Source organism: Polyangium fumosum, assembly GCF_005144585.1.
GTDB classification, from domain to species: domain Bacteria; phylum Myxococcota_A; class Polyangia; order Polyangiales; family Polyangiaceae; genus Polyangium; species Polyangium fumosum.
In genome coordinates this window covers 1-57671 of the sequence record NZ_SSMQ01000032.1, presented here as the reverse complement: position 1 = coordinate 57671, position 57671 = coordinate 1, and the positions used below count along the sequence as shown (strand labels likewise).

The 57671-nt window shown below is 69.7% G+C and carries 38 protein-coding genes and 1 pseudogene (1 of these 39 running past the window's edge); 19 read left to right on the top strand and 20 right to left on the bottom strand.

Annotated elements, in window-relative coordinates:
• The 4 genes from E8A74_RS27525 to E8A74_RS27510 form a co-directional block, all read right to left on the bottom strand.
• On the bottom strand, positions 1-731 hold the 5' portion of the coding sequence (locus E8A74_RS27525; protein ID WP_136932056.1) for a DSD1 family PLP-dependent enzyme. Its footprint begins 367 nt before the window's first position; the window shows 731 of its 1098 coding nt (coding positions 1-731); its start codon is at positions 729-731; its stop codon lies off the left edge, out of view.
• Between the two features lie 28 nt (positions 732-759).
• Positions 760-4593: a serine/threonine-protein kinase gene (locus E8A74_RS27520; protein WP_170229413.1), complete on the bottom strand. Its 3834-nt coding sequence runs from the start codon at positions 4591-4593 to the stop codon at positions 760-762.
• A gap of 159 nt (positions 4594-4752) precedes the next feature.
• Positions 4753-6258, bottom strand: a complete 1506-nt coding sequence (locus tag E8A74_RS27515; RefSeq protein ID WP_136932054.1) for a hypothetical protein — start codon at positions 6256-6258, stop codon at positions 4753-4755.
• Positions 6259-6435: 177 nt separating this feature from the next.
• Entirely contained in the window at positions 6436-7326 is an 891-nt protein-coding gene (locus E8A74_RS27510; RefSeq protein ID WP_136932053.1) for a tRNA1(Val) (adenine(37)-N6)-methyltransferase, read from the bottom strand.
• Positions 7327-7767: 441 nt separating this feature from the next.
• On the opposite strand from E8A74_RS27510, the gene E8A74_RS52755 reads away from it, so the two are divergent.
• From E8A74_RS52755 to E8A74_RS27500, 3 genes are read left to right on the top strand one after another with little or no spacing between them, the layout of a single operon-like run.
• Positions 7768-7941, top strand: coding sequence for a hypothetical protein (locus E8A74_RS52755; RefSeq protein ID WP_170229412.1), 174 nt, complete (start codon positions 7768-7770; stop codon positions 7939-7941).
• Between the two features lie 18 nt (positions 7942-7959).
• Positions 7960-8646: a DUF4336 domain-containing protein gene (locus tag E8A74_RS27505; protein WP_136932052.1), complete on the top strand. Its 687-nt coding sequence runs from the start codon at positions 7960-7962 to the stop codon at positions 8644-8646.
• Positions 8647-8665: 19 nt separating this feature from the next.
• The gene (locus tag E8A74_RS27500) at positions 8666-9352 is read left to right on the top strand and encodes a DUF4336 domain-containing protein (RefSeq protein WP_136932051.1); all 687 of its coding nucleotides are present in this window, start codon (positions 8666-8668) and stop codon (positions 9350-9352) included.
• Between the two features lie 3 nt (positions 9353-9355).
• Here the strand turns inward: E8A74_RS27500 and E8A74_RS54105 are convergent, their stop codons facing one another.
• On the bottom strand, positions 9356-10474 hold the full coding sequence (locus E8A74_RS54105) for a hypothetical protein (RefSeq protein ID WP_211365459.1): 1119 nt from the start codon (positions 10472-10474) through the stop codon (positions 9356-9358).
• A 95-nt stretch (positions 10475-10569) separates the two neighbouring features.
• Here E8A74_RS54105 and E8A74_RS27490 point away from each other — a divergent pair, with 95 nt between their 5' ends.
• Positions 10570-11208, top strand: a complete 639-nt coding sequence (locus E8A74_RS27490) for a hypothetical protein (RefSeq protein ID WP_170229405.1) — start codon at positions 10570-10572, stop codon at positions 11206-11208.
• Positions 11209-11213: 5 nt separating this feature from the next.
• Positions 11214-11351, top strand: a complete 138-nt coding sequence (locus tag E8A74_RS52750) for a hypothetical protein (RefSeq protein WP_170229411.1) — start codon at positions 11214-11216, stop codon at positions 11349-11351.
• Positions 11352-11354: 3 nt separating this feature from the next.
• Here E8A74_RS52750 and E8A74_RS27485 read toward each other — a convergent pair whose 3' ends face one another.
• The 3 genes from E8A74_RS27485 to E8A74_RS27475 all read right to left on the bottom strand — a co-directional run bounded on the left by E8A74_RS27485 (position 11355) and on the right by E8A74_RS27475 (position 15306).
• Positions 11355-11948: a hypothetical protein gene (locus tag E8A74_RS27485; protein ID WP_136932049.1), complete on the bottom strand. Its 594-nt coding sequence runs from the start codon at positions 11946-11948 to the stop codon at positions 11355-11357.
• Positions 11949-12076: 128 nt separating this feature from the next.
• Positions 12077-14494 carry an exo-beta-N-acetylmuramidase NamZ domain-containing protein gene (locus E8A74_RS54990; RefSeq protein WP_136932048.1) on the bottom strand — a complete coding sequence of 806 codons (2418 nt, stop codon included), beginning with the start codon at positions 14492-14494 and terminating at the stop codon, positions 12077-12079.
• Between the two features lie 8 nt (positions 14495-14502).
• Complete coding sequence (locus tag E8A74_RS27475; protein ID WP_136932047.1) at positions 14503-15306, bottom strand: Uma2 family endonuclease; 804 nt, start codon at positions 15304-15306, stop codon at positions 14503-14505.
• Between the two features lie 137 nt (positions 15307-15443).
• Here E8A74_RS27475 and E8A74_RS27470 point away from each other — a divergent pair, with 137 nt between their 5' ends.
• Both E8A74_RS27470 and E8A74_RS27465 read left to right on the top strand, forming a co-directional pair.
• Complete coding sequence (locus E8A74_RS27470) at positions 15444-16991, top strand: alkaline phosphatase D family protein (RefSeq protein ID WP_136932046.1); 1548 nt, start codon at positions 15444-15446, stop codon at positions 16989-16991.
• Positions 16992-17078: 87 nt separating this feature from the next.
• Positions 17079-17504, top strand: a complete 426-nt coding sequence (locus tag E8A74_RS27465) for a hypothetical protein (protein ID WP_136932045.1) — start codon at positions 17079-17081, stop codon at positions 17502-17504.
• A 1-nt stretch (position 17505) separates the two neighbouring features.
• Here E8A74_RS27465 and E8A74_RS27460 read toward each other — a convergent pair whose 3' ends face one another.
• Together E8A74_RS27460 and E8A74_RS27455 are read right to left on the bottom strand one after the other, a co-directional pair.
• Entirely contained in the window at positions 17506-18492 is a 987-nt protein-coding gene (locus E8A74_RS27460; RefSeq protein ID WP_232379766.1) for an OmpA family protein, read from the bottom strand.
• Positions 18493-18557: 65 nt separating this feature from the next.
• Positions 18558-19412: a hypothetical protein gene (locus E8A74_RS27455; RefSeq protein ID WP_136932044.1), complete on the bottom strand. Its 855-nt coding sequence runs from the start codon at positions 19410-19412 to the stop codon at positions 18558-18560.
• A 226-nt stretch (positions 19413-19638) separates the two neighbouring features.
• Here E8A74_RS27455 and E8A74_RS27450 point away from each other — a divergent pair, with 226 nt between their 5' ends.
• From E8A74_RS27450 to E8A74_RS27440, 3 genes are all read left to right on the top strand, one after another.
• Complete coding sequence (locus E8A74_RS27450; RefSeq protein ID WP_136932043.1) at positions 19639-20061, top strand: hypothetical protein; 423 nt, start codon at positions 19639-19641, stop codon at positions 20059-20061.
• Between the two features lie 26 nt (positions 20062-20087).
• The gene (locus tag E8A74_RS27445) at positions 20088-20933 is read left to right on the top strand and encodes a DnaJ C-terminal domain-containing protein (RefSeq protein ID WP_136932042.1); all 846 of its coding nucleotides are present in this window, start codon (positions 20088-20090) and stop codon (positions 20931-20933) included.
• A gap of 328 nt (positions 20934-21261) precedes the next feature.
• Entirely contained in the window at positions 21262-25737 is a 4476-nt protein-coding gene (locus tag E8A74_RS27440; RefSeq protein ID WP_136932041.1) for a M36 family metallopeptidase, read from the top strand.
• A 113-nt stretch (positions 25738-25850) separates the two neighbouring features.
• On the opposite strand, the gene E8A74_RS27435 is transcribed toward E8A74_RS27440, so the two are convergent.
• Positions 25851-27500 (bottom strand): hypothetical protein, encoded by a 1650-nt coding sequence (locus tag E8A74_RS27435; RefSeq protein ID WP_136932040.1) that lies wholly within the window; start codon positions 27498-27500, stop codon positions 25851-25853.
• A 166-nt stretch (positions 27501-27666) separates the two neighbouring features.
• On the opposite strand from E8A74_RS27435, the gene E8A74_RS27425 reads away from it, so the two are divergent.
• The gene (locus E8A74_RS27425; protein ID WP_211365458.1) at positions 27667-29112 is read left to right on the top strand and encodes a haloacid dehalogenase-like hydrolase; all 1446 of its coding nucleotides are present in this window, start codon (positions 27667-27669) and stop codon (positions 29110-29112) included.
• Between the two features lie 48 nt (positions 29113-29160).
• Here E8A74_RS27425 and E8A74_RS27420 read toward each other — a convergent pair whose 3' ends face one another.
• The 5 genes from E8A74_RS27420 to E8A74_RS55625 form a co-directional block, all read right to left on the bottom strand.
• Positions 29161-30159 carry a formylglycine-generating enzyme family protein gene (locus E8A74_RS27420; protein WP_136932038.1) on the bottom strand — a complete coding sequence of 333 codons (999 nt, stop codon included), beginning with the start codon at positions 30157-30159 and terminating at the stop codon, positions 29161-29163.
• Between the two features lie 16 nt (positions 30160-30175).
• A complete protein-coding gene (locus E8A74_RS27415) occupies positions 30176-35182 on the bottom strand; it encodes a tetratricopeptide repeat protein (RefSeq protein ID WP_136932037.1) in 5007 nt (1668 codons plus the stop codon).
• Positions 35183-35214: 32 nt separating this feature from the next.
• Positions 35215-39957 (bottom strand): tetratricopeptide repeat protein, encoded by a 4743-nt coding sequence (locus E8A74_RS52745; protein WP_170229410.1) that lies wholly within the window; start codon positions 39955-39957, stop codon positions 35215-35217.
• Between the two features lie 207 nt (positions 39958-40164).
• A complete protein-coding gene (locus E8A74_RS27405) occupies positions 40165-40461 on the bottom strand; it encodes a polyhydroxyalkanoic acid system family protein (protein ID WP_136932036.1) in 297 nt (98 codons plus the stop codon).
• A gap of 27 nt (positions 40462-40488) precedes the next feature.
• Positions 40489-41067 carry a peptidylprolyl isomerase gene (locus E8A74_RS55625; protein WP_136932035.1) on the bottom strand — a complete coding sequence of 193 codons (579 nt, stop codon included), beginning with the start codon at positions 41065-41067 and terminating at the stop codon, positions 40489-40491.
• A gap of 182 nt (positions 41068-41249) precedes the next feature.
• Between E8A74_RS55625 and E8A74_RS27395 the strand changes: the two genes are divergently transcribed.
• The 5 genes from E8A74_RS27395 (at position 41250) to E8A74_RS27375 (ending at position 48739) form a co-directional block, all read left to right on the top strand.
• Entirely contained in the window at positions 41250-45629 is a 4380-nt protein-coding gene (locus E8A74_RS27395) for a tetratricopeptide repeat protein (protein ID WP_136932034.1), read from the top strand.
• 293 nt (positions 45630-45922) lie between these two features.
• The gene (locus E8A74_RS27390; protein WP_136932033.1) at positions 45923-46279 is read left to right on the top strand and encodes a hypothetical protein; all 357 of its coding nucleotides are present in this window, start codon (positions 45923-45925) and stop codon (positions 46277-46279) included.
• The gene (locus E8A74_RS27385; RefSeq protein WP_136932032.1) at positions 46276-46533 is read left to right on the top strand and encodes a hypothetical protein; all 258 of its coding nucleotides are present in this window, start codon (positions 46276-46278) and stop codon (positions 46531-46533) included. Before E8A74_RS27390 ends, E8A74_RS27385 begins: the two co-directional genes overlap by 4 nt.
• A 229-nt stretch (positions 46534-46762) precedes the next feature.
• Positions 46763-47224, top strand: coding sequence for a hypothetical protein (locus tag E8A74_RS27380; protein WP_136932031.1), 462 nt, complete (start codon positions 46763-46765; stop codon positions 47222-47224).
• 384 nt (positions 47225-47608) lie between these two features.
• A complete protein-coding gene (locus tag E8A74_RS27375) occupies positions 47609-48739 on the top strand; it encodes an IS1 family transposase (RefSeq protein ID WP_136932030.1) in 1131 nt (376 codons plus the stop codon).
• Positions 48740-49024: 285 nt separating this feature from the next.
• Here the strand turns inward: E8A74_RS27375 and E8A74_RS52740 are convergent, their stop codons facing one another.
• Both E8A74_RS52740 and E8A74_RS56085 read right to left on the bottom strand, forming a co-directional pair.
• Complete coding sequence (locus tag E8A74_RS52740; RefSeq protein ID WP_232379764.1) at positions 49025-51109, bottom strand: hypothetical protein; 2085 nt, start codon at positions 51107-51109, stop codon at positions 49025-49027.
• A 244-nt stretch (positions 51110-51353) separates the two neighbouring features.
• A pseudogene (locus E8A74_RS56085) lies at positions 51354-52061 on the bottom strand (family 16 glycosylhydrolase); the annotation flags it as partial.
• Positions 52062-52626: 565 nt separating this feature from the next.
• Here E8A74_RS56085 and E8A74_RS27365 point away from each other — a divergent pair.
• Entirely contained in the window at positions 52627-52917 is a 291-nt protein-coding gene (locus E8A74_RS27365; protein WP_136932029.1) for a hypothetical protein, read from the top strand.
• 217 nt (positions 52918-53134) lie between these two features.
• Here E8A74_RS27365 and E8A74_RS27360 read toward each other — a convergent pair whose 3' ends face one another.
• Together E8A74_RS27360 and E8A74_RS56080 are read right to left on the bottom strand one after the other, a co-directional pair.
• Entirely contained in the window at positions 53135-53527 is a 393-nt protein-coding gene (locus tag E8A74_RS27360) for a hypothetical protein (RefSeq protein ID WP_136932028.1), read from the bottom strand.
• A gap of 11 nt (positions 53528-53538) precedes the next feature.
• Positions 53539-53868 carry a DUF7677 family protein gene (locus E8A74_RS56080; RefSeq protein ID WP_136932027.1) on the bottom strand — a complete coding sequence of 110 codons (330 nt, stop codon included), beginning with the start codon at positions 53866-53868 and terminating at the stop codon, positions 53539-53541.
• Positions 53869-53985: 117 nt separating this feature from the next.
• Here E8A74_RS56080 and E8A74_RS27350 point away from each other — a divergent pair, with 117 nt between their 5' ends.
• Both E8A74_RS27350 and E8A74_RS27345 read left to right on the top strand, forming a co-directional pair.
• Entirely contained in the window at positions 53986-55563 is a 1578-nt protein-coding gene (locus tag E8A74_RS27350) for an FG-GAP repeat protein (protein WP_170229407.1), read from the top strand.
• A gap of 287 nt (positions 55564-55850) precedes the next feature.
• Positions 55851-57434 (top strand): RICIN domain-containing protein, encoded by a 1584-nt coding sequence (locus E8A74_RS27345; protein ID WP_136932025.1) that lies wholly within the window; start codon positions 55851-55853, stop codon positions 57432-57434.
• Positions 57435-57671: the final 237 nt, after the last annotated feature.

Genomic DNA, 57671 nt, shown 5'->3' with positions numbered 1-57671 from the left:
ACCACGTACGAACCCGGCTGGATCTCCGTGATGCCCGTGGCTTCGACGGCAAACGTCGAGGTGCCCGTGCCGCCGGTGGAGACGATGTCGAGGGGCAAACCCGCGCCGCGGACGAGGTCCGCCGTGTCCGTGAGCTTCTTCATCGAGGCGCGCCAATGCAACTCGCGCTCGTCGCGGACCTGCACGTGCTGCAAATGCCCCTCGTACCCTTGGAGCCCGACGAGCACGAGGCCCGGCATCGTCGCCACCTGCTGCGCCAGCGCGAGCGCCGGTTCGCCCGGCAAAACCCCCGTGCGCCGCTGCCCCACGTCCAGGTCGACGAGTGCCGGGATCTTCAGCCCGACCCGCGCCGCCGCGTCCGAGATCGCCCGCGCCGCGCCCGCGTCGTCCACGACCGTGAGGACGATGCCGTGCCGCGAGAGCGCGAGCAGACGATCGATCTTCGTGCGCCCGACGATCGGCGTCGACACGAGCACCTCGGGGATCCCCGCGTGGATCATCACCTCGGCCTCGCCGAGCTTCGCCGCCGTCATGCCGATCGCGCCCGCCGCCATCTGCTTGTGCGCGAGCAGGGGGCACTTGTGCGTCTTCACGTGGGGCCGCAGGCGCACCGCGCCGTGGATGAGCCGATCGGCCATCGCGCGGATGTTCCGCTCGGCTGCCGCGATGTCCAGGATGAGCGCGGGCGTGTCGATTTCGCCGAGCGCTTGGCCCCTCGTCCCTTCGAGCATGGCTGGTTCGTCCTCCCTCCCTGCCGCGTTACGCCCCCATGTGCGCCGCGAGATCGAGGGTCCGTCGATGCTCGGGGACGAGCTCGACGAAGCTCCGCCGATGCGCAGGCCGCGTGAGCGAAGTCGCGCGCTCCTCGATGCGCCGCTTCGCGATGGAGAGCGCGCGCCGCGCGCCCTCGGTGTCCCCCGTCGCAGCGAGCGCCTCGGCAAACGCGAGCCGCACGATCCCTTCGCCCTCTTCGGCCGCGCCGCCGCGCGCCGCGAGCGCGCTGATCCCCTTCTCCGCCATGTGCAGGGCCTCGCGCGTGCGCCCGCGCATGAGCTCGACCATCGCGAGCACGCCCTGCGCGTATGCGTGGAGGGGCATGCCCGCGAGCGCGTCCACGGCCGCGCTCGCCTCGGCGTCCGCGATGTCGAGCTTGCGGGCGTAGAGCGCCGCGATCGCGAGGTAGATCCGCGCGCCGGCTTCGAGCCTGCGGTTGCGCTGGAGGAGGGCCTCGCGGATGCTGCGGGAGAGGAGCGTCTGGGCCTCGTCGAGCCGGCCCGTGTGCGCCAGGGAGAACCCGAGGTTTTGCTGGGCCGCGCCCACGATCTGCGAGAGCCCTTGGGCCTCGCTCGTCTCGAGCGCGGCGCGCGCAGCGAACTCGGCTTCGACGTAGGCGCCGATCGCGTTCAGCAGCGCGGCCTGGTTGCTCCGGTGGAGCGCGACGCTGCGCACGTCGCCGATCTCCGTGAAGGCCTGGATGACCTGCTCCACCGCGCCGACCGCGCCCGCCGCGTCCCCCATCGTGTGCGCCCGCAGCGTGTCGGCCTCGTGCAGGCGCGCGCGCGACGAGGGCTCCCGGCGCGCCTCCTCGTGCCCTGCGGCGAGCTCGTGCAAGGACTCGGCGAGCTCGTGCCGCCCGAGCACGTAAAACGCCGCGGCGACGCGCGCGCACGCGGCGATCTGCGTCGGCCGCGGCGAGGGCTGCGGCGCGGAGACGACCTCGGCGAGCGCTGCCGCCACGGGATCGAGCGTGCCCGGATCGCCGAGCTTGGTCGCGCACGTGGTGACCTCGCTCGCGGCCGCGCACCAGGCGTCGGTGCCGCGCGGCAGGACGGTGAGCGCATGCTCGGCTTTGCGCATGGCCTCGACGTTCTCGCCGCGCCACCGGTGCGCCTCGGCCTGGATCACGAGCAGGCGGCCGAGATCCTCGCCGAGCGCGCCGCACTGGATGCCACGCTCGGCGCACGAGAGGGCCTTGCCGAGATCGCCGCCGAGGAGCGCTTGCTCGGCTGCGCGGGAGAAATGCGTGATCGCCGTGTCGAGCTGGCCCGCGCGGAAGAGGTGCTCGGCGAGGCGCATCGGATCGGGCTCTCCGGCCGCTATGAGGCGGCGCGCCGCGAGCTTGTGCCCGAGCACGCGGTCCTCGTCGGTGAGCATCGCGTAGGCTGCCTCGCGCACGTAGGCGTGCCGGAACGAGTACATCTCCACGATGTTCTCGTGCCGCGTCAGGCTCACCTCGCGTAGCTCCAAGAGCTCGCGCGCGCAGAGCTCGCCGAGCAGCGTTGCGGCGTCGCGCGTCTCCTCGCCGAGCAGCGCCGCCACGTCGCCTTCGGTGAACACGTCGCCGTAGACGCTCGCCGCGCGGAGCGCCCGCCGCGCGCGGGGATCGAGCTCTTCGAGCGTGCCTTGCACCATCGCGATCACGCTCTCCGGCAGCGCTCGGTCGCGGCCGCGCGCGGCCGCGCGCACGAGCTCTTCCAGGAAAAACGCGTTCCCGCCCGCGCGCTCCACGACCTGCGTGATCACCGTGCTCTTCGCCCGCGGCCCGAGCACCGCGCGCACGAGCCTCTGGCTGTCGCCATCCGCGAGCGGCGCGAGCGAGATCGTGAGCGGCGCGCGCGCGGCCCAGAGATCCGGGAACGTCCGCGCGAGCTCCGGTCGACCGAGCGCGAGCACCACGAGCGGCAAGCGCTGCGCGAGCGCCGCGTCGACGAGGTTCAAGCTCGGAAGATCCCCGAAATGCAGGTCTTCGAGCACGAGCAGGAGCGTGCCGGCGCGGCCCTCGGCGACGACGAGCTCCTCGAACGATCGGCGGATCCGGTCGCCCATCAACGTCGTGTTGCTCCGGGCGGCGACGAGCCCCGGGCGGCCCTCGCCCTCGAAGGGCAAACCCGAGGCTTCCCCGAGAAACTCCGCCACGGACGCGGCGCGGATCGGATCGAGGTGCCGGCCCACGCGCGCCCGCAGCTTGCGCCGCGCGACCTCCAGCGGCTCGCCCGCCATCACGTTCGCCGCCCGCCGGAGCGCCCGCGCGAGCAGGCCAAACGACGAACCCGCCGCCATCGGATCGCCCTGGCCGATCCAGATCTCCACCGGCCGGCCTCGCTCGCCGAGCCAGCGCAGAAGCTCGTGCCGCAGACGGGATTTGCCGATCCCCGCCTCGCCCGTGACGATCACCACGCGTGGCGCACGCTCGCGCTCGGCCTCCTCGAAGATGCGCTGGATCGCGCCGAGCTCGACGTCTCGACCGACACACGGCGTGGGCCGGCCGAGCAGCGTCCGCGCGGGCTCGCCGACGTCACGCTCGCCGAGCAGGAAGAGACCTTGCTCGTCGCCGCTCACGTCGAAGCGCGCGCCGAGCAGGCCCGCGGTCACGTCGTCGACCGCGATCGCGTCGCGCGGCGCGCGCGAGAGCATGGGCAGGAAGGGCTCGATCGTCGCCGAAGCCGGCGCCTCGCCCGCGCTCTCGGCCGCGACGATCGCCGCGCGCTCGCCGTCGACATGATCCCCGAACGCGAGCGCGCATTTCGCGGCCCGCGACGCCTCGTCCGTCGCCGCCCCCGAGCCGCGGAACGTCACGAGCAGGTGCCCGTCGAGCAGCTCGTCGACCGTACCGCCGAACCCCGCGGCGACGCGTTCGAGCGCGGTTTTTCCTTCGGAACCCGCGTCCGGCCCTTCCGGCAGCCGCACGATGAGCACGCAGCGGACGCGCCGCTCGTGCGCCCCGAGCGCGTCGCCAGGCAGCGAGACGGCCTCGACCGTGGTCTCGTCGAGGTCCGCTTCGAGCGCCCGCTCGATCTCCAGCGCGAGCGCGCCTGCGTTCGCCGGTCGCTCGTCCACCGCGCGCGCGAGCATCCGCGCGAGGAGCGCTTCGAGCCAGGGCGGCGCGTCGGGCCGGAGCGTGCGCAGCCGTGGCGCGTCCTCGACGACCACGCGCACGAGGTACGAGAGCGCGTCTCCGCCCTCGAAGAGCCGTTTGCCCGTGAGCGCGTGCAGCATCAGGCAGCCGAGGGCGAACACGTCCGCGCGCGCGTCGAGGTTCTGCGCGCCGCGCGCCTGCTCCGGCGCCATGTACCCCATCGACCCGAGCAAGACGCCCTTCTGCGTGAGCTCCTTCGTGGCGCCGCCGAGGCGCGCGATCCCGAAATCGATGATCTTCGGCCGCTCCAGATCGCCGTCGAGCAGGATCACGTTCCCGGGCTTCAGGTCCCGGTGCACGATCCCTTGCGTGTGCGCGACCGCGAGCGCCTCCGCGAGGTGACGGAGCAGCCGCACGGCGCCGTCGATCGGCAAGGTTTGTCGCTGGATCCGCCGGTCGAGGCTCTGGCCCGAGGCCCACTCCATCGCGATATAGGGGAAGCTCCCGTCGCGGCCGTGCGCGACGTACTGCACGATGCCCGGATGCACGAGCGCGGCCATGATCTCCGCCTCGCGTTCGAAGCGCTCGATGTTCGCCGCTTCCTCTTCGAGGAGGACCTTGATCGCGACGACCTCGCCCGTCGTGTGGTCCGTCGCGCGAAACACGCGGGCCATGCCGCCTTGGCCGACGACCCCTTCGACGACGAACCGTCCGTCGACCACCTGGCCCGGAAGCATGGGGCGCCAAGTATCCGCGCAAAGTTCGGCGCGGTCCATCCCCACGAAAGGGCGGCTCCTCGCGAAGCGTCGAATTTTTGCTGGGTTCGCGGCAGACGGCCCCCCGGCGCGCGCATCACGCGGGCCGGGGGGCGGGGAGGGGAGGTGCGTCCTGTAAAACTACGGCGCGGCCGGCGGCGCGACGTGGACGCCGCAACGGTAGAACGTGCTCGAGACCTCGGCGTCTTGCGAGGCCGCCTCGATCTTGAGTTTCAGGCTGGTGACGCCGCTCGGCACGGCCACGTCCTGGAGGAAGAGGTCCTTCGCCTCGGTCTCCGTGGCGACGCCGCCGGCGATCGCCATGTTGTTCGCGCCGAGCACCGAGACCTTGAGGCCACGCAGGCCCGAGCCCGAGCGCTGGCCGCCGCAGGCGACGCTGATCGTGGCGGAGCCGGCGGGCACGTCGACCGAGTAGTAATCGATGTCCATCGGGGCCGTGTCGATGTCGCCGTCGACGAAGTAGCTCGTCGTCGTGCCGTTCGGCGTGGCCTTCAGGGCCTCGGGCGCGTCGACGGAGTCGTTCGTCGCCGCCTCGATCGGGTTCGAGCCCGAGCCGCCGTGGTTCACGAAGTAGAAATCGTTCTCCCCGGCCGTCGAGCCAGCCTTGCGCGTCATGAAGAACAGGTAATCGGTCCCGAGCTCGCAAGGCACGGCGATCTGCGCGGGCGTCTGGCCCGTCGTCACGTCGACCTGCGCGATCTTCTTCGTCGGATCCGCGGCCGTCGTCACGTACGCAATCACGCCCGACGTGGCCGTCGAACCGCTGCCCACGTCGCCGCCCGGATAGAAGTCGAAGTTGCAGACGGCGCGATCGCCCATCACCGTCACGGCGTCTGCCGGGACGTTGAAACTCCAGACGTCGACGTCCGTCGCGCTCGTGTAGCCGCCCCACTGGAGCGAGAGGTAATAGTTGCCGCTTTGCGGATTCTTCGAATACTCGACGGCCGTGGCCTGTTCGGCCGCGTCGTTCGGCTCCACCTCGGCCGCGATGCTGTCGAGCGTCGCGTCGAGGATGCCCGCGCCGATCGCATAGTCGTACGTGGTGATGTCGGCCGAAGGCGCGCAGCCCGGCGCCCCGCCCACCCACACGTTGCATTCGGTGACCCGCATGCAGTACTCGTCGTCGTCCGACGCCGGGAGAATCGTGTAGAGCGAGCTGTCGTTGCTCGAACGCGGGAACGGATCGTCGTTCTCCGCGATCTGCACCCATTGCGCGCCCTGCTTCTTGTAAAGCGTGAGGACGAGATCCGGGTACGTGTTGTCGAATTCGTCCTGCGGGGGCTTCGCGTCTGTCGAAAGCAGAATGGCTTGCCCCTTCGCGCCCTTGAACTTGTAGAAATCCTCGTCCGCATCGATCGGATCGAGCGTGTCTTGCAAACCGGGATCGTCGAGGAATAGCTCCGTCGCGGTATCGCAACTCACGTTCGAATCGGCCGTCGAGCCGCCGGAGCCCGATTGCGCGACGCTCGACGAACTCGAGCTCGAGCTCGAGCTCGAAGCGCCGCCGCTGCCGCCCGTGCCGCCGCTGCCGGTGGTGTTCGACCCGCCATCCCCGCAACCGGCGCCGGCCGCGAGGACGGAAAGCCCGGAAGAAATGACGAGCCCAAGCAAAACGTTCCTGCGCATGAGACCTCCACGAGCGGTCCAGGGCGCGAGGCCTGTCGCCGCGCCGCGCCGAGGACCGAAGAAGAATACATTCTTACAACCCTCGGCCGGACGCATCAAGGACGAAAAACCGCTTTCGCCTCGTGTGGTTCCGCTCGGGGTTCGATTTTCTCGGAGTGCGCGGCGACTGCTACTTTTTTAACGCTCGACGGGCATTCCCATCGCCCGGCGCACGTCGTCGAACGCGGCCGTGAAGCGTCCATCCCTGCCGCGTAACACGAGAGGCGGCTCGATTTCTGGAGCGCGAGCCGCTTCAGGGCGGCGCATCACATAGACCGAAAACAGCGGGTCCTTGCCCTCGCGCGGGACGACGTCGCGGTACCGCTCCAGCACGAGCCCGGCGCCCACGGCCGCGGCCTCGACGCGCGGGCGCTGGCGCGAGGCGGCGCAGCCCACGAACGGCGCGTCCTCGGCGAGCAGGCGCGCCGCGGCGAGGGCGTAGTCTTCGACGCCGCCGCGCCATTCGAAGCGGCACGGGCCGCATTGCACCTTGCTCGACTCGATCCCCGTGCCCTTCGGCAGATACGGCGGCGTGCCCGTCACGAGCTCCGCGCCTGCGAGGCCCTCGGTCGTCAACGGATCGCGCAGATCCCCAAAACGCACGGCGCACCGATCGTCGACGCCGTTCCAGGCGAGCGATCGACGCGCGAGGCCGGCGCTCACGTCCTGCGCCTCGACGCCCGTCACGCGCGCCTCCGCGAAGGCCCACGCGACGAACAGGAGCACGGTGCCGATGCCGCAGCCGAGATCGACAGCGCGGCGCGGGGGCGCGTGGCGGAGCTGCTCGATTGCGTACCAGGCCGTGACGAGGTCGTCGGCCGACCAGCGGTGGCCGTCGACGCGCTGGAGAATGCGGAAATCACCGGCCAGGTAGCAGAGGTCCTCGTCGGGGCCGGGCCAGACGTCCTCGCGATCGGGCGTCCGCGGCTGCGGGCCCGGAGCGACCCAGCCGGCGGGGCGGCGCGCGGGGCGCACGATCCCCGAGCCTTTGGCGGCGGCGAGCTGGTCAGGTGCGGATGCAGGCAGCATGGGGGCCGTTGTCTACCACGAGGGCATGGGGCGGCGCCATTCCAACATCGCAAAAATGATCGGTCGCAGACGGATGCGAATGGGTTCGCCGTCTCCGTCGAGGGGCTCGGAGCGCGGAGCGAGAGGTGATATTCTCCCGCCTCGCCATGAAAACCGCTTCGATTCTTTCGACGTGCCTTGCCCTGACCGTCGCGACGACGGCGTTTGCCGTCCTCGGGTGTTCCGGGGACGAATCGGCGTAGGCGGCGCGGGGGATGGTCCCGGAAAACTCACTGCGGCGGAGTGCTTCGCCGACGATTTCGTCAACCCGCAGAGCAACGGACCCGATTGCGATCAATACGATCCCACAATCGGATCGCATTGCATGGGGACGAACCACCAGGACATCGCGGGCGTCGACTTCCCGAACGGCGTGTTCGTGGTCTTCGCGAACAACGACGAGTGTTCTTCCTGCTCGAAGATCTCTGCGGGCACGGCTTCGAGAACGACAACCCCGCCGCGCCGTGCTATCGAGGTCCGAACACCCCGCGCTGGTTCGATCTCACCTGCATCCACCCGAACCCCGCAGGCCACGACCACATCACGGACATGTTCATGGCCGTCGTGAACGAGTGATCAAAAAGGAAACACCTCATGGCCGAGCTCGTATCCCTCGCCGAAGACCTCTGGGCCGCGGAGCACCCCCTGCGGGTCGCCGGCTCTGTCCGGATGAACGCGCGGATGACGGTGGCGCGCCTCCCGGGGGATGAGCTCTGGGTGCATTCGCCCATTCCGATCGACGATACGCTCGCCGCCGCGCTCGTGAAGCTCGGGCGCGTCGCGTACCTCGTCGCGCCGAACCTGTATCACAACCTCTACCTCGGCCCCGCGTCGGCGCGTTTTCCCGAGGCGCGTGTCTTCGCGCCGCCGGGGCTCAAAGAGAAGATCCCCTCGCTGCGCATCGATGAGGTGCTGTCCGGGGAGGCGCCCGCCGCGTGGGCCGGCATCTTCGAGCAACGCCACATCGAGGGCGCGCCGCAGATGGAGGAGGTGGTTTTCCTGCACCGCCCGAGCAAGACGCTCGTCGTCTCGGATCTCCTGTTCAACATCGAGCGGCCCGAAGGCCTCGCGACGAAGATCGTGCTGACGATGATGGGGACGCGCGGAAAACTCGCGCGGAGCCGGATGTGGAATTTCATCACGAAGGACAAGGTCGCGTGGGAGGCCTCGGTGCGCGGGGTGCTCGCCCTCGATTTCGATCGGCTGATCATGGCGCACGGCGACGTCGTCGCTTCGGGCGCGAAGACCCGCGTGAGCGAGGCGCTCGGCCCGTACGTTTGAGCCGCGAGGAGACCATCGCATGACCGAACTCGTATCCATCGCCGAAGACCTGTGGGCCGCCGAGCACCCCCTGCGGTTCGCCGGCTTTGTCCGAATGAACGCGCGGATGACGGTGGCGCGCCTCCCGGGGGATGAGCTCTGGGTGCATTCGCCCATTCCGATCGACGATACGCTCGCCGCCGCGCTCGCGAAGCTCGGGCGCGTCGCGTACCTCGTCGCGCCGAACCGGTTTCACAACCTCTTCCTCGGCGCCGCGTCGGCGCGTTACCCGGAGGCGCGTGTCTTTGCCGCGCCGCGGGTGCAGGAGAAGATCCCCTCGGTCCGCATTGACGAGGTGCTCTCCGCCGAGCCGCCCGCCGCGTGGGGCGGCGCCGTTGATCTGCGGCTCGTCGAGGGCGTCCCGATGGTATCCGAGGTGGTGTTTTTGCACCACGCGAGCCGGACGCTCGTCGTGTCCGACATCCTGTTCAACATCGAGAAGCCCGAGGGCCTCGTATCGAAGCTCGTCTATGCGGCGCTCGGCACGAACGGAAAGCTCGCGATGGGCCGGGAGTGGCCGCTGATCGCGAAGGACCGCGCGGCGCTGCGCGCGTCGCTGCGCGAGGTGGCCGCGCTCGATTTCGATCGGCTGATCATGGCGCACGGCGAGGTCGTCGCCTCGGGCGCGAAAGACCGGGTGCAAGCGGCGCTATCGCCCTACCTCTAAGCCTCAGCGCGTCTCGCCGATCGTGCCGACCTGGAAGGGCCGTTTGCCCTTGGGCCAGCGGAGCTTCAGGAATTTTTCGCCGCCCTCGAACGTGAGCTTCGCGCGAAGATCCGTGCCCTCGACGTAAGGCACGAGGAGCTTGCCCACGCCCTCCTCTGCGCTCGCTTTCGTCTGCGTTTGTCTGCGCCCTCTCTCGATGTCGAGGGCGGTGATCTTCACCTTGCCCTCGCAGCGCATCCAGAACCAGCTCTCGACGATCTTCGTCTTGCATCCGACCGCGCCCGAGCCCGTCACGAGCACCTCTTTTTCAGCGGCGAACGCCTCGTCCGCGGGCGCCGCGGCGAGGCCCTCGACGTCGGGCAGGATCTTCGCGTCTTCCTCGGCTTGCGCCTTTGCATCGGCCTCGGCCTTTGCGGCGGCCTCGGCCTTCGCGGTGGCGGCCATTTCTTCGCAGCGCGAGGTGTCGCGCTCCTTGAACGCGGGCCACCTGCCGCCATTGAAGAGCCGATCTTCGAGGCCATTCGCATTTTCGGGCATCTCGAAGGAGAACGTCTCGTCCTTGCTCTGCTCGGGATGCTCGTAGGGCCGGTAGTTGAAGGTGGGCTTGGCCTTCGTCCCCGGGCGGAGCGAGATCACCACGGCGTCTGCCCAGCCGTAATTCGCCGCCAAGATCTCTTCCTTGGTCGCCATGCTGCCGCCGCCGGGGGAGGCGCCGTTGTAGCCGCCGAGGCTCTTGTTGTATTCGCGCTGGCCGCTCGTCGGGCAGCCGATCAGCACCCACTCGCGGACCTCGAGCATTTTGCACGCCTGGATGAACTCGCCCTCCTCGTAGCCCTCCCAGCCGAGCTTTGCCACCGGGGCCTGGCACCATTCGAGGGGCGTGGGGCGCGACGAGCGGACGATGTTTTTGGGCTTTTCGGGCGCGGCCGCCGCCGTCGTTTCCGGCGTGGGCGCGGGCGCGGCCTCGCTCGGCGCAGGCGTAGCCTCGCTCGGCGCGGGCGCGGCGGCGGGCGCGGCGTTCTCGGCCGCAGGCGCGGGGGGCGTCGCGTCTTTGCTGCAGGCCGCGAGGAGCACGAGGGCCGCGGGGCCGAGGAGGCGAGGGGAGAAGGTCGCGCGTCGCATCTTGGTGGGCATTCTCGCAGAGAGCGGGCGCACATGTCGAGGCGCGTGATGGGTGGTTTTCGGATGTCGCGATTCCGCGTAATCTTGTCGTGCGAATGAAAACGCACGACGCTCGAAAGGACGAGGCCGCGTGGCACCCGGCGCGCGCGCTCGCGCATCCCGCGTGGTGGATGGCGCTCGCCGTGCTCGCGGGGAATGATCACGTCCTCAAGGGCAGCGGCCTCGTCCCCGGGTTTGTGACGGGCAAGCTGAGTGACGTGGCGGGGTTGTTCCTCGCGCCCGCGCTGCTCGCGACGCTCGTCCGCGCGCGAGGGCGGCGCGCCGTGATCGGCTGCCACGTGGCCGCGGCCGTGGTGTTCTCGGCGCTCGAGCTTTCGGAGGGCCTCGCCGCGGCGTGGGACGCGGCGCTCGTGGCGCTCGGTTTGCCTTTCCAAACCTGGGCGGATCCGACGGATCTGCTGGCGCTTCCTTTCGTGGCGCTCGGCTACCGGGTGCTCACGCCTTCGATGCGGGAGGTTCGAGACGACAAACCGCGGCGTGGGCTTCGGCCGATCGAGATCGTGGCGGCGGCCGTGGGCCTCGTGTTCTGCATGGCGACGTCGGTGGCGCGGCTGCATCAGGTGCGCGTGACCGGGCCACGCGCGAAGATCCTCGCGGACGTGTTCCTCCACGTGCCGTCCGACGAGCCGGAGATGCACGTGCTCCTCCGGCAGCCGATCGTGCGGCTCGATTGATTCCTATGCGCCCGATCCATGAGCGCCCCGAGAAGGGGGAGGCGCTGCCGGACGGGGCGCTCGTGCTTCGCGAAGGAAAGAATGGGCTCGAACTCCGTCCGCAAGGGCCGGTGTGGATCCGGCGCGCGAACGGAGTTCGTTGAGGGTCAAACGGATCCGTACATCGCGGCAAACGCAGCGGCTTCGCCGCGCAAGAGGACGTCGATGCGCGAGCTCGTGTTCGCGTAGGTGTGCAGCTTGCCATTGCGCACGTCGAGCACGGCGGGCACGTATTCGGGGTGCCCTTCGCAGAGGCCGCGCGAGAGGAGCGCGAGGATCACGGCGGTGCGGCGCGGCGTGAGCGGCTCGCTGCGGAAATAGAGCTTGATCAGGTGCGGTTTGCCCGAGAGGACGAGCCCGAGCTCGGGGTTCACGTCGATCTCGAGCGCGCCGAGCGAGAGGCCCGCGCGCGGGGGCTCGAAGAAATTCATCGGGCCCTCGGCGAGGAACGAGCGATATCCGGCGATCACGAGCGGATAATGCTTCTGCCGCTTCTCGTCGTCCTGCGCGCGCGTGACCTCGGTCAGCGTGGAGGCCGGCAGGCCGTTCTTGTGCATCTCGACGATGGCCTCCCGGATCGGACGATAAAAGTCCGTGCTGAGCTCGTCTTTGCGCTCCTTGTACTCGCGCACGCCGGTGAGCTTGGGCGTCCCGGACTTCAGCACGAAATCGACGAAGTACGTCAGCGAGACCTTGTCCATCGGTTCCTCCTCGGTCGCGGAGGCGCGCCGGCCATTCACCGTCGCGCGCCGTCCGTGTCGTTTCCAGATGATAACACGGAACCTCCGTCCGTCACGGTTTTTCATCTTATGTCGTGATGAACAATGTCCTACCTACCGAGAGGATGAACAATGTCCGATCGATTGTCCTGCTCAAACGCGGAGTAGAGCAGGTGTGGCCTGCGGCGCTCCGAAAAAACCTTAAGATCCTGCTCGTAGAGCGCGACGAGGCGCGGAAGATCCTCGCCGCGGACGAGCGCCTCGTGGACACGTGCGTTTCCGAGCAGGGTCAAGAGGCCGGAGGGCTGCCATTCCTCGGGGTGAAGCTTGCGCAAAACGATCGCAATCGCGAGGCCCACGCGGACAGGCTCGATCTGCGCGGGATCGGTGACGTCGAGCGCGACGCCTTCGCAAGGCACGCCGGCGTGCGTGCTCGACGCGGGGGTGAAGCGGACGGGCGAGAAGCGCACGCCGGGGAGGCCAAAACGCGCGAGCTCGGCGGCGAGGCGCGCGCCGGCGAGGAACGGCGCGCCCACGCGCTCGAAGGGCTTGCCCGTGCCGCGCCCGACGCTGACGTTCGTCAATTCGAGCAAGCCCACGCCAGGATACAGGAGGGCTTCGGTCACGCTGCGCAGATTGGGGGAGGGGTTCACCCAGGGGAGGCCGGTCTTGTCGAATCGGGAAGAGCGATCCCAGCCTTCGAGCGGCACGACGTGGAGATCGGCGGCGAGCTTTTTCTCCGCGTCGAAGAGCCGCGCGAGCTCGCCGACGGTCATGCCGTGGCGCACGGGGATCGAATGGTACGCGACGAACGAAGCGCGCCCGGGATCGAGGAGGGGGCCCTCCAGCGCCATTCCGCCGAGCGGGTTCGGTCGATCGAGGACGACGAAGCGCAGGCGGCGCTTCGCGGCCTCTTCGAGGGCATAGCCCATCGTGCTGATGTACGTGTAAAACCGGGTGCCAGCGTCCTGCACGTCGAAGACGAGGGTGTCGAGGCCGGCGAGCATGGCGTCCGTGGGGCGGCGAGCCGCGCCGTAGAGGCTATGGACGGGTAAGCCGGTGCGGGCGTCTTTTCCGCCGGGGACGAGGGCGTCCTTGTCGGCGCCGAGGCCGTGCTCGGGGCTGAAGATGGCTTTGAGCTCGAAGGATTTCGAGGCGGCGAGGACGTCGATCGTGCGCTCGCCGCGCGCGTCCTTGCCCGTGTGGTTCGTGATGAGGCCGATCTTGCGGCCCGCGAGGACGTCGAACCCGCGCGCGGCGAGGACGTCGAGGCCCACGCGGACGCGGGCCGCGGGCGGGCTTGGGGGGATCGCTGCCGCGGCATTCGCGACGTCGCGACGGAGGCGCGCGGCGTCGCCTTTTCCGTCGGGATGGAGGCGGCTCGCGAGCAGGACGACGGCGTCGCCGCGGCGGACGTCGAGCCAGAAGGCGGTGCCCGTGAACCCGGTATGCCCGATCCCGCCGAAGAGCGAGCCGAGCGCGAGGCTCCGCGACAAAGGTTTGTCGGGGCTACCTTCGCGGAGGGGCAAGGGGAGGAGCTCGGTCATTGCGCGGACGGAGGTCTTCGAGAGGATACGGCGGCCCTCGAATTCGCCGCCGTCGAGGAGCATACGGACGAAGCGGCCGACGTCGTTCGCGGTGGAGAAGAGCCCCGCATGTCCGGCCACGCCGCCGAGGGCGCGGGCGCGCGGATCGTGGACCTCGCCGAGGAGGAGTTTGTCCTGGGCGCGTTCGGTGGGCGCCGCGCGCGCGGCGAGCCGGGGCCCGGGGCGGAAGGTGGTGTCCTTCATGTCGAGGGGCTCGAAGAGGTTTTTCGCGGCGAACACGTCGAGGGGCTCGCCCGAGGCGCGACGGACGATTGCGCCGAGGAGGAGGTACCCGAGGTCGCTGTAGACGTGGGCCTCGCCGGGAGGGTGGAGGAGCTTGGTTTTTTGAATGCGGGCGAGGGCGCGGGTTTCGCCGTCGGCGTACGAGGAAATCGCATCGCCGGCGGGGAGGCCGGAGGTGTGGAGCAGGAGGTGGGTGAGGGTGACGCGCGCGCGGTCGTCACCGGTGAAATCGGGGAGCCATTTCTGCGCGGGATCGTCGAGGCGCAAGGTTTGGCGTTCGGCGAGGAGGAGGATCGAGCTCGCGGTGGCCATGGGCTTGGTGAGGCTGGCGAGGTCGAAGACGGTATCGAGAGCCATCGGCGTGGGAGAGGGCTCCTTTGCGCGGAGGCCATAGGCTTTGCGCAGGACGACGCGGTGCGCGCGAACGACGAGGAGAACGGCGCCGGGGACCTCGCCGCGATCGATGGCGCCGCGGACAGCCGCGTCGAGGCGGGATTCGGCGTCGGGCGGGAAGGTGGGGCGGCTGGTTGCGGAGGCGGAGGCGGGAATGGTGACGGGAGCGGATGCGGATGCGGTTGCGAGAGCGGATGCGGATGCGGTGGTTTGGTGCTCCTCGGGGCGCGGAGGGGCGGCGCAGGCGGCGCACAGGCTGAGGGAGAGGGCGAGGGCGAGGGCGGGGCGGGACCGCGGGACGACCATCCCCTTCTTTACGCGCCGCCGCGGCGCAGCCGTTCGAGCTCGACGCGAAGACGTGCATTTTCCGCCTCTGCTGCGTTGGCCCGTAGGCGCTCCTGCTCGGCACGCATGCGCTCCCGTTCGGCAAGCTCAGCCTCGGTCGGGAGGAGCTCGTCCCCGCTGGGCCCGAGACCGACCCGCAAGCGTTGCGCCGCGCCGGTCCCGACCACGCGCATGAAGCAACCGAGCACCGTCGAGCGGATACGATCGGCATCCGTGACCTCGACCTGGACGAGCTTGCCGCGTGCATTTCGACGGTAAACGCTGAACCGGATGCGGTCGGGAAATTCGGCCGCGTGCGGGTCGAACACGACGAGCTCATTCACCCCGAGCTCGTCGTAGCGGCGCGGCGCCTGTTCCTGGTCTTTCTGGTTCTCTTCCGCCATCACCTCGAGCGCAAAGCTCGGGACGATGCCGGTCTCCCATACCTTCCAGCATTTCGGCGCGCTCTCGGGATCCACGCCCGGGAGGACGTAAAGGTCGGGCGCGACCGTCACCGTCGGGGCGTACTGGACCCAGTAGATGAACTGATCGGACCCCACGAATGCCCGGACCCCCTGTGACGCGAGGAAGCGGGCGAGCAAGGGGCGGAACAGCTCGATGATGAGCGTCTGGAGCGCGCTTTCACCCATGTCGTCGTGGGTCGGGTAGAAGGTCGGATCGTCGGTGCCGAGGTTGCGCGCCGCGTTGCCCATGTCCGAAGGGTACCATGGCAGAGCCTCCGCAGGGAAGGGATCCACGGGATCGGGCGACGCAGCGACAAGAGGGTCGCTCACCGGGCCCTCCTACCACGGGAGCCTCTCGTTCTGTCAAGAAAAACGTTTGTCCACGTGTTCCGGGACGAACCCCGTGGGGTTCCTCGCAGAGCCCCTTGCCATCGCCTTCGCCCCAGGCGATCCTCCTTCCGCTCTCCATGTCCACGCTCCTCCTCCCCCGCCGCCATTTTCTCCTCGGTTCCCTCTCCGCGCTCGCGCTCCCGTCCTGCGCTGGGCAGTGTGGTTCGCCGGGGGCGCCGGGGGTCGTGACGCCCGAGGCGGCACGACCGACGCTTCCGTTTGGCGTGCAGACCGGCGATCCCACGGCCGACAGGGTCGTGCTCTGGAGCAAGACGGATCGGCCCGCGCGGCTCCTCGTGGAATGGGGGACCGAGGATCGGTTCACCGACACGCGAAAGCTCGAGGGGCCCGTTGCGATGGCCGAGAACGATTTCACGGTGCGCATGGAGCTGACGGGTTTGCCGGTCGGGAAGCGGATCCATTATCGCGTGGTCTTCGAGGCGGATGACGTGGGGCGCGCGCGGAGCGTGGAGGCCGCGGGGACGCTGCGCGCGCCGCCGGGGCCGGGGGAGGATGTGAAGATCGTGTGGTCGGGCGATACGGTCGGGCAAGGGTTCGGGATCGACGTGGACCGCGGCGGGATGAAGACATATGCGTCGATCGCAGAGCTCGCGCCGGATCTGTTCCTTCATTCGGGGGATCGGATCTACGCGGACAATCCCTTGTCGGAGGAGGTCGAGCTGCCCGATGGGTCGGTCTGGAAGAACCTCGTGACGCCGGCGAAATCAAAGGTGGCCGAGACGCTGGAGGAGTTTCGTGGCAATTTCGCGTACAACTTCCTCGACGAGCACGTGCGGCGGCTGCACGCGGCCGTGCCGACGATCGTGCAATGGGACGATCACGAGGTGCGCAACAACTGGTTTCCCGGGCAGGTGCTCAGCGATCCGAGGTACAAGGAGCGGCGGGCGTCGGTGCTCGCCGGGTTCGCGAAGCAGGCCATGTTCGAGTATGCGCCGATGCGGCAAGGGCCCATTCATCGGGTGCTTTCGTACGGGCCCCGCGTGGAGGTCTTCGTGCTCGACGCGCGGAGCTTTCGTACGCCGAATGGGCCGAACCGCGAGGAAAAAGAGCCGGCGATCATCTTCGGCGATGCGCAGATGGCGTGGCTGAAAGAGGCGCTCGTGCGGTCGACGGCGACGTGGAAGATCGTCGCATGCGACCAGCCGATCGGCCTCGTGGTGCCGGATGGTCCCACGGCGCAGGACGGATTCGCGAACGGGGAGGGGCCGCCGCTCGGGCGGGAGCTGGAGATTGCGTCGATCCTGTCGTTCCTTCAGGAAAAACGTATCCGGAACGTCCTATGGGTCACGGCGGACGTGCATTACGCCGCTGCGCACCATTATGACCCTTCGCGGGCGAAGAGGACGAAGTTCGATCCGTTCTGGGAATTCGTGGCCGGGCCGCTGCACGCGGGTACGTTCGGGCCGGCGCCGCTCGACGAGACGTTCGGGCCAGAGGTAAAATTCCAGAATCGGAAGCAGGGGGATCCGCCGGTCGGGCCCGCAGGCGGGAAGCAGTCGTTCGGGATGCTCGTGATCGACGGAAAAACCGGTCGACTTCGTGCTTCGCTGCACGACGGGGACGGCAAGGAGATGTGGGGCGTGGAGATCGAGGCGCAGAGCTGATTCCCGCGCCGCTCGTGCGTATTCGCTTCACCCGTGTCGGGCAGCCCATGATCGACGACGGCGCGCGACGAACTAGCCTCCGACGCCATGCAAAAGACGTTGGCCGGATTGCTCGGGGCGCTCGTGTTCGGGTCCTTCGCGGCTTGCAATGACAGTTATGTGAGCGGCTGGAGCGAAAAGGACGCACAAGGCGGGAGCGAGCCGTCGATCGTCGCGTCGCCTGAAACGGGCGAAGGTGGAGCCGGAGGCGGTGAAGCCGGCGGAGAAGGCGAGAGCGACGCGGGCGCGCTCTCGTGCGTCACCGATGGCTTTTGTCACGAGTCGTCCGGCGGCAATTGCCCTTGCAGTGGTACGTGCAACGGCAAGGCCGCTCGTGTCTCTTGTGGATGGAGCACAGGGCAGGCTGCTTGCACTTGCTTCGTCGACGGGGTCGAGGTCGGCAAATGTTCGCACGAGCCCGGCGCATACCAGTGCGGGCTCGCGACGACCTGCTGCAACCAGTTCTTCCTCTAGGCTAAAGCGCCTTCCATCCGAACGTCACCGCGCCCTGTGGCAAGCGCGGCGGGTCGAGGGCGAGGATGTAATCGACACGGCGGTTTTTCGCCTCCGCGACCTCGTCCCCCGTCTTCACGATCGGGCTGTGCTCGCCGAATCCCTCCCACGCGACCGGGATCTTCAGGCCGCGGCCGCGGAACCAGGCCGCGATCGCGCGCGCCCGCTTGCGCGAGAGGTTCAGGTTGTGCTCGGGGCTGCCCACCGTGTCGGTATGGCCCGCGATGTAGAGCGCGATGCCCTTGAGATCCTGGTGCTTCGCGAGGGCGTCCTTGACCTTGTCGAGGCTCGCTTCGAGCTTGGGCACCTCGGCGTCGCGGATCTTGTCCGAGTCGGTCTCGAAATTGACCTCCTCGTGGTCGATCTTCACGTTCCACGGCGTGATCGCCACGCCGACGTAGTTGCCCTCGGTGTCGTGGCCCCAGACCTCGATGCGCGAGACGGTCTCGGCCCGGATCGGGCTCCAGTCGACCGCGAGCACCGTGCCCGCCGCCGCGCCCTCGAACGCCTTCGCCGCGTTCGCCAGGATCTTGCCGGATTCGCCGATGACCTGGATCTCGACCTTGCACGCGGCACGCGTGAGCTTGACCTCGAGCCGGTGCCCTTCGAGGTCGACGCGGGATCGATCCACGCTGATCTCGAGCTTCTTTTTCGGTCCCGCGGCCGCGCCGGACTTGGGCTCGCACGTGATCGACGGCGCCTTCGGGGCCTCCGCGAGCTCCGTCGGGGCAGGTTTGTCCGGGGCAGGCTCCGTCTTCGCCTCGTCGGCCGGAGGCGGCTTCGGAGCCTCCTCCGTTTTCGGGGGCGGAGGGGCGGGGGGCGTGGACGGCGTCGCCTCGGCCGTGGAGGCCTCGGTCGGGGTCTCGGGGTTCGTCTGCGCGCCGCCGCAGCCGCAGGCGAGCGCCAGCAGGGCCACGGGCGCGATCGACGAGGTTCGGAAGATCGCCATGGAGAACGTCTACCAAAACCCGAAGGGCGACTCCAGGTTTTCGTGGCCGTCCCCGGCGGCGCGGATCACTTGGGCCAGTGGGCGACGAGCACGCCGCGGCGGCCATTGCGGAAGATTTCGAAGACGGCGCCGCCCTTTTCCCGGGAGGACGCGTAGCCGCTCAGCGCGCGGTCGGGGCTATCGACGCCGAATCCATTGATGGAGACGAGGACGTCGCCCGGCTGGACGCCCGCGAGCGCGTCCATCGAGTCGGGGCCGAGGCGCGAGAAGCGCACGCCGACGGTTTTTCCGCCCTGGAGCACGGGGCTGATGCGCGTGCGGAGGTCGCCGCCGTCGAGGATGTTCTTGCCGAGGTTCGTGCGGACGAGGAAGATGTCGAGCCCGGCCTCGCGGAGCTTCTGGACGCGCGCGAGCAAGGTGTCCGGATCGTGGACCTCGGGATTTAGCGCGGCGAGGACGCTCGTGAGGGCCGGAACGCTCGTGGTGTCGAGCGTGGCCTCTTCGCGCGGCGGAGGAGGCGCAGGCGGCGCGACGTTTGGCTTGGGCGGCGGGGGCTTCTTGGGTTTGCCCTTGGACTTCCCGTGGTGTTTTCCGGCGGGGGGCGGCGCGGCGCGGAGCTCGGTGAGGCGTCGCGCCGTATCGACGAAGACGAGCGTATTGAACGACAGAATGCCGACCGTGAGGACGGCGAGCGCGACGGGCAGCCAGCGAAGGACCGCCCTGGTGTGCCTCGGCGCGGGCTGTTCGGCGGCCGCGCGCGCGACGACGCGGCTCGCTTTGCGCAGGCACGGATCGCAGGCACCGGCGCCCGCGACGCCGGGGACGAACGGCTCCTCGCAGAGCTCGCAGATGCGCACTTGCTCGACGTGAGGTGCAGCGCAGGTGGGGCAAGAGGGGGTGCGGTAAGGCTCGGGCGGCATGGGGCGCCAGGATATCAAGTTCGGTGCCAGGCCGGTACGAGCGCGTTTTGCCGAAGGAACGCGCGCCTCGTTCGCCAGGATCGGGACATTCCGGCGCGCGGCACGCCGCAGGTTGCCAAAGTGGCAAGCGATCCCAGCGCGGGCTTTTCCGCTGTGGCAGGATTCCGGCCGTGGAGGCCGTCCAGGCGGAATTGACGGGTTCTGCCTCGCGCGGTAGTCGTTCGGGATGGAGTTCCTGCCGGTCGACAAGGCCGAGACCACGACGACGGCGCGGGCGACGATGCGGCTGTGGCGGCCTGCACGTGGCCTGCTCGTGACGCGGGTGACGGGCTACCTCGACGACCCGTGTGCAGCAGTGATCGAGGCGATGGCGCGCAGGGTCAGGGCCGAGGACGGGCGGATCATGGGCTTTCACGACTGGGAGGAGCTGACCGATTACGAGTCACGAGCCCGCGTGCGGCTGACAGAAATGGTTCGTCATCACGGGAAAGGGAACGAGGGCGCCCATTTCCTCGTGCAGTCGAAGCTCGTGGCGCTCGGTATCCAGGCGGCGAGCGTGGTGATGCCGGGCGTGCGCGTGCATCCGAGCCGCGCGGGCTTCGAGGCCGCACTGCGCGAATGCATCCAGCAGCGAAGCCACACGGCGTGAGCCTCGCAAGGGCGTCGTGAGTCGATATGGGGGCCAAGGACGGTCGAAAGGGAGACCCCGAGGGGTTCGGGCCGATCGAGGATCAATTCCAGGCGATCTTCGATGATTTTTTCCGCCGCCCGGTGGCGGGGTCGGGGCGGGATCGACGTATCCCGATGCTCGTGTCGCTGGAGGAGGCGGCTTCGGGCGCGAGCAAGGTCATCAAGGCGACGTTCGAGGCGCACTGCACGGACTGCAAAGGGAGCGGCGTTTTGCTCGGCGGTCCGCCCGTTTTTGCGTGCTCCGTATGCGGGGGCAAACGGCACGTTTTGCAGGAACGAACGCTCACGGTGAAGGTGCCGGCGGGGATCGACGACGGGCAGGTCCTGCGGCTGGCCGGGCAAGGAGACGAAGCGCCGCTGGGGGGCGGGCAGCGCGGGGATTTGATGATCGAGGTGATCGTGGCGCCGCACCCGCGCCTGCGACGCGCAGGCGTGGATCTGTTCGTCGAGGTACGGATCGACGCGGAGACCGCGCGGCGCGGGGGGCGCGTGAACGTGCCGGTGCTCGACGGCGAGCGCAGGATCGTGGTGCCCGCAGGGACGGTGTCCGGGGCCGAGATGCGGCTCGCCGGGTTTGGCGCCGTGCGCCTCGGCGCCGAGGCTGTGCCCATTCCCGCGGAGGTAACGGCCGCCCCCTATCGTTCGCGGAGCGTCGGGGACCACCGCGGAGACCAGATTGTCACCTTTGTCGTGGGAGAGTCGAGCACAGACGGGCAGGACGATACGTCCGAGGGGAGACGCGCCGCGCGGAACCAGGGTCTTTGGAGGACCGGGGTGCTCGCCGTGGCGCTGGTGGCGGCGGTGATCGGGGCGTTCGTCCTGGGACGCTAGAACATCGATCGGTTTGACAACCGCTCGATGTTCTAGCTCTTTTGTCCCAAGGGGGGGACGCGAGGCGAGCTCACTTCGCGATCTCGCAGAGCGCCGAACAGTTCGGCGCTCTATCTGCCGAGGGATCCTGGCGCGCGAGCGCTGTGACGGCGCGGCAGGATCTGCGCCGCGGCGAGCGTGGAACGGCTTCCCTTCCGTGCGCGAAACGGGTACAGGGGATGTTCGCGGCGCAACGGGCGCCAAATCCTTGTCCGAGATCACCGAAAACGCTCATCGCGCGCGGCGTTTGCCAGCGGGATGACCACGAAGATTCTGGCGCGGAGGAATCATGAAGCGCTCTGCTCGATATGCCACGGCTCTCATCACGCTGCTCGCCGGCTCCACGGCGCGCGCGGGTGACATGGATCTGCCGAACTACCATGCGTACGACGACGCCCCGGCGGTGTCCGTGAGTCCGCTGCAGAGCCTGCACGGAGCGACCGTCGGCGGCGTGACGGGCGTGGACGAGAAGCGCGGCGTGCCGACGTTCTTCTGGGCGCCGAAGGGCGGCTGGATGGCGCCGGGCGCGACGACGGCGTCGCCCGCGTCGTCGGCGCGGCTCTACCTCGAGCACTATGCGTACCTCTACGGCGTGGGCAAGAACGCGATCGACGCGGCCGTCCCCGTGGTGGTGAACGACGTGACGGGCGGGGGCATCATCGTGGTGTTCCGCCAGAACGTCGACGGGATCGAGGTCTTCCAGAACGACGTCAAGGTGCTGATGACGCAGGGCCGCGAGCTCGTGGCGATCGCCGGCAACCTGCACCCGTCCGCGGCCGCCGGCATGAAGCGCGGCAAGAACTTCAAGCTCGACGCCGGCACGGCCGTCTCCCGCGCGTTCAACGATTTCTTCGCGACGAAGGTGCCCGCGGCGGCCTTCAAGAACGCGAAGAAGCCCGCGCACGGGTATGACTTCTACAACCTCACGCCCACGGCCGAGACGAAGGCGGCGCGGATCGAGCTCACGGAGCCGGCGCGCATCAAGAAGATCTACTTCCCCATGCCGGAGCGGCTGGTGTCGGCGTATTACGTCGAGATCTGGGGCGGGCAGAAGGGCACGAGGGCCTCCGAGCTCTACGCGTACGTGATCGCGGCCGACGACGGGCGGCTCCTCATGCGCGCGAGCCGGACGCAAGACGCGGCGCACACGTACCGCGTGTGGTCGGACGGCGCGCCGAAGTACACGCCGACGGAGGGGCCGATGGTCGACTACGCCCCGCACCCGACGGGCATGCCGGATGGCTCGTTCCCGGCGTTCTCGGCGCCGATCCTGGTCACGATGGACGGGTTCAACACGAACCCGCAGGGCACGTTCGATCCGTGGCTGCCGGCGGGCGCGACGGAGACGGTCGGCAACAACGTCGACGCGTACGCCGATCACACGGACCCCGACGGCCTCAGCGCGGGTGATTACCGCGCCGACTTGACGGCGCCGGGCGTGTTCGATCGGACCTTCGATACGAGCCAGGATCCGCTCGTTTCGCAGGACCAGGTGAAGGCTGCCATCACGCAGCTCTTCTACGTCAACAACTACCTGCACGACTACTGGTACGACTCGGGCTTCAACGAGGCGGCGGGCAACGCGCAGACCGACAACTTCGGCCGCGGCGGCGCCGGCAACGACCCGATCAAGGCGGAGGCGCAGGATGCGTTCCTGAACGACTTCCCGGCGCTCGACAACGCGAACATGAACACGCCCTTGGACGGGACGTCGCCGCGCATGCAGATGTACCTGTGGTCGCAGACGTTGAGCGCGGGCCTGACGGTGAACCCGGGCAACACCGAATACGTGGTGGGCGACGCCTCGTTCGGGGAGCTGAACTTCAACGTCACGGCGGAGGTCGCGTACGCGCTGGACAATTCGACCGCCGATTCGGACGGCGGCAACACGGGTACGCTCACCGACGCCTGCCAGGCGCTGACGGGCAATTTTGCGGGCAAGATCGTCCTCGCGGATCGTGGCTCCTGCTCGTTCCAGTTGAAGACGCTGAACGCGGAGGCCGCGGGGGCGGTGGGCGTGATCATCGCGAACAATGCCGTCGCGGCGGATCCGCCGGGGCTCGGCCCCGATCCGGCCCAGACCAGCAACCCCGACATCGGCGCGTTGAGCGTCACGCAGGACGTCGGCACCACGCTGAAGCAGCAGATCGCCGCCGGGACGATCACGGCGACGATGCACCGCTCGACGACGTTCCGCGACGGCACGATCGACAACGGCATCGTGGCGCACGAGTGGGGCCATTACATCCACAATCGCCTCGTCGCGCTCAACTCGGTGCAGGCCCGCGGTCAGGGCGAGGGCTGGGGCGACACCGTCGCGCTGCACATGCTCATTCGCGAGGGCGACGATCCGAACGGCGTGTATGCGAGCGCGGTCTACGCCGGGGGGACGTTCACCGATAGCGCGTATTTCGGGATTCGGCGGTATCCCTACTCGACCAACTTCATGAAGAACCCGCTCACGTTCAAGCACATCCAGAACGGCGAGCCGCTCCCGGTCGGCATCCCCACGCAGCCCGCCGGCGCCACCAACGCCGAGGTGCACAACACCGGCGAGGTCTGGGCCATGATGGTGCTCGAGGGGTATGCGAAGATCCTCGAGGACGTATACGCCCCGACGCCGCGGCACACGTTCGACGAGGCCAAGCGCAAGATGGCCAATTACCTGACCGGCGGCATGCAGCTCGCCCCGGTGAACCCGACGTTCACCGAGCAGCGCGACGGTATCCTCGCCACGGCCGTCGCGTCGAACGTGGAGGACTTCCAGGACCTCGCGACCGGCTTCGCCATCCGCGGCGCCGGCTCCTGCGCGATCTCGCCGCCGCGCAACACGACCACCAACGTGGGCGTGACCGAGAGCTACGTGGCGGCGCCGCAGCCGGTGATCCTCTCGGTGAACCTCGACGACAGCGTGCTGTCCTGCGACAACGACGGCGTCCTCGACAACGGCGAGATCGGCAATGTCACCGTGGTGGTGCGCAACCAGGGCTGGGGGCCGCTCGTCGGCGGCTCGGTCACGTTGAGCTCGACGAACCCGAATGTGTCGTTCCCGAACGGCACGACCGCGGCGCTGCCGACGACGAACATCCTCGCCTCGAACACGATCCTCCTCCCGATCGCGCTCGCGGACTCCGTCGCGACGATCACGGATCTGGAGCTCAAGGTCGACCTGACCGCGCCCGGGTCCTGCTCGCCGACGCTCAGCAACGCGAGCGTGCGCAAGGGCCATTTCGACAGCGTGTCGAGCGTCACGGCAAACGAGCTGTGGGAGAGCAACATCGAGACGTGGACGGCGAAGAATGCGTCGGGCCCGAGCAACGCGTGGGCGCGGATCCGGCCGCTCGCGACGTCGTCGAACGTGCTCGCCCACGGCGAGGCCGCGTCGGGCATCTCCGACGAGCGCTACGAGTCGCCCGATCTCGTGGTGGGCAATGGCAACCTGACGATGGCGCTCGTGCACCGTTATCAGTTCGAGCGGAGCGGCACGCCGGCCACGAACTGGGACGGCGGCATCATCGAGCTGAGCCAGGACGGCGGCCAGACCTGGGTCAACATCAACACGTACGCGAACCTCGGCGCGGCCTACAACGGCGACATCGGCTTTGCGCAAGCCGGCAATCCGCTGTTCGGCCAGAAGGGCTTCTTCGGGCAGAGCACGGGCTTCGCGGCCGGCACGAACGTCACGACGAACATCGACCTGAGCAACCAGTTCGCCGGCAAGACCATCAAGCTCCGCTTCCGCATCGGCACGGACGAGGAGGTCGGCACCCTGGGCTGGTACATCGATAGCCTGAGCATTACCGGCCTGACGAACACGCCGTTCTCGGACATCGTGGCGGATGAGGGGACCTGCGACGACCCGAACCAGCCGCCGATCGCGAACGCGGGCCCGGATCAGGTCGTGACGAGCGGCGATCACGTCATGCTCTATGGGTCCGGCAGCTCGGATCCCGATAACGATGCGCTGACGTACGCGTGGACGCAGCTGGTCGGCGCGGACGTGGGGCTGAACGGGGCGAGCACGGCGGCTCCGGACTTCATGGCGCCGACTGTCGTGGCGGATACGCTGTTCACGTTCCAGCTCGCCGTGAACGACGGTCAGGCTTCGGCGGTGGATACGGTCGACGTGCTCGTGCAGCCGCCGGGCGGGACGAGCAGCTCCAGCTCGAGCGGTGCCGGTGGCGCAGGCGGCGCAGGCGGCGGCGGTGCCGGCGGTGAGGGCGGCATGGGCGGTGCCGGTGGCGCTGGTGGTGCCGGTGGTATGGGCGGTGCCGGTGGCATGGGCGGTGCCGGTGGTGCCGGTGGCATGGGCGGCGCCGGCGGCGGCGGTGCCGGTGGCATGGGCGGCGCCGGTGGCATGGGCGGCGGCGGTGCCGGTGGCATGGGCGGCGCCGGTGGCATGGGCGGCGGCGGTGCCGGTGGCATGGGCGGCGCCGGTGGTGCCGGTGGTATGGGCGGTGCCGGTGGTATGGGCGGTGCCGGTGGCATGGGCGGCGCCGGTGGTGCCGGTGGTATGGGCGGCGCAGGCGGCGGCGGTACCGGTGGTATGGGCGGCGCAGGCGGCGGCGGTACCGGTGGTATGGGCGGCGCCGGTGGTGCCGGTGGCGCAGGCGGCGGCAGCGACGACACCGTCGTTCTCGGCGGTTGCGGCTGCTCCGTGCCGGGTGACGAGGCGCCGGCGCGCGACATGGGCGCCGTGGGCGGCTTCCTCGCGATGGTGGGCGCCTGGATGGCCAAGCGCCGCCGCAGCAGCAAGCGGTCCTGAGACCCTGCATCGGCGAGGCGCGAGCCCATCGCGCCCCGCCAAACCCGCCCGCGTCGTCCTCGGGATGGCGCGGGCGGCGTCTTTTTGTGGTCGGCCGCGGGCTCAGCGTCGCATCAATGCGGGTCCGAGCGGCGCGCGACGACCTCCAGCGCGCCCTCGAACGGCGCGGGCTGGGCCGCGAGGGCGCGGACGAGGTCGTTCATCGAAGGCAGGTCGTCGGCGACGAAGACGAATCGATACACGCCGGGGCTTTTTTGCGTCGAATACACGAAGGCGCGCGTGCGCCCGGCCTCGGCGGTGATCGCGGCGACGGCGGCCGCGCCGAGGGGGCCCTCGAAGCGGGCGAGGTCGGCGACCTCGGCGTGGGTCACGAAAAACGCGCCGCCCCAGTGCGGGCGCGAGGCGAAGAGAGCGACGGTCTCGGGCGCGCGCATGGCGTCGGAGGCGGTGGAGCCGCCGAGCGAGGAGGCCATGGCGGCGCCGTCGAAGGCGTGGAACGCCGGCCATAACCCGGGAGCGACGACGGCCACGAGCGGGCGCGCGTGGGCGAGGGGCGGCAGGCCGTCCGGGAAGGCCTTGCGGACGGCGGCGAGGAAGCCGGGCGCGAAGCCGGGGTCGTGCAGGCCCTTTCCCTCGGCGAGGCGCGCGTCGAGGAAGGGGAGCGCGGCCTTGGCGACGCGGTCGATCGTCGGCTCGGCATACAGGCCCATCGGGGCTTCGAGCTTTTGGGACAAACCCGGCGGATCGAGGCGCCCCATGGCCTTGGCGGTGCCGAGCGCGGTGGCGAGGGCCTCGTCGAGGACGGCATAGGAGGCCGCGGCGAGGGGATCCTTCGTCTCGACGAACGATCGGGAGAGCGCGGCGAGGCGCTCGTCCGTCGCGGCGGCGTGCAGGTGGTGGAGCATTTCGTGCACGACGACGGGGGCGCGGGCCTCGGGGGGAACGCCTGCGGGCATCTCGATGACGGCGTGGCCGCCGATCTGGCGGGCGGCGTCGACGGAGCGATGGGCGGGGCGGGCCATGAGGTGGAAATGGAGCGGGGCGCCGTCGGGGAGGTCGGCCTGGTAAAACCCGACGAGCGTCTCGACGTGGCCCGTGAGGCCCTCGCGCTGGAAGAGGGCGGCGAGCTTGTCGGCGGACGCCTCACAATGGGCGCGGCCTTCGCGCTCCCAGTAGCGATCGAATCGAGGGCGAAAATGGTCGACGAGGGCCTGGGCGCGCTGCGCGCCTTGGGGCGACGTGACGAGGCCGAGGTACCGGACGTGCTCGTCGGGCGTGTGGGCGAGGAGGCCGGCGATGGAGAGGCGCGCGGCGACGGAGCGATCGGCGCGGGGCAGCGGGAGGGGCGCAGCGGGGGCGGGGGTGCGGAGCTCGATGCGGCCGTTCCACGATTCGCGGATCTCGCGGAACGTTTCGAGCGCGCGTCGATCCTCGTCGTCCCAGCCGAGGTCGTTCTGCCAGAGGGCCTCGTAGGCGGCGCGGGAGCAAGGGTGGCGGCCGGCCATGCAATCGAGCTGGTAGACGAGGTTCGGGAGAGGATCGGCGTGGAAGACGAGGCGGAGCTTCGCGCCGCGGGCCTCCCGCTCGAACGAGGCGCTTTGCGTGGCCGCGGGCGTCGTGGCGTCCGCGGCGCGTTCGGGCGCGCGGGGCGGGGCGGATGCCTGCGGCTCGGCTTTCGGCGCGGGGGAACACGCGGCGAAGCCGAGGAGAGCGAGGTGGGCGAGGGACCTGGACGTGAATCGAGGGGCCGGCGGGAAGGCCATGTGCCGGGAGCGTGGATCGAATCGAGCAAGCGCGCTCGCGCCTTGGAGCGGCTTTTTCGCGTGGAAATGGGGAATGGCTCACCGGGTTGCCACGATGTCGTGAAAATGGTGTTCACGGGATTCGTGCTTTCCGTGGTAGGGTGCTCTCTGAAAGGGGATCCTTGCCATGAACAAGATTCGATCTTTTCTTCCCGTCGCGCTCGTTGTGGGGATGGCGACGCTGTCGGCGTGCACGGACGAGGGGGAGAACGGGTTCGGCGGAAACGGGGGAGCAGGCGCGACCGGCGGCACGGGCGCCGCGGGCGGAATGGGGGGCGCCGGTGGAATGGGCGGCGCCGGTGGAATGGGGGGCGCCGGTGGAATGGGTGGAATGGGCGGCGCCGGGGGCGCGGGCGGCTCGATGGCCGCGCCCGACCTGGATACGAGCCTGGTGTGGTACGGGCAGAACCGCGAAGCGCTCGACAAGATGATCGACGAGGCCGGGGTGAACGGCTCGTCCTACGATCCCGCGCAGAAGCCCGTCGCGATTTTCGACTGGGACAACACGGTCATCAAGAATGACGTGGGGGATCTCGTGTTCTTCTGGCTCGTGAAGAACGACAAGATCATGCAGCCGCCGAACAAGGATTGGCGCGCGACGAGCCGCTTCTTGACGAATGAAGCGCGGAACGCGCTGAGCGCGGCGTGCGGGGACCTGGTCGACGCGGGGATGCCGCTGCCGACGAGCACGAACGCGGATTGCGCGGACGAGATCCTCGCCGTGTATACGACGGCGAAGACGGCGGACGCCAAGGCGGCGTTCGAGGCCTGGAACTACCGCACGATGGAGCCGTCGTACGCCTGGGCCTCGCAGATGCAAGCGGGATACACGCCGGCCGAGATGAAGGCATTCGCGAACACGGCGATCGAGGAGGGGCTCGCCGCGGCGGAGGGGGCGAAGCAGACGATCGGGACGACGTCGGTCAATGCCTACGTGCGGGTGTACGATCAGATCAAGAACCTGATCGACGTGATGCAGAAGAACGGGCTCGACGTGTGGGTGCTCTCGGCGTCGCCGCAGCCGAACGTGGAGGCGTTCGCGGAGCGGGTGGCCGTGGGCGCGGATCACGTGATTGCGATCCGGAACCTGCTCGACGGGACGGGGAAGCTCACGTACGACTTCGAGGGCTGCGGGTCGGTCGTGGATGGGTCGGGGAACGACGGCGGCAATCCGGTCGGCAATACGATGATCACGTACATCGAGGGCAAACGCTGCTGGATGAACAAGGTGATCTACGGGGTGACCGGCCCCGACGCCGAGAAGCCGAACGCGGACATGAAGAAGCGTCCCGTCTTCGGCGCGGGTGATTCGGATACGGACATCTCGTTCCTGCACGACGCGACGATGTTGAAGCTCGTGATCAACCGCAACAAGAACGAGATCATGTGCAACGCGTACGCGAACTACATGGACAAGTGGATCGTGAATCCGATGTTCATCCTGCCCAACCCGCAGAAGGCCGCGGCCTACCCGTGTGCGACGACCGGGTGCAAGGACGCGACGGGCGCCGGGGTGGCGTGCGTGAACGAGGCAGGTGAGGTGATCCCGGATCAGATGGATATGGTGTTCTGATCGCGGACGAGCGAGGGGAGGGCTCCGCGCGGGGCCCTCCCCGGGCGTTCAAGGGTTTCGCACGCAACGAAAGCCGAGCCCGGGGACCTCGTAGGTATGAATGGCGGCGCCTCGAAACGCCGTCTGGATCCCGAGGTTCGATCGATTCCAGCCGCCCCCGCGCACCACGTGCACGAGCACGCCGGGCTTCTGCACGTGGGGATCCGTGACCGGGCCTGTGCCATATTTGGCGTACGTGTCGTCGCACCACTCCCATACGTTGCCCGCGAGGTCGTGGAGCGTGCCGGTGGGCCAGGTGCGGTCGCCCTTCAAATGAGAACGAACGGGCGAGGTGCCGCCGCCGTGGCAGCCGGAGTCGCCGCCGGGCGAGACGAGGACGCCAATCGTGAAATCAGCGTGCTCGCACGTGGGTTCGTCGTTGCCCCAGGGCCATTTGCGTCCGTCGCCGCCGGTCGCCGCCCATTCCCATTGCGCCTCGGTGGGGAGGTCTTTCCCCTGGGCTTTGCAATACTTCTTGGCCTTGTCCCAGGAGACTTCGTTGGCCGGATGATCGGGGCGGCGAGGATAATTCGCCCATACTTCGAGGGTCTTCGGCGCGTCGCAGGCCTTCGCGTCGACACACGTCTTCATCGCCGCGACGGTGACCTCGGTCGCGTCCATGCAAAAGGGGCGGGTGAGGACGACGCGGTGCGGGCGATCGGAGTCGGGCTGGTGCCCTTTGCGGAGGCGGCGCGCGCCGCCGTTCAAGGTAAACCCTTTGCCCATGACGAACCCGTCCGGCCCGGTCTTCGGGATGTAAACCTCGCCGGCAGGGCAATGCGGGACGCACGCGCCCGTGGCCTCGTCGCAGCGCTCGATCGCGGTGCAAACGACGGCGGCGCAGCGGGCGGGTTCGGGCGGCGGCGCAGCCGAGGGGAGAGGCGCTGGCGCAGGCGGCAACGAGGCCGCAGACGCGGGCGGGGAGGGCGCGGGAGATGCGTCCGGGGAGGAGCAGGCGGCGGCCCCCAGGAAGAGGGCCGCCGCAGAGGGGAGCAGGCGCGAGGCCAAGCGCGGGCGGGAGGGATCAGTCGAGGCCGAGGCGCGCGCGTGCGTCGGCGTAGGCGTCGCTCACCGAGAAGACGATGAGCTCGCGGGCCTCGGCGTTGCGGCCGATCCAGGTGAGGCGCTCCTTGCCTGCTGCCGGAGGCTGGTTCGTGTGGCCGCCGGCCCAGGCGATGCCCGTGAGCGCGATGTTGGGGTCGCCGACCGCGAGCAGGCCCGCGCGCGCGCCCCAGCCGTTCACCGCGGTGTTGAGCGTCGAGGCGCGGTTGCCGATGTTGGCGATGACGTCGGTCGCGAGCGTGCGCACCTGGGGATCGAGGCTCGCCGGGAGCGCCTTGGCGACACGCGTCGAGGCATCGTTGAGCTTGGCCGGGTCGACGCCTTGCGGGGCAAACCCAGGGCTCAACGCCTTGAGGTACGCGGCGAGCAGCGGCCAGAGGTCGATCGGCGCGGTGCGCGCGAAGGCCGTGGCATTTGCCTGGACGACCTTGAGCGCGCGGTGGACGAGGAACGAGCGAACCGCCTCGTTCGTCGCGGCCACGAGCGGCGCGCCGAGCACGATCGTCGGCGGATGCGCGCTCGCTGCGACGCACACCGAGCCGAGCGTGGACGACTGCAGCACCTTGAGATCCTCGATCCCGTAGGCGCGCGCGAGCTCCTTGATCTCCTCGGCGAGGTGCGCCTGCGGGGGCGGGAAGGGCGTCGCGCGGACCGACGTGACGTCGAACGGCACGGCGGTGTCGAGCATCGGCCCGGTGCGCTGCAAGAGGTCGCGGAACGCAGGCGTCATCACGTCGGGAGCGATGAGCTCGTCGAGCGAGATGTCTGCGGCCGCCACGCCCGCGCCCGCGAGCTCGACCGCGCCGCCGTCGAGGGCCGACACGCTGCCACGCGCGATGCGCGCGACCTCGGGCCGGCCGCGCAGGTCGGCGACGGTGGCGACGGTGCTGAAGAGGTACGGCTCGAAGCGGCCGGTGCCGAGCGCGCGCCGCGCGTCGGCGACGGCACGGTCGAGCAGCACGTTTGCGGCCTGCGCCTGATCGGTGCGCTGGTAGAAGCTCGCGAGCGAGCCGAGCGCGACGTCGTCCTTGGGCCAGGTCTTGCGCGCCTGGAGCAAGGTCTGCTCGGCCTTCTTGAGGTCACCCATCGCCTCGTAGATCTCGGCGAGCTGCGTCGTGCGGCGGCACTTCGCCTCGGGCTCCTCGACGTTGTTGATGAGGATCGTCTGCTGCTCGAGGGCCTTCGCCGTATCGCCGAGGTTCTTGTAGAGGTCGACGAGGCGCTCGCGCGCCGCCTCGTTGTTCGCGAAGCGCTTCAAGACCTCCTGGTAGGAGAGCTCGGCGCGTTCGGCGTTCGGCAGCGGGCCGTTGTAGAGGTCGCCGAGGCGCATGTAGAGCTCGGCCTGGCGCTCGGGCTCCGCGACGAGGCGCGCGAGCCGGATCCAGGCCTGCTCCGCGCCGCCCCAGTCGTCTTCCTTCGCGCAGACGTCGGCGAACGCCGTCAGAGCCTCGACGTGGTCGGGGTTCTGATCGAGCGCCGCCGCGAGGGCCTGCTTCGCCGCCGCCGCGTCGCCGACATCGGCGAGCGCGCGGCCACGAAGAACCTCCATCTCGACACGCTCGGCCGGATCGGTGACGGCATCGAGGCGACGTTCGAGGAGCGCCGCGAGCTCGGCCCGCGCGCCGCTGGCGACGTAGATCGCCTGCAAGCGCTGGAAGACGTCGAGGTACGAGGGATCGACCGCGAAGACGCTTTCGAAGGCGCTCCGCGCTCGCTCGGTCTCGCTCGTCTTGTCGGCCCAGAGCACGGCCGCGAGGTAGAGGTTGCGCACGCGCTCCTCGGCCGTCGCGCTGGTCTGCGCGGCAGCTTCGAGCGCGGTCGCAGCGCCCACGGCGTCGCCGCTCTGCTCGAGGGCACGCGCACGCTCCAGGTGCACCACGAGGTGACCCGGGACGAGCTCGATCGCCTTGTCGAGCAGCTCGCGCGCCTTCTCGGGTTGCCCCGCGCGCGCCGCGGACTCGGCAGCGCGCAGCGAGAGCGTCGCGATCTCGGAGGCGCGCTCGGTGCGGTTCGCGAGCTCGAGATCGACTTCGAGCGCCGTCGCCTCGTCGCCACGCGCGCGGGCATGCGCCGCCATCTGGCGGAGCGCCCAGAGCCCACGAGGCTCGTTGCGATAGGCGATCTCGACCGGCTCGCGCGTCTCGTCCCAGCCGTGGATGCGAAGGCGAAGGCGCGCGGAGAGGTGCGCATGCGCGATCGCCTCGGGGCCTTCGAGCGTCCGCGCGAGCGTGAAGACGACCGGCTCGAGCTCCTCGTCGCGGCCGCCCGCGATGAGGGCGCTTGCGACGCGGCGGAGCGTCGGCAGGTGCGTCGGCGTCTCTTCGAGGATCGTGCGGCGCCAGAGCAGGCCGCTCGCCGCGTCGCCACGACCGACCTCGTCGAGCTCGGCGAGGCGCTCGTACGCTTGCAGGCGCTCGACCGCATCCTCCGTCGCGCGGGCGTACTGCAAGAGGCCGTCGACGAGATCACTCGTGCCATGGCCCGCGAGCGCCGCGCGGAACGCGCAGAGCGGCGCGAGCAACGTCTCGCCCGCGGCGATGGCTTGCCGCGCGAGGGCCGCGGCCTTCTCGAGGTCGCCGTCGCGCTCGAACTCGAGCGCGGCTTCGAGCGAGAAGCGAGCCGCGTCGGGGCCGGTGGACGCCGCGGCGCGCTCGGCGCGCCAGGACGCACGATCCGCGGGGCGCTCCGGCGAGAGGCGCTCGTAGAGCTCCCGCAGGCCGATGTCGTCGGGCCGCGCCGTGAGCGCCTGCGCGAGCAGGCGTGCCCCGTGCGCGGCGCCTTCCGGCGTGATGAGCGCCTCGCGCACGAAGTCGCGGGCCTGCTCGATCGGATCTTCGCTCGCCTGACGGCGGAGGTGGAGCCACTCGATGAGGCCGTCGCGATCGCCCACGCCGCGCGCCGTGCGCTCACCAAGGTGCACGGAGAGCGGGAGGCGCGCGTCGATCTCGGCCGCGCCGCGGAGGAGTTTGTCGCGCTCGTCGTCGATCGAGGTGTCGGGCACCTCGACTTCGAGCAAGCGGATCGCCGCCTCCGTGAGCAGGAGCGCGGCGCGCGTGCCCGGCTCGATCGACTGCGCGAGGCCGGCGAGGACGCTCGACGCGGTCGCCGCGTCGGCGCCGGTCGCGCGAGCGCGCGTGGCGCCTTCGTGGGCCGGATCGGACTGACGCGCGCGATCGTACCCCTCGGCTGCGAGCTCGGCGTCGCCCGCCAGCTCGGCGAGGAGCGCGCTCGCGAGCGCGCTGTCGCGGTCCCCGTCGTCGGCGCCGCGCCACGCAGCGACGGCGCGGGCGACGCTCGCGCCGGCCTTCGACTCGAGGTCGAGGTCGAGCTTCAGCGCGCGGCCCGTGCCGCTGTCGGCCGCGTACTCGTTGTAGCCGAGGATCGCTGCGGCGAGGGCTTCGTTCTCGCCGAGGGATGTGCCGTCGGGACGCGCGTCGGCGAGGGCGCGGCCGAGCGACGCGGAAGCGCGCGCGCTCGGGCTGCCTGCGCCGATGACGCTGGTCGAAGGCGCGTCGGCCTCACGGGAGGCCGCGCTCGCCGCGGCGAGCAGCGGCGCGAGCTCGTCGTCGCCCGCGGCTGCTTCGACGGCTTGCTCGAAGAGCTCACGCGAGCCTCCGGTGAGCGCCGTCAAGGAGAGGCGGTCGGCGGCCGAGAACGCGATCGTGTCGCTGCCCTCGACGGCCGCGCGCGCGGCGGCGGCGTCGCCGAGCTCGATCGCGCGGGCCGCGAGGGCGCGCCGCGCGTCGGCGTCGTGCGTGCCGTCGAGCGCGCCGCGCAGGGCCTCGATCGAGCCTGGCCGCGTGTCTTTGCTCGCGGCCGCGAGCATGCCCGCGAGCCAGCCCGCGCCGCCCTTGAGGGAGGCGGTGCTGCGCAGGCGCCCGAGGCTCGACACCGCGAGGGACACGTCGCCCGCTTCGAGCGCCGCGCGCGCACGAAGGAGCGCGTCGTATGCGGAGACGACGCCCCGGAGGCCACGCGGCACCACGCCGCGGTGGATCGCGACCTGCGTGAACGCGTCGCGCAGCGCCGAGAGCTCGTTCGCCTCCGGCGCGCGCACCCTCGTGAACGTGTCGTCCGTCGCGCCGAGCGCCGCGCAGAAGCGCTGCACGTGCGGGCGTGGATCCGAGGTGAGCGAGCGTTGCGCCAGATCCATGTACTTCTGCGCGCCGTCCTCGTCCTCCTGGCGGACCCGCAGGACCTCGGCGCCGAGCACGGCCGCGTGGGCGCGCGCGTCCGGCGTCGGCGCGATGCGCGCCTCGGTGTCGAGCACCTCGATCGTGCCTTGCCAGTCCTGATCCCGCGCGAGCAAGCCGCGGATCTGGCGATGCGCGAGCGGAGAGCTCGGCGCGAGCTCGCGCGCCTCGGCCGCGATCGCGCGCGCCGTCTGCTCCTCGCCTGCCATCACGTAGATCTCGGACACCGCCACGAGCGCTCGCGCGCGCGCGGCCTTGTCCTCCATCGCCTCCGCTTCGGCGCGCAGCCACGCGGCCCGCTCGGCCCACGCGTCACGCTGCTGCGTGCGCACGAGGTGCGCGCTCGCGTCCTGCTCGTCGTCGAACTTCGGCGCTCCCGCGACGGGCGCGCGCGAGCGACGGGACGGCGCCACGGGGACATCGTCCACGGGCTCCGCCTCGGCCACGACCGCGGCCACCGGCGTCTCCTCGACGGAAGGCCCTGCGGGCGTGACCGCGTCGTAGGCGCTCTCCTCCACGGCCGATGGCACCTTCGTTTCCTCGACGAGGGCCTCCACCAGCCCGTCTTCCTCGGGTGGCACCGTGGGCATCTCGTGCCGCGTGTCTTCTTTCACGACGCGCGTGCTCGCCTCGCCGATCTCGGGCTCGTTGCGGGCGTTCCGCAGCGACTGCATCAGCTCGTCGGGCACGTGCGCCATGATGGTCGCAGCGTCGTCATCGTCGTCGTCGACGATCGCGTCCTCTGCGAGGTCGATCTCGTCTTGGGGCTCGCTCACGGGGCCTTGATCCTTTGCTCCAGAGTCGTCGCTCACCGGACACCCATGCCGAGCTTCTTGCGCAGCTCGAGGTAGCTGGGGGAAAGCACGAACGAGAGAAGGCGACGCGAGCGCTCGTTCTCGGTGACCACCGAGCCGAGCTGATCCCGCGGCACGTTCAAGGTGTCGCTCAGCACGATCGAGACGTCGCCGGCGGCGATCACCGCCATGCGATCCAGGCTGCGCCGCGCCGCGTTCGTCCACGCGCGCGCGTCCTGCTTGCTCGCCACGACCTTCTGGCAAACGTCGCCGATGCTCTTGCGGATCTTGCGCGAGATCTCCTTGTGCACCGCGCGCTGGATCTCGCCGTAGACCGCGTACCCGGGGTTCGCGACCTTGATGTCGACCTCGTTGCACGCCGCGATGACCACGGACGCGACCGTGGCCTCGTCACGCGTGCGGAGCGAGGTGATCCCGCGCCGCAGGGCGAAGACCGTCCGCGCGATGGCCGAGCGCGCCGCCGCGTCGAGCGGCGCCGTGATCCCGGACCCGATGACGATCGCGGGCACCTCGCCGGCGACGCCGTGCACGCCCTTCGGCTCGGGGCCGCCGACGTAGAGCTCGAAGTCACCCTCGAAGCCCACCGCGCCCATCCACTCGGCGACCGCCACGCGCAGCGGATGGCCGCCGCGCGAGTCGATGCGCTCCTTCTTGCCGACGTTCATCGAGCCGAGCGTCGGGCCGAGCGCGAGCGTCACCGTCTCGGCCATGAGCACGAAGAGCTCCGCGATCGGGCCGTTGTCCTCCGGATCGGCGATCTCGGCCATGGCCTTCGCGTCGAGCACGATCTGCGGCCGCGTCGCGACGCGACCGTCGATCCGTTTGAGCTCCGTCGAGATCGCGTCGTCGTCGCGGCCGAGCGAGACCAGGCAGCCGAGCGTCGCTTGCCGGAGCGCCGCGTCCTGCCCGGCCTGCGCGATCTTCGCGAGCCGCTCGACGCGGTCGGCGTCGCACGGATCCTCGGAGAGCTTCTGCACGAGCACGGACTTCGCGCGGCCGAGCAGGCGCTGGCGCAGCGACGCGTCGTAGCTCGTGGTGAGCACGAGATCGAGCGCCTCGCCGTCGTCCGGCGACTCGTCGAGCAGCTTCACGACCGAGGCCTCGGCCTTCAGCGGCTCGTTGATCTTGTCGCGCCAGATGGCCATCGAGAGCCGCGCGGCCTCCATGCGCCCCTCGCGCTTCTCACGCTCCTGCATGAGCTGCTCGAGGATCGACGTCGCGCGCGACCAGGCGCCCGTCTTCGCCGCGACGCGCGCGAGGCGCTCGCGCACGGGCGGCGTGGACAGGCCCGCCTCGTGGAGACCCACGAGCACCTTGAGCGCCTTCTCCGGGGCGTTCAGCTTGTTCTCGTAGATGTCCACCGCCGCGACGCCGGACATCAGCCGCTGCTGCGCCGGTGCCTCGCCGATGCCCGAGAGCCGGCCGAGCAGGTCCGCTGCCTCGGCGAACTTGCCCATCGTGATCGAGATCTCGCCCGCGAGCGCGAGCGCGCCGACGTGATCGGGCTCGAGCATCGTGACGTTCTCGAGCGCCGAGAGCGCGCCCTCGCGATCGCCCTTCTTGCGGAGCACGCGCGCGCGCTCCCAGAAGAGCTTGCCGATCTCTGCCTCGTCGTCGGCGACGTCGAGGCGACGCCCGATGATGTCGAGCAGCTTGTCGTCCTCGTTGCGCGAACGTACGCGGCGGAAGAGTTTGTCGAAGGCGACGCTGCGGCTCGGATCCCGATCGAACGCGCGGGCGAACGCGATCTCCGCGTCGTCGTGCGCGTCGGTGTGATCGAGCAGGATGATGCCCGCGGACTCCCAGAACGCCGCGCCGCGCGTGTCGTCCTTGCTGAGGGCGCCGAGCTGCGCGAGCGCGAGCGCCGTGGAGACGTGGTCGCCGAGCGCCTCGCTCGCGGCGCGCACGCCCTCCCACGACACGATGTCGTCCTGGCGACGCTCGACGGAGGCGCGGAAGGTGGCGAGCGCCGCCTCCACGTTGCCCGCCGCGAGCTCCGACCAACCCGAGAGCGCCGATGCGTCGCTCCCCGCCTCCTCGCCGAGCGCCCCGCCCACGTTTTGCAGGGCGAACGCGCGGCGGCGTGGATCGCAGCCGGGCATCGCGAGCTCCAGGTTCGCGAGGCGCGTCGCGTCCGACGTGCCGGCGAGCAAGGGCTGCGGCGTGCTCGGCTGATCGAGCATCGCCACGAGCGCGGCCGACGCTTCCATCGCCGACCACGGCTCGTCGTCGAGGAACGAGCCCACCGCGCGCCGCGCGGCCACCTCGGCCTCGCGATCCTTCGCGGTGAGCGACGCGCCGAGCCACTCGAGCGCGGCGTAGAGCTTCGGCTCCGCGTCCGCCCAGGCCGCCGCGCGCGACACCGCCGCGCCCGGATCCTGATCGACCACGCGCGCCAGCCGGTACGCTTCGGCGCGTGCGATCGCCGTCGCCTCGTCGCCCTGATCCTCCAGCCGATCGAGCGCGCGATCGATCGCCGCCCGGTCACTCTGCGCATCGGGCCACGTCAGCCGCGCGAGCCCCGCGGCGACCGTGATGTCGCCCGAGCCCTCGGCCTCCGCCGTCTCCAGCGCCGTGAGCGCCTCGGCACGATCGCCCGCCTCGCCCTGGCCCACTTCCAGGCCGAAGCGCTCGATCGCGATGCTTGCCGGATCCGCGCCCGCCTCCGCGGCCGTGAGCAGCGCGCGCCGGCGACCGTCGAGGCTGTCCGGATCGGCCCCGCGCAGCGCCCACGCGAGCAGCGCCGCGGCCGCCTTCGACGCGCTGCCGCGCGCCTGTTCGATGAGCTCGATCGTCTTCTGCCGATCGCCGATCCGCCACGTGAGAAGCGCGGCTTCCAGGTAGAGCGCGGCGCCGAGCTCGATGTCCTCGGTCATCGTCGCGCACGTCGACAGGATGGTCGACGCGGACGCGAGGTCCCCTGCGCGGCGCTCGAGCTCCGCGAGGAAGAGCGCGACCACCTCGTCCGACGGCGCCGCTTCATGCAGCTCGCGCAGCCGTGCGCGCGCCTGATCGGTGTTGCCCGAGCGCGTGCTGCGCAGCGCAGCGACCACCCACAGGCCCCGCGCGAGGGTCGGGTCCGTCTCGACCTTCGCGAGCTCCTCGATCGTCGACGCGAGCGGCCGAACTGCGATCACCTCGCCCGGCGCAGCCTTCTTCGCGCCGAGCGCGTACGCCGCGAGCACGCGGCCGAGCCACGTCGAGGCGTCGCCGTCGAGCGTCGCGAGCTTCGCGAACGCCTCGGCGGCTCCGTCTGCGTCGCCGCGGAGCGCGCGGCTCCGGCCGAGTTCGAACCAGAGGCTCGCGTCTTCGCCCTGCTCTGCGCCGTTTGCGACGAGCTCCGCCGTCACCTGCTCGTACCACGCCGCGTCGCCGCGGACGGAGGCGAGGGTGCGGGCGATCCGCGCGAGCAGCGGCGCCGGCGTGCCGAGCGCCGCGGCCCGACCGAGCGCCGCCTTCGCGGCGTCCGAGTCCCCCGCCTGGCAGGCCCACACGTAGGCCGCGATGATCTCTGCGCGCGCCTTCGCCTCGCTCGTCGAGCACGACGCGCCCGACGCTTCGAGGGAGCGCGCGAGCGCCGCCGGATCCTGCGCGTCGCTCAGCAGATCGAGCTCGAGCGCGCGCGCCATGATCGACGCCGGGTCCGCTTCGAGCGCGCTGCGCAGCGCTTCGAGCGCGCCGTCCCGGTCGTTGTCGAGCATCGCCGCCTCGGCGATGCGCAGCCAGAGCGCTGCTGCGGCCGGGCCCGGGGCGCCCCGCGCGAGCTCGGCGCGCGCGAGATCCGCGGCGCCCTTCGCGTCGCCGTTCGCCTCCAGCGAGGCGAGGCGCGACCGCGCGATGACCGACGACTGCGGCAGTTGCTCGGCGGCCCGCGCGAGCAACTTCACCCAGCCCTCTTGATCCCCTGCGCGCCGCTTCAGCTCGGCCGCGCGCAGCCATGCGTCGGCTGCGTACTCGGCGCGCCGCGCGAAGCGGGGCACGCCGCTCGCGTCGCCGCGCGCTTCGTCTTCGAGGGCCTCCTCGATGAGCTGCGCTTGCCCTTCGAGGGCCCGCGCCAGCGCCGTCGGGTTGTCCTCCCGCGCGGAGATCGCTTCGAGCGTCACCTGCGACCGGAACTGCCCCTGACCATCCAGCGCGGCGGCGGCGTCGATCAGATCGTACGCGCGCTGCGCGTCGCCGGCCTTCGCCGAGAGCTCCGCGAGCTCGATGAACAGGTACGCCTTCCACGTCGGATCGCTGGCGAGCTCGGCGCGCGCCTCGATGGCGCGCATGCGGCCGGGCAGGTCGCCGTCCTTCGCCGCGATGAGCTCGAGTTCGAGCCACGGCGTCGGGTCCTCGGGGCTCGCGCCGACGGCCTCTTCGAGCGCTTCTTTCGCGCCCGGAAGATTCTGCTCGTAGTCCTGCAGGAACGCGGCGCGCTCCCAGAACGCGCGTGCGCGCTCCTCCGGGGTCACGGAGGCGCGTGTCAGCGCTTCGAGCAGTTTCCCGAGGTTCTTGATGGACTTGCGTCGGGTCAGGATCCGGACGAGGGACTCGAGCGGCTCGCGGAACTGCGGGTCCGCGTTGAACGCCGCGAGGTAGTCCCGCGCGGCGGACGGCTCCTCCCCGTGCTTCTCCTCGAGGACGCCACACTCGTGCAGGAGCAGGGCTTGGAGCGCCTGATCCTCCTGCGCGGCGTGCTCGGACCGTAAACGATTGAGGAAGGCCGCCGCATCCTCGGCCTGCCCCGTGGGCATGGGTGTCTCTACCGTCATTGGGCTCGACGCGCCTCCCGCGGAGACGGGTTTCTGGTCCATTGCATGCTGCGTGGGGAGACTAGCCAAACGGTGCGTCGGGAGTAAAGCGTGCTCGCGACGGATCGCGACGATCCTGCGCCCTCCGCGCAGTTCGCCCTGTCCCGTGGGGGGAAGGGGAGCGGGTGAGGCTCGTGCCTGCTCGCTCGCTCAGCCCTTGCGGAGCATCGCGTCGAGCTTCTCGTGCAGCGTCGACTCGACCACGGGCCGCATCGCGCGGAGCAGGAGCGGCAGCTCCACCCGGATCCGCACGGCCTCCGCGGTCACGCGCACCGACCCCCGCGTCCCCTTCGCGGGCCCGCTCGGCGCGTCCAGACAGAGCTCGTCGCCTTCCCAGCGCCAGCGCACCCCGCGGCGTTGCTCCAGCCGCCGCGCCAGGTCTTCCGCGCGCCGACGCGCCGCGTCCTGGCTCATGCCGTGGGGTTTCAGGATGTCGATCTGCGCCATCGCGTCCGTCCCCTCTGCGTCGTGGGCTTACTCGACCCGCTGCAGGATCCAGTAGCCGCGCGGCGTGTCGACGACCTCGCTCACCGCGCCCTTGGCCAGGCTGAAGAGAACATACTCCGGCGCGGGCTCCAAAATTCCGCGCGGCAGCCGCCCTGCGTTCTCCATCGAGCCCTTGTCGCCCTTCGCCACCGCCGCCTTGAAGTCCGTCTTCGCCTCCTCGGCGAGCTGCTTGGCGAGCGTGAGCGCCTCCTCGCGCGGCCGCGCGTTCGGCGGCGCGCCCTGGGCACCCTTGTACTGCACGAGCACCACCCCGAAGATCACGGACTTCGGCGCCTCACCCGCGAGCGGCGGCGGCGCCTCGCCCGTGAGCAGCAGCGTCCCGCCTGCGTCGACCGGACCTCCCGGCTCCGGCTCCCCGCTCGCCCCGGCGTCCGAGGGCTCCGCGCCTGCGTCGGCGCTCGGCGTCGCGCCTGCGTCGCTCGGCGCGCCTGCGTCGGCGGCGGCCGTCTCGGTGGACGTGTTTGCGTTGCGACCGCGCGGGACGGCGACGAGCGCGATGGCCCCGAGGACCAACACGGCGAAGAGGAGGGCGGTCGCTTTCTGCATGGGGCGAGCGCGTTAGCACATTTCCCCGGCCCAGCGGAAGCGCGCGACGAATCTGCGCCGCCCGGCTGCCCGCTGCCCCCGCGCCCGCTGCCGTCCTCTGTCGCAAAAGAGCCGCGAAGCCTCAAACCCTGGTAGAAGTGACGAACGCGGAACCATCGCGCGCCCCAGGGCCCCTCGAAGGCATGAGCATGGTCAAGGTCGAGTGCGACGCCTGTAAGTCGCCGTACCAGGTGGAGGAACGACGGATCCCGGCGACGGGGCTCAAGATGCGCTGCTCCAAGTGCGGCAACAGCATCTTGGTGCGCAAGCCCGCGGAGGCCGCGTCGGGCCTCGGAGGCGCCGAGGAGATCGATCTCCCCTCGCCGGTCGCGCCGCGCGCGAAGGCGGGCACCGAGCCGATGATGCCGCGCCCCGCGCCGGGCAAGGCGCCGGCCGCGCCGCTCGCGCCGAAGCCGCCCGTGCTCCCCGCCGCCAAGCCGAAGCCCGCGGCGCCCGCGCCCGCGCCGAAGCCCGCCGAGGCCACGGAGCTCGAGCTGTGGAGCCGCGACGACGATCCCGGCTTCGGCGAGATCGACCTTCCCTCGCCCGCGAAGGCCACCGTGCGGCAGATGCACGCCGCGTCCGTGCCCGCGCCCGAAGCCGAAGAGGAAGAGCTCGCGGACCTGCCGATGCCCGCGAAGGCCACTGTGCGGCAGATGCCCGCGGTCGTGAACGAGTTCCCTCTCGATGATGAAGAGGAGGAGGACGCGGCGCTCGCGGCGATCGAGATGCCCGCGTCGTCGCCGAACAAGCCGACGGTCCGGCAGATGACGACCCCGGTGACGTCGTCGCTCGAAGTGGATCTGCCCTCGCCGTCGCCCTCGCCTTCGCCCGCGCGTGCGGCCGCCGCCAGGACGCCGCCGCCGAGCCCTCCGAAGGCAGTCGACAAACCGACCGCGCCCGCGCGCCCCGCGGCGAAGGGTTTTGGCGAGATCGACCTGCCCTCGCCCGCGCGCCCCGCCGCGCCGAAGCCGCCGCCGCCGCCGAAGCCGGACGAGAAGCTCACCGCGCCCGCGCGTCCTGCGGCGAAGGCCGCGCCCGCGCCGGAGATCGATCTGCCGAGCCCCGCGCGTCCCGGGATGAAGAGCACGCCCGCGTTTGATCTGCCGTCCCCCGCGCGCCCCGCGCCGCCCGCGGCGAAGGGCTTCGGCGAGATCGATCTCCCTGCGGCGGCACGACCCCCCGCTGCGCGCCCCGCGCCGCCTGCGGCGAAGGGCTTCGGCGAGATCGATCTCCCCGCGCCGGCGCGCGCGCCGGTGAAGAACGAGCCCGCCGATCTCCCCGCGCCGGCCCCGCCCGGCCCGAAGCACCGCTCCTCCGGCGCGATGCGCGCGCCGATGCGCGCAAAACCCCTGAGCAGCTTCGACCTGCCCGCCGTCACGGCCGACGCCGAGCTCGACCTCGGCGCCTTCGGCGAGATCGAGCTGCCCGCGCCCGACCTCGGCGCCTTCGGCGAGATCGATCTGCCTGCGCCCGACGGCGGCGTCTCGTTCGCCGACCTCGAGGCCCCGCTCTCCCCGCCCGCGGGCGCCGCGCGCAAGCTCGACCCCGGCGCGACCGTGCCGGCCGCCTCGATCGCGGCCTTTGATCCGGGCGACAGCGACTTCGGGGAGCTCGAGTTCCCCCTCGCGAGTGCCCCTCCGCCTTCCCCCGCGGCACCGCTTGCGTCTCCGGCGCGCGCTGCTGCGCCCGTGACGACCGGCTTCGAACTCGACGACGCTGCTTTCGACGCGGCGTTCGCCGATCCTCCGCCGAACAAGGCCGCCGCTCCGCCCAAGGCGCCCACGCCCGAGCCGCCGAAGAGCACGCGCGCCGCGGGCCCCATCTCGGCGCCGGGCGAGGAGTTTTCCCTCGGCGAGCCGGACATGGACCTCTCGACGGGCGCCCCGATCAGCGTGGGCGCGCCGCCCTCGCGCGCCCCCCTCCACGCCGCCGACGAGCCCGACGAGCCCGCGCCGCCGCCGGACAGCAGAGCCAGCATCGGTGACGAGGTCGACCTCGCGCCGGGCGAGTCCGAAGACCTCGACGCGCTCGGCAAGCGCGACAAAGCCCCGAAGAGCCTCGCCAAACCCGCCGCCGGGGACAAGCGCGCCCGCGGACGTGGCCGTGTCTATGGCATCGGCGCGGCCGTCCTCATCGCGATCGGCGGCGGCGCCCTCGCGTTGCTCCCCGACATCGGCCCGTTCGGCGTGCATGCGGTGAGTGATCTCGTGAACGCCTCCGCGCACGCCGAGGCGCTCACCGGGCTCGAAAAGAACACGCAGGCCACGCTCGACGAAGACACCGCCGCCGCGGCCGCGCGCGGGCTGGAAGCTGCCAAGGCCGCGCAGGCCTCGCGCCCGCGCCACCGCCCGACGGCCGCCTATGCGGCGTTCGTCGCCTTCTCGCGCAGCCTCCGCCATGGCCGCCGCGGCGACGACGAGACCCTCGGCAAGCAGCTCCTCGGCCAGACCGAGACCCCGAGCCGCGAGCGCACCCTCGCCGTGGCCGCGCAACACGCGCTCGCCGGCCGCCTCGACCCGGCCCGCCGCCTCGCCAAGGACGCGCTCGACGCGGACGCGAACGACATCGACGCCGCCGTCCTCCTCGGCGAGATCGAGCTCGCTTCCGGCTCCATCGCCGACGCGCTCCCCGCCTGGAAACGCGCCGTCACCCTCCGCAAAGGCGCCCGCTCCCTCTACGGCCTCGCGCGCGCCGAGCTCGCCAAGGGCGACGCCGCGTCTGCCGAGAAGAGCGCCCGCGCCGCGCTCGAAGCCTCTCCCAAGCACGCCGGCGCGCGCACCTTGCTCGCCTCGATCCTCGGCCGCGACCCTGCCAAGGAGACCGAGGCCCTCGACCTCCTCGGCAAGGTCACGGCCGAGGGCGACATCCGCGCCTCTGGCAGCGACCGCGAGCTCGTCGACGCCTACCTCGAAACCGGCCGCATCCACCTCGCCCGCTCGCGCATCACCGCGGCCGAGCAGGCCTTCGCCGCGGCGCTCAAGATCGACCCGCGCAGCGCGCCCGCGCTCATCGGCGACGGCGAGCTCTTCTACCGATCGAGCCGCTTTTCGCAGGCGCTCCTCCGCTTCGAGGAGGCCACGCGTGTCGACGAGAGCAGCATCCCGGCCCGCATCGGCGCGACGAAGACCCTCCTCGCGCTCGAACGCCTCAAGGACGCGAAGGCGCTCGCCGAAAAGCTCCGCGCCGACAAGCCTGACGCTGCCTCCCCCGTGTACTGGCTCGGCCGCGCCGAGGACGCGCTCGGCAACAAGAAAGAGGCCGAGGCCCTCTACCTCCAGGCCATCAAGCTCGGCGGCACGCAGATCGACGCCGTCGAGGCGTACGTCGCGCTCGCCTCGATCCTCGCGGCTGCCGGCCGCAACGACGAGGCGCAGGCCAAGCTCGCCGAGGCCAGCGCCAAGTTCCCCGACCTCGCGGCGCTCCACCGCGCGAAGGGCGAGGTCTTCTCGCAGGCGGGCCGGTACGCCGAGGCGCGCACCGAATTGGAGGCTGCGCTCGCCAAAGAGGACGACCTCGGCACGCGGTTCCGCCTCGGCATCACGCTCCGCCGCATGGGCGCTTTCGAGGACGCGCAAAAGGTCTTCGACCAGATCGCGGCTATCGACAAGGCGTTCCCGGGCCTCTCGCTGGAGCGTGGCCTCTTGTACGAGGAGACGGGCCAGAGCGAGCGCGCGCTGGAGATGTATGCGGCGGCGCTGGAGAAGGCGCCGGCGGACATCGACCTCAAAATGCGCGTCGGCTCGGCGCAGGTCATGGCGGGCCACGCCGCGCAGGCCGAGCCGATCCTGCGCGAGGTCTTGAAAGAGCGCGCCGGCTCCGCGGACGCGAACCATTTCCTCGGTCGGGCCCTGCTCTTGAAGGGCGGCTCGTCCTCCGCAGGCGAGGCGATCCGCTTCCTCGAACGGGCCACGGAGATCGACGGCAACCGCGCCGAGTATTTCCTTTACGTCGGCTGGGCGGCGAACGTCCTCGGCCAGTTCCCGAAGGCCGAGGCGGCCTTGAAGCGCGCCTTGGAGCTCGATCGCGAGCTCGCGGACGTGTACTGGCAACGCGGCGTCCTGGCGCACAAGCAGGGCCGCACGCTCGACGCCCTCGCGGACCTGGAGATCGCCTTGCAAAAGCGCCCCTCCCGGCACGAGGCGCACGCCACGATGGCGCTTTGTTATCAGGAGCTCGGCCGCTGGCCGGAGGCGCAGACGGCGTGGCAAAAGGCGATCGCCGGCAATGGCTCGGTGGCCGAATGGCATTACCGGCTCGGGAAGATCTTCGAATCAAACGGCAACAAGCTCGCGGCCACGCCGGAGCTCGACAAGGCCGTCGAGCTGCTCGCGCAGAAGGGCGGGCCGGCCGAGAACTGGCAGGCCGACGTGTATTTCCTCCACGCCGAGGCCATGCGCGCCACGGGGCAAAAGGACAAGGCCGTGAAGAGCTACCTCCGGTTCAAGGAGGTCGCGTCGATGGACAATGCGTACCGGACCGACGTGGAGCGGGCGTTGGTATCGCTGGGGCACGGTCCATAGGGCGGGGGCGGCATCCACGGCATAAGAAGAAGCCGGTGGCCCCAGCGGTAGCGAACGAGGTGCGAGAGGTCGAAGGCACGCGCGCCGGGCTCGTCGGCAAGGGCTGGGGAGGTTGCCGACATGCGCGCCGGGCTCGTCGGGTGGTGCGGTCATTTGAGGCAAAGTGCCGTCATTTGACGGAATCGGCTTTCACGTGACGTACGATGTGCGTGCCTGAAAAGGCGCAGGCCCGAAGGTGTTGGAAGCACCTCCGAGCCCGCTTGACGCAACCACGCTGTCACGAGGTCACGCCCATGCACGATCTGTCATGGCCCGGTAGCTACGGCCAAGAGAACGATCCGCCCTGCCCGCCCGCCGCGCCCGAGGAGAGGCGCCGCCGCAAGTCGGGCGCGCTCATGCTCTCCGAGGACGAGGCGCGCCACGTGCGCGTCGCGGTGCGCAAACTCCGCCGCGCGTTCGGGAGCTTCAACGCGCTCGCAGCGCGGCTCGACATGCCCGCGAACACCGTCCGCCGCATCGCGAACCCGAAGGGCACGCCCCCGACGGGCACGTTCGCCATCCGCCTCGCCGCCGTTGCAGGCGTCGCGGTGGAGGTCCTTCTTGGCGGCAAGCTCGTCGTGACCACGCCGGTCATCGGGAGGGCGGCATGAAGCGCTCCCGCGTCAGGGAACGTGAGCGCCTTCGGGCGCCCGTCGAGACGACCGACCCCGCCGCGCTGGCGGCCTACGCGGGCGCGCTGCGCCCCGTCGTCGCGAGCCTTCGGTCCCTCGCCGAAGATGCGACCGCGGCGCCGTCGCAACGCGTCCACGCCCGCGCCTACCTGCGTCGGGAGATCCTCCGCGGCATCCGCGAGCTGGAAGCCCGGATCGACACCGCTTCGCCCGTCCCCTCTCCCGCCTCTTGACGCCCCGTCTGTAACCGACCATCCATGCCCGCGCCGAGCGGTTCGCCGTTCGGCCGACGGGCCCATCACGGGCTCGTCGGGTTCACCAAAGAGAAGGGCGAGCCGCGTGGCTTTCGCCTCGTCATGCTCGCCCGACATCCTTGGCAGGGATGCCGCCGACCATGGCAGGGCACCGACCCCACGTCAAGGGCATCGGTATACCTCGCGCCTCGCCCATGAGGACATCCCCATGGGCATCGATGACGACAAACGCGAGCATGCACAAGCGCTTACCCTACCAAGAGAGTTTCAGCGCGTTCTAAACGGCGCACGTCCAATCATCGAGGACGCTCTGAACAAGTGGGTCGACCGCTTGCAGATCCAAGGGAACGAACCCGAATTCGACACGAATCAGTTCATCGAATACAGTGATGGCACTCCGCATCGTCTGAACACCTTCGATCGGGCAATGTATACGCTTAAACTGAGGGCGTTCCCGAAGCTGAGTATCAAACAGCCCATTCATTTAGTCGCAGACGAATCGGTGCAACAGCTCATCGTGTACGGGCTCGAATGTCCAGACGGGCACCAGGAGAGGTATGAGCACTATCGTACGTTCAACCACGGTGACATCGAATCTCCTAACCTTGGCGCATTGATGTACGACGCAATCGGCGATGCCGTTCGGCGCGTAATCGACTCAGCAAAGTAACGGTTCGTCCAGGCACGTGAACCACACGACCGAACCGGCACAAAAGCACACCGCGAACCACCACGTACGCGCATCCGTGATAATGGCCTCGTAGCCGTCCCCCGCGTCGGCCATGTACACACACCCGCCATTATCTACCAATTCGATTTGATTAACGGGCAGATACATGCCCACCGTCGTGTATGCCTCCCATGCCAGAGCACGCTCGCGCGGATCCGTCGGGCCCTTTGCGCGTGGTCGCCTGGGCTTAGGACATTCCGTGTCCGATCGCTGCGCCGATTCTCCGCGTTTTAGGCTCGTTTCGTGGTACCTTCTACCCATCGAATGGCGACGCGGTGAGGGCGCATAGGGCACCCGGTAGACCGTCGCCAGGGCAAGGCCCCGATGGCGAACTTCCTTTCCGAGGAGAAGCGTCTCCGCGTTCTCGCCGCGCTCGTAGAGGGCAACTCCGAGCGGGCGATCGAGCGGATGACCGGCGTCCAACAGAAGACGATCGGACGGCTCGCGCTCACCCTGGGCGAGGGCGCGGTGAACCTGCACAATCGGCTCGCGCGTGGCCTGCAATGCAGCCTCGTGACCGTCGATGAAATCTGGTCCTACGTGGGGAAGAAGCAGGCGCGCGTGACCCCGGAGGACGGGCCCGAGGTCGGGGAGGCGTACACCTTCGTAGCCCTGGACGCGTCGAGCCGCTTCGTGATCGGCTGGTACGTGGGGAAGCGCAACGAAGAGAGCGCGCGGGCCTTCATAAACGACGTCCGCGCGCGCCTGGTCGTCATGCCCGCCATGACCTCGGACGGCTTCGCGCCCTACGTGAGCGCGATCGGCTCCGCGTTCGGGCCCGGCGTCGACTACGCGATGACGGTGAAGAACTACACGCGGAAGGGCCGCCGCGATGACGACCACCGCTACGAACCCCCGCGCGACCCGTTCATCACGAAGAAGGTCGTCTTCGGGGCGCCGAACCTGGACACGGCGAGCACGGCGTACATCGAGCGCAACAACGCCACGATGCGGCACCACATCGGCCGCATGCGCCGCCTCTGCTACGCGTTCAGCAAGAGGCTCGACCGCCACCGGGCCGCCGTCGCGCTGAACTACGCCTGGTACAACCTCGGCACGGTCGTGAAGACCCTCCGCGTCACGCCCGCCATGCAGCTCGGGCTCACGGACCACGTGTGGACGATCGAAGAGTTCCAAGCCGCCTTGCTCACCGCGGGCCCGTGCGAGCCTCCGGAGCGTCAGCCCCTCGCGCCTCGCGTCCCCGAGACGACGGCGCGGGAGCTTCCGAACGGGCGCGGGTTCCTTCGTGTCGTGGGCGGCGGGAAGGCGTCTGCGGGGTCTTCTCATGGCCCGATCATGCCGCCACCCGTTGTCGCGCCCGCTGCTCCGGTCGAGCCCGTCGCCGATCCGACCGGGCAGCTTGACCTCCTGTCTTGGCGCCCGAGGTCCAAGCCCGAACCGAAGGGGCAGCTCTCCCTGTTCCCCGGGTTCGATGACCCGAAAGGAGGGGAGTAAACTGCGGTCATTTGGGTGGCGACTGCGGTAATTACCGCACTACCGCTCGTCGGCAAGGGCCGGGGAGGTTGTCGACATGCGCGCCGGGCTTGTCGGCAAGGCTGGGGAGGTAGTCGACGTGCTCGCCGGGCTTGCCGGCAAGGGCCGGGGAGGTTGCCGACATGCTCGCCGGGCTCGTCGGCAACGGCTGGGGACTTTGTCGAGAGGGTCGCCCGTGGTTGCCGGCAACCTGCCCCTTTGCCACGCCGTCGCCGCCGCGTCCGCGGGGCGGTGCTGCGGGGAACGTCAGAAGCTGTAGCCGGCGAGCCCCGTGAGGCCACTTCCTTTGCCGTCATAGTCCGAGTAACGGCCCCCGATCGTGAGGCGCGTCGGGTCACTCGGCGACCCGAGGACCCACGTGAACCGGGCGTCGATGTTGTCGGCATGGGCCGGATCCGAGGCGTTCCCCTCCGCCTGCAAGCGGTAGGCGCGCGTCCACCAGACGGCGAACCACACCGGCGCGGCGACTTGAACGTCGAGCATCGCGCCGAACCCGCCATGCAGCCTGACGCGAACGCCCGCATTCTTGTCGCGGTCGGCGGTGTCGATACCGGCGATCCCTCCGCCGAGCAGCGGCTGGAGGCCGATCCCGAGGACGCGGTAGCCGATGCCGGCGTGGAACTCGGCGTCGAGCATCAACCCCTTCGTCGTCACGTAGCCACCGCGGGCCTGAAGCGGCATCCGGTAAAACACGTCGCTCCCCTTCCACACCCCATCGAGGAACCCTCCGAAGCCGACCACCGGCGCGAATACGGTCGCTTCGTTGGGCGCAGACGCCGTCGCGAGCCCGATCTGCCAGGTGCCCATCCCCGCGGACGCCGCCGCGCGCATCAACGCCTCCGTCTCGGCTCTCTTGTTGTGCTCGCGCATCGCGTCGCCGTCGGGCGGCGGAAGCGCGAGCGGCACGGCGCCGCTGCTCGGCGGCGCGTCGACGAGGGCGGTCTTCACGTCCGCTTCGTCGAGCGACCAGCGCTTCACGAAGAAGGAGACCGCCTCGGGGGGCGGCGAGCGGCGAACGAGGGTCGCGAGCGCGAACGCGTCCTCGGCCGCGGCCTCGTCGCCGGACCCGAGGTGGGTGCGCGCCTGGGTCACGAGCTCGGCGCTGCGTGCTTCGCGGACGGCGGTGAACAGGGGCCCGAGCTCGGCGAGGAGGGTTTCTTCCGCCTTCGATGCCAGCTCGTCGGCCCGCCGTTGCTTCTCCGTGCCCATAAGCAGCGAGTTCTGGGCCTTGTCCGGATCGACGCCTTCGACCTGGATCTTCAGCGTGATCGGCTTCGCCGACGAGGCATCGGCGCGGCGGCGCTGCGTGCCCTCGATGACGAGCGTCCAGCGCAAGCGGTGCTCGTCCTCGAAGTAGGTTTCGGTGATGGGCCGACTCTCTTCCTTCTGGACATAGTCGGTCGTGCAGGACTGGCCCGTGTTGTAGATCGGTGACGTCTCGACGTAGCGGGAGTGCGCGTCTTCACGAACCGTCTTCGTCTCCGTGCCCACGTACGTCGAGGTGCTCTGACAGCGCGATTCGCCGACCAGGCGGCTCGTCGTCTCGTACGAGATCCTTTCGCGCTTCACCTTCTCGACGTAGGGCTCGGACCGCGTCGTGCACTTCGCGCGGAACTCAATCTCGGTCGGCAAGCCACTGCTCCCGCCGAGCTTTGCCGCAGCGGCTGCGATCGGCTTGCAGTCGTCGCCGCCGAGCGTCCAACCGACATCAACGCGCTGGCGCAGCGCGGAGCTCGTGTCGCTATCGAGGGGGTCTTTCCCGCCGAACATTCGCACGAGGCCGACGTGGAGCGCGCGCGCGCCGTGGTGCGCGGCGTCGAGCTCCGTCAAGCGCTGGCGATGGAACGCGAGCGCGCTCTCCTGGATTCGGCGAAAGTCCTCTTGGAGCTGTTTCTCGTCCGCCAGGCGGAGGAGGCGGCTCGCTTGCTTCAGGGCGGCGGTGTACGACGCGGGCTTCGCCTTCGCGACGACCTCGGGCCACAACGCCCGCGCGATCGCCGAGCCGACCGGCGTGATCGCCTCGCGAATGAGCTCCGCGCGTTTGCGGTCGAGCGCGAGCAAGGCTGCGGCCTCGAGCCGCACGAACGCCGCTTGGGGTTTGCCCGCCTCGAGCTCCTTCCGCGCCGCGGCCGCCTCGGCGTTCACGAGCTGCGTGAGCGTGTCGCGTTGCTTGGTCGCGATCTCGCGGATCGCGTCGTCTTCGGGGTCGATCGTGGTCGCCGCCGCATCGTAGTTCGCGAGCGCCTGGGCGTAGGCATGCTCGGAGAACGCGCGGTCCCCAGCGGCGAGGAGCGGACGGCTCTCCGCGCAACCCGCGAGCACGCTGGACAAGGCCGCGAGCCATAGTGCCCGGCGCGAGGTGCGAAGAGAATGTAATTCCGGCACGATGGCTGTGCTGTATCACACCCTGGTCTGAGCCGTAAAGCCATCGAGGTGTGGCTCGATGGCTTCTCACGAGGTGGATCCATTGGTAACGGCTGCTCTGCGGCAATTCGGACGGATTGAAGGCACCGGCCCATGGCACCACGTCCGAAACCCACAGGTTGGCCCGCACCTCTTGCGGGTGCTCGAGTTCACGCAAGATCGCCGCGTCGGTGAAGCGGTGCAATTCGCGCCCGTCCACCCCGTAGGCGATGCGATCGGGCAGCCATTCGATCTCCCAGGTGTGGAAATCGGCGGAAGCATCGAAGTCGAGGTCCACCCTCTTCTCCGTTTGGTGCTTCGTCCCGCCATCGTCCACCCAGTGGAGCGCAAACTGCACGGCTTTGGTCCCGCCGACGAACTCGATGTCGATCTCGGCGGTCTCGAGCAGCTTCGAGTCGCTGGCGTCGAACTGGTAGAAGGCGGTGAAGAACGAGGCGACCATGCCCGGGTGCGCGGTGGGGCGCATGCGCGTGAGGAACCGCCCGAACTTCTGCGCGCCGGTCCGAGCGTATTCCGCGCCCAGAATCGTGCGATCCGAGTCGATGACGGTGTCGCCGCGCGCGGTGAGCCACAAATCGAGGGCGCCCTCGCTGGTGCGGACATTCGAGGGATGGAGCCAGGCGAGGTTCGAGCCAAAGGTCCAGTCCCCGAGCGTCGAGGGGCCGAGCCCCTGCTCGAAATCATCCAACCACGAGAGCTCGTATGCGATGCCGCCGCGCGTGGCGCGTCGGGGGAGCTCGCGCTCGTGCGTGGGGGCGAGGTCGCCTTGGGGTGAATCGGGGAGGTCGATTCGTGGCGCGGGAGCCGGGGAGCAAGCTGCGGCGAGCGCGGCCGAGCAGAGGACGAGGGGGGCGCGCATCCTGCGGAGTGTAGGCGCGGGGAGGGAGCTGACCTGTGGTCTCATCTCGCTAAGTACGCAAAACTCTTAGCTCGATCACCAGAGTCGGGCTCAACAGTTTCGAGTACTTACGAAGATGCGATCGATGGTCAGGACGACGAGAGCAGAATCGATCGGATGCGCGCGGTGGTCGTAGGATGTTGACAAGGCTCCCGGGGGTGGCGTAAGCCGATATACGGGACATGCAAACCTTTCTTGCACTCTTCTGTGTTGCGGTCCTCGTGGAGGGGTGCGTTGACGAGCCCAGGAGGCGACCACCCTGCACGGATCCTGACGAATGTGCCGTGCAACGAGACAACTGCTTCAACGGCTGCGCCAGCGTCATGCCCCGTAAGCTGTGCAGATTGCTGTAACAGCGTGTTCAGGAGCTGCGATGATTGCAATTCATGGAACTTCGAGTCGTGCAGGTGACTCGCTCAAACCCGGACTCGCAGCCATCCTCGTGGGCGGACTGCTCGCATTGTTCTGCGGATGCGAACGAAATGCGCCCCATCAACTCGTCCTGCGATACGATGAGGTGGCCCACGTGAGTGGATGCAACATCCGCCTCATTCAGATCACCATCCGTGACGATGGCTACGAGCCGTTCGCGGCTCTCAATTACAATTGCGGAGGCTTACCGGAGTCGGACCTGTTCGAGAAGAATTGGTCGAAGGACTATCTCCCGCCCCTCGGGTTCACGATGAACGTCGGGGATTGTCAGCTCTTCAAGGACACGTTCTACTGCGTCGAGGCCATCGAAACCGACAAGGTGACGCTCCAGGCGACGTACAAGTGGGCCAACCCAGACCATTCGCGAATCGAGCGGATCAAGTAATCCGCAAAGGCCCCGCCCCATCCACGCGCCTGTGCATCTCCAGGCACGCCTGAGCCACCCTCCCGCCCCTTCGAGAACGTAGTCGGCGAGCCTGCGGATTTGCCGAGAAGCTGCGTGCCTGCCATGAGGCGCGTGGCACGGGGACGGATTCGCCCCCGCTACCTGTGCCGCGTGCATGCTGCACGGCCACAGGGCCCAATGCGTTCAGGCTCCGTGCTCAGAAGGACTGGCTCTGTGGCTTCTCGCCCTCGGTCTTCTTGCGGAACACCAAGTAGCTGTGACGGGATTCAGTCCTGGTCGTCCCTTGGTACGCGACGTTCGCCGACGTGTTGATGAGCACGACCTCGCCGCCGAGCGCGCACGCCTCGGGCTTGAGCAGCGAGAGAATCCGTGGGTCGTTCGGCGCTTCGCCGCTCTCGCCCTGGACGTTGACCGTGCCCACGGCGTCGTAGCTGGCTAGGAGCTCCTGGGTCATGTTGCCCGTGCGCAGCTCGAGCGCGCAGTCCGCTGGCCGCGGCGGAAACACCCCGCCCATGCGCACGGTGGACACAGGGTTGCTCGAACACGCGAGTACCGTCGGGAGGAGCACGAGGAGCCACGTTTTGATCATGCGTGGCATACCTAGCAGCACGCGCGCGTCGCGGTCAACGACGATGCCGCGGGGAGATCGCGGCGGCGCGAACGGCGGGACGAATGGCGCAGTGGATCAGGCGTCGAGCGTGCCGCCCTTGAACGGGCGCGGCGACACCTCGGAACAAATAGCGCGCCGGGCGCCGCTCCACCCCTTCCGTACAAGTTCGTCTCCCAATCCTCGAAGGGTGGCTCCACGACGTACGCCGCGTCCACGTAGCTCCGGATGCACTGGGCGGCGCGGTTCTCCGGCTGCTTTGCATTGCGTACGACGCTCTCCTCGTCTCGCTCGAGCACGTTGACGAAGAGCGCGTACGTCATTTCGAGGGCGCGCCCGGCCGCAAAGGTCGGCGGCGAGGGGAGCGTCGTTCGTGCGGAGGTGGGCGTTTCGATTCTGACAATGCGTCCGACTCTGTTATATACGACTCCATGAACGGCATGCCCATTTCATCGATGCTGCGTCGGCGCCCGCTCGTGCTCCTCGTCGGGGCCCTTCTTTCCTTCGGAGGCACGCGCGCCCTGGCGTCCCCCGTCCCCGTGGCGCAGTTCAACTGGACCCAGCAGCAGAAACTCTTCCTCGAGAACCCGATGGTCGGCGATCTCGCCGCGCAAGCGATCGGCCTCTCCGGTGATGTCATCATCGTCGGCGCGGAAGAGGCCGACCTCAAGGGGAGCCGATCCGGCGTGGCGCAGGTCTTCGTTCGAGCGGGAGGCTCCTTCGCCCCGACGCAGACGCTCTCCCCCGACGACGGGCAGCCCGACGACTATTTCGGCCACGCGGTCGACGTGGACGGTGATATCGCGATCATCAGCGCCTCCTCCGACGACGACAACGGGCTGAACAAAGGCTCGGCCTATGTATACGCCCGGAGCGGGGGCGTCTATACGATGCAGCAGAAGCTCTTGCCACCTCCGGCGACCCTCGGCAGCTACGCCGCTACCGTGGCCATCAGCGGGACGACGATCCTTCTGGGGGGCGAGGGCAGCGGAGGTTTCGTGTATACCCAGAGCGGCTCGACCTGGTCGCTTCAGCAGAAGATCGCGCCGGCCGATCACGTCACGACGCATTTCGGCAATGCCGTCGACGTCTCCGGCGACACGGCCATCCTCGCGGCATTCGCGGATCCCACGATGAGCGTCGATGGTGGCTCGGCCTATCTCTATGTACGCAGCGGCGCGACCTGGACGGAGCAACAAAAGGTCTTCCCGTCCGATCCGACGGTGGGGCAAAACTTCGGGTATTCGGTCGCCATCGACGGCGATACGGCGGTCGTGGGCGCCATCGGCGACAGCGAGAAGGGGACGTGGGCCGGCGCGGCGTATGTCTTCGTCCGCAATGGCGTCACGTGGAGCCAGCAGCAGAAGCTCGTCGCGAGCGACGCGCAGGAGAGAGCGCAGTTCGGGTGGGGCGTCGCGGTGCAGGGAGACAGGGTGCTCATCGGTACCCCCACGATGAAGACGGCCGTGACGCAGCCGGGATCGGCGTACGTCTTCGAGAGGAGCGGCGGCGTTTGGACCGAGGCGAACAAGCTCACGGCCTCGGACGCGGTGGCGGTGGAGAACAGGTTCGGCTGGTCTTGCCGTCTCGACGGCGACACGGCGGTCGTCGGCGCGCCCAGCGATGCAGAAAAAGGCGGCTCCTCGGGCGCGGCGTACGTGTTCGCGATGGAGATGGGCGGGTCCGGCGGAATGGGCGGGTCCGGCGGAATGGGCGGGGCCGGCGGCGCAGGTGGTGCCGGCGGAATGGGTGGTGCCGGTGGAATGGGCGGTGCCGGCGGAATGGGCGGGGCCGGTGGAATGGGCGGCGCCGGCGGCGCAGGTGGTGCCGGTGGAATGGGCGGCGCCGGCGGCGCTCCGTCGACGGAAGAGAGCGGCTGCGGCTGCCGGATGGCCGGCGCGGAGCGAGGCGGCGGGGCAGCATGGTTGCTCGTGCTGGGAGGGGTGATCCTCGCCGGGAGTCAGCGGCGTGCGCGCTCCCGGAGCCTTGTGCGGCGGGGCGACGGCTCGACGTTCTAGCTTCACGCTGCGGGAGCCATGCAGCGATCACCAGCCACCCCATTTGTCCTCGCGCACGAAGCCCATCCCCTGCGAGAAACGCTTCGCTGACCTGGCGGGGCGCGGTTCGCGGCCGGGCTCGGCCTTCCGGGTCCACGAAGGTCATTCGTTGCGCCTATGGGAGGGATGCGAATTCGCGGGGTTTCTCGAGTCTCTGCGAAGACGCATTGTGGAGGGGTCGCTGGAGCAACCCGGAGCCAGCGGCGGCTTTCCCTACCTGTCCTTCCCTACCTGTCCAAGGAGCAACGATGAACCACAGCAAGACCTCCTCCCGCGCGTTCTCCAAGACCGTGCGGCTCTTCGGCCTGGGCGCGCTTCTCGCCGGCGTGGTCGGCTGCGTCGACGGCCCGGGCGTCGACGACGAGCGCGCGGACGCGATCGAGGCCACCGACGAGGCGAGCTTGGCCCTCCTCCCCAACAACTGCTCGGATCGAGCGAAGAACATCTGGGGCGCCGCCAGCCAGATGGCCAGCTACATCCCGGGCGCTGGCAACGCCGCGAGCGCGGGGATCTCCCTCCTCGCCGCGCTCCAGTCGGGTCGCTGCTCCCAGAACCAGGCCGAATTCCTGACGATGGATCAGATCCGCGCCGAGATCGTCGCCATCAGCGGCCAGGTGGTCGACGAGGCCCTGCGAAAGCAGCTCGTCCAGTCCGCCGACACGTTGCTCCGCCTCCTCGAGCCCTACCAGGACGAGCTCGTGGACATCGACGCGCTCACCGTGGCCCAGCGGACGGAGCTCTCCGAGGACCTCGAGAACCTCGCCATTCACGCGGTCTTCCTGGAGTCAGACACCGCGAGTCTCAACTGGCCGATTCTCCCGGTCTACGTGCAGTTCGCTTCGCTCAAGCTCGGCATGTACCAACTCGCCTACGAGCTGCGCGAGCCTGGACCCGAGCGCGACAACCTCGAAGATATGCTCGCGAGCGAGCGGCAGGCGTCAATCGACCTGCTTGTCCAGCACGAGACCCGGTTCGTGCAGCGCGGGCAGACCCTCCTGCGGAGTTACTACTTCCACAGCATGGACTACCAGATCGACACCATGGTGACGAATGGCGGCGCCACGGTGCTGCGCGTCGACTGGAATTGCCACGGGAACATCTTTCGACCCAACAAATGCAGCGACCGGTTCGACCGGCGCAATCAGTTCTTCCTCGAGGCGCGCAACAAGTTTCGTGATCTCCGCACGAAGCAAAACACCGTCATCGACAGCAACTACCTGGCGTTCAAGAACGCGCTGTTCAACACCCAGGCCCCTGCGTTCAAGCTGGAGTCGGGGCGAAACAACTACCGTAATGTCGTCACGAGCTCCCTTTCGCCCAGGGTCTGCCTCAGCGCCAGCCCCGACGGGACGTTCTCGGTGCCGGTATGCGGGGAGGACGCCGACGTGTCGAACGCCGACCTCCTCTTTGGATTCATCCCCACGACCGGCCAGCTCTACAGCCTCGGCCAGAAGGTCTGCCTCCAGGCGGACGACGCAGGCGTCCTCTCGAGCGGGCCGTGCGAGCCGTTGGCGCCGCCGCAGCCGAACCTCGACGGGAGCCCCGCGGCGCCGCCTTCGCGCCAGAGCTGGGGTCACCATCCCAACGGGTACTTCATTCACCTGGCGACCGGCCTCTGTCTGAACCTCGACCAGGACATCGTGATGCCCGAGAACCAGCAAGTGCAGTACATGCCGGGCGCCGGGGTGGTGCTCTCGCCCTGCGACTTCGGCTCGGTGGGGTACCAAGAGCACCGGTCCGTCTACTCGGGGGGCGAGAGCGTGACGAGCGATCTGGGCGAGGACGTGTGGGCCACGGTCCCGACGACGATCACCGACTGGCAGGTCGAGTAACCGAGGCGAGGGTCGAGGGGCGCGCTGGGCATCTCGAACGACCTGGGTGCTTGCATTGTTCACCTGGACGCCGATGATGACGCGTGGACTTCTACCTTCTTCGGTCCTTTTGCGCATTCCGCTCCACATGGGCACCCGTTCCGCTGGCACCTGGGCACCCGTTCCGGCGCACGTGGGCACCCTCGGAGCGAAGCGACGTTCCCCTGGCCGTGCCCTCGGCGCATGGTGCTCGGGAGC

What these genes read in the sequence shown, in the direction of transcription:
- E8A74_RS27520 (WP_170229413.1), bottom strand. Translation starts at nt 4,593, where the DNA reads ATGCTTCCGGGCCAGGTGGTCGACGGACGGTTCGTCGTCGAAGGGGTC.
- E8A74_RS27515 (WP_136932054.1), bottom strand. Translation starts at nt 6,258, where the DNA reads ATGCGCAGGAACGTTTTGCTTGGGCTCGTCATTTCTTCCGGGCTTTCC.
- E8A74_RS27510 (WP_136932053.1), bottom strand. Translation starts at nt 7,326, where the DNA reads ATGCTGCCTGCATCCGCACCTGACCAGCTCGCCGCCGCCAAAGGCTCG.
- E8A74_RS27505 (WP_136932052.1), top strand. Translation starts at nt 7,960, where the DNA reads ATGGCCGAGCTCGTATCCCTCGCCGAAGACCTCTGGGCCGCGGAGCAC.
- E8A74_RS27500 (WP_136932051.1), top strand. Translation starts at nt 8,666, where the DNA reads ATGACCGAACTCGTATCCATCGCCGAAGACCTGTGGGCCGCCGAGCAC.
- E8A74_RS54105 (WP_211365459.1), bottom strand. Translation starts at nt 10,474, where the DNA reads ATGCGACGCGCGACCTTCTCCCCTCGCCTCCTCGGCCCCGCGGCCCTC.
- E8A74_RS27490 (WP_170229405.1), top strand. Translation starts at nt 10,570, where the DNA reads ATGAAAACGCACGACGCTCGAAAGGACGAGGCCGCGTGGCACCCGGCG.
- E8A74_RS52750 (WP_170229411.1), top strand. Translation starts at nt 11,214, where the DNA reads ATGCGCCCGATCCATGAGCGCCCCGAGAAGGGGGAGGCGCTGCCGGAC.
- E8A74_RS27485 (WP_136932049.1), bottom strand. Translation starts at nt 11,948, where the DNA reads ATGGACAAGGTCTCGCTGACGTACTTCGTCGATTTCGTGCTGAAGTCC.
- E8A74_RS54990 (WP_136932048.1), bottom strand. Translation starts at nt 14,494, where the DNA reads ATGGTCGTCCCGCGGTCCCGCCCCGCCCTCGCCCTCGCCCTCTCCCTC.
- E8A74_RS27470 (WP_136932046.1), top strand. Translation starts at nt 15,444, where the DNA reads ATGTCCACGCTCCTCCTCCCCCGCCGCCATTTTCTCCTCGGTTCCCTC.
- E8A74_RS27465 (WP_136932045.1), top strand. Translation starts at nt 17,079, where the DNA reads ATGCAAAAGACGTTGGCCGGATTGCTCGGGGCGCTCGTGTTCGGGTCC.
- E8A74_RS27460 (WP_232379766.1), bottom strand. Translation starts at nt 18,492, where the DNA reads ATGGCGATCTTCCGAACCTCGTCGATCGCGCCCGTGGCCCTGCTGGCG.
- E8A74_RS27455 (WP_136932044.1), bottom strand. Translation starts at nt 19,412, where the DNA reads ATGCCGCCCGAGCCTTACCGCACCCCCTCTTGCCCCACCTGCGCTGCA.
- E8A74_RS27450 (WP_136932043.1), top strand. Translation starts at nt 19,639, where the DNA reads ATGGAGTTCCTGCCGGTCGACAAGGCCGAGACCACGACGACGGCGCGG.
- E8A74_RS27445 (WP_136932042.1), top strand. Translation starts at nt 20,088, where the DNA reads ATGGGGGCCAAGGACGGTCGAAAGGGAGACCCCGAGGGGTTCGGGCCG.
- E8A74_RS27440 (WP_136932041.1), top strand. Translation starts at nt 21,262, where the DNA reads ATGAAGCGCTCTGCTCGATATGCCACGGCTCTCATCACGCTGCTCGCC.
- E8A74_RS27435 (WP_136932040.1), bottom strand. Translation starts at nt 27,500, where the DNA reads ATGGCCTTCCCGCCGGCCCCTCGATTCACGTCCAGGTCCCTCGCCCAC.
- E8A74_RS27425 (WP_211365458.1), top strand. Translation starts at nt 27,667, where the DNA reads ATGAACAAGATTCGATCTTTTCTTCCCGTCGCGCTCGTTGTGGGGATG.
- E8A74_RS52745 (WP_170229410.1), bottom strand. Translation starts at nt 39,957, where the DNA reads ATGCCCACGGGGCAGGCCGAGGATGCGGCGGCCTTCCTCAATCGTTTA.
- E8A74_RS27405 (WP_136932036.1), bottom strand. Translation starts at nt 40,461, where the DNA reads ATGGCGCAGATCGACATCCTGAAACCCCACGGCATGAGCCAGGACGCG.
- E8A74_RS55625 (WP_136932035.1), bottom strand. Translation starts at nt 41,067, where the DNA reads ATGCAGAAAGCGACCGCCCTCCTCTTCGCCGTGTTGGTCCTCGGGGCC.
- E8A74_RS27395 (WP_136932034.1), top strand. Translation starts at nt 41,250, where the DNA reads ATGAGCATGGTCAAGGTCGAGTGCGACGCCTGTAAGTCGCCGTACCAG.
- E8A74_RS27390 (WP_136932033.1), top strand. Translation starts at nt 45,923, where the DNA reads ATGCACGATCTGTCATGGCCCGGTAGCTACGGCCAAGAGAACGATCCG.
- E8A74_RS27385 (WP_136932032.1), top strand. Translation starts at nt 46,276, where the DNA reads ATGAAGCGCTCCCGCGTCAGGGAACGTGAGCGCCTTCGGGCGCCCGTC.
- E8A74_RS27380 (WP_136932031.1), top strand. Translation starts at nt 46,763, where the DNA reads ATGGGCATCGATGACGACAAACGCGAGCATGCACAAGCGCTTACCCTA.
- E8A74_RS27375 (WP_136932030.1), top strand. Translation starts at nt 47,609, where the DNA reads ATGGCGAACTTCCTTTCCGAGGAGAAGCGTCTCCGCGTTCTCGCCGCG.
- E8A74_RS27360 (WP_136932028.1), bottom strand. Translation starts at nt 53,527, where the DNA reads ATGATCAAAACGTGGCTCCTCGTGCTCCTCCCGACGGTACTCGCGTGT.
- E8A74_RS56080 (WP_136932027.1), bottom strand. Translation starts at nt 53,868, where the DNA reads ATGACGTACGCGCTCTTCGTCAACGTGCTCGAGCGAGACGAGGAGAGC.
- E8A74_RS27350 (WP_170229407.1), top strand. Translation starts at nt 53,986, where the DNA reads ATGCCCATTTCATCGATGCTGCGTCGGCGCCCGCTCGTGCTCCTCGTC.
- E8A74_RS27345 (WP_136932025.1), top strand. Translation starts at nt 55,851, where the DNA reads ATGAACCACAGCAAGACCTCCTCCCGCGCGTTCTCCAAGACCGTGCGG.